Genomic DNA, 57,671 nt, shown 5'->3' with positions numbered 1-57,671 from the left:
GGGCTTCATGAGTTTGGGTGTGCCGGCGGCAAGTTGCGGACTCATCTTGTCCAGAGGTTGGGAGCACAGGTGACGGGGCAGGGCTGGGGGACGTCTGATGCGAGCTTCTGGGAGCTCCGGATCCATGGCGTGGCCGGGACGTCGGCCGAGTCGCTGCTCGAGGTTGGTGTCAGCGAGGTCGAGTACGGGTTGCCCACCGGCCTTGAGCTGACGGGGAGGGGGCGGCGTGTCCCGAGGGACCGGCGTGCGTTCTCATGGGGGTCTCTGACGTCGGGTCGGCCGTGGCACGCGTTCAACATTCTGCTGCTGCCGTTCATGCTGAGCAACGTGGCGGGCTGGATGCTGCCCTCGATACGTCCGAACTGCACCGCCGAGAGGCCACCTTGGCAGGGCAGGCTCGCGACGGCCATGCTGCGGTTGCACGGGCTCGCTTTGACCGTGCTGTGGTCAACGTTCGTGGCGCTCGCGTTCCTTGACGTGGCCCCGTCGGTCGCGGGGGCCATCGTCGGCGAACGCATCGGCGCCTGGGTGGGTTACGTGTTGGCGCTCAGCTCCATCGCGGCCCTCGCAATCTTGACGACCGTCGCCCCGCGAGACCCGTGGAGACCGCTATGGCCGAAGCGCTCCCCGCTGGTGGTGGAGCGTGCTCGGACGACTAGCTTTGAGGTCGATCCTGATGGGATGTGGTCTACACCGCAGACCGTCGCTCACAGCCATCGCCCGCACACCGCGGTCGCGTTCTCCGTGATCGCCGCGACCGTCTGCACCGCCGCGTTGGCGGTGGGTGGAATCACATTCGAAGCGTGGCCGCCCCGGGTTGTGGGCGAACTAGCGGAGAATTGGGTAGCGCTCAGTGGTCTCGTCGCTGCTAGTGCCTGCATTGCGATCTCAGCCGGGTTCCTTGTTGCGATGTCGTGGTCCGCGGGCCGACCGCTACATCGGGTGTGGAGTGCCGTTGCACGCTGGCTCGCCGGGTTGTTGGGGGCTCTGAGCGTCGTCATGGCCGGCGCGTCTTTGTCGCGCCTGCCCATCGAGCCCACTGAGACGCTGCCTGGCCTCCGCGGCACTCTCGTCGTCGCCGCCGTCGCGGTGCTAGTCGCGGCCGTCGCGGTGGCCGTGCTTGAGTTCTGGACCTCTCGTCTAGGGTCACCGGGGACGTCTGGGTTGCAGGTGTTGACGGGGCCGTCGGTGATGCTGCTCGCCGGCGCTACGGGTGCTGTATACGGGGCCGGCTTCCTGCTCGGCGGCATGGAGATCCTCGCGGGGCCGTTGACCGGGAGGGCCGAGAAGGCGCTGACAAAGATTGTCACGCCTGCCGTGCTGGAGTGGGTCGCTCTTGTCTTCCTGGTGCTGGCACTCCTGGTCGTCGTGATCGGCGGCATCCGCCTCGCCAGTCTCGTTCAGAGGCAGAACCCCGACCTCGGTTCGCGACCGATGAGCGCCGTGCGGCAACTGGTCAGCCAGCCCACCCGGCTTGTCGTCTTCCTCGGCGCGCTCGGGGTGATCGGCTTCATTGCTCTCTACAAGGCAGTCCGGGAGTGCACACGGCCAGGCGCCACGCCATGGGGCTTCGAGGCAGTGGCGCTGGACAGCCAGGAATGCCTCAGAATCGGTTCGTCAGACTTGGTGTGGGGACTCGGCGCCGTACTTCTCGTCACGGTCGCTGTGATTGTCTTGATCGCTATAAAGGGCCCCTGGCGATGGGTCGGTTTCCTGATCTTCCTCCTCGCTGGGTTGACGCTCTTGCTCGGTGTCATCGAGACAACGCTCAAAGGTGGCTGGACTGGCCGCCTGGAGTGGCTGGCGGCACCGGCGTGGCTACCGCCGTACGACCCGTCGCTGTCCGACGTGGCGGTGTTCGTGGCCTTCACGGCCCCGGTCTTGGCGATCGGCACGAGGATGGTCTATGGCTTTCGGGACCGATCGACCCGGCGGGGGCTTGCGGTCCTGTGGGACCTCACGGCGTTCTGGCCACGGTGGTTCCATCCATTCGCGCAACGCAGCTACTCCGACACAGCTGTCAGCGGCCTCGCAGTGGTCCTGCAGCGACGCAGGGCGGCTGGTGCCTCGACGATCCTGGCTCCGCACTCGCAAGGCAGCGTGATCGCCGTGCCGGCGTGTCTGCTAGCGCACGACAAGGACCCAGACGCAGGCTCGCTCGACCAAGTGGCCTTGCTGACGTACGGATCGCCGGTCCGGCGGCTGTACAGCGAACTATTCCCTGGGATGTTCCACGCGGGGCTGCTGACGGAACTGGCCGGCCACCTGACGAGTCCTGGGACGGGGGAGATCCGGTGGCGCAACCTGTGGCGTGTCACCGATCCCATCGGCGGGCCGATAGCCCACTCCCAGGACAGCAACGAGGACGAAGCCTCGACGGTAATTGACGAGCTGTCGGACCCCCCGTACGGACTTGCAGATCCACAGAACCGGCTCCATTCGGGATACTGGTTGGAGGACCGGTACGCCGTGGCTATCACCGAACTGCGGCCGATGTTCGACACACACAGTCCGCCAGACCCGACCGCGACATGAGTCAGCGCACGCGCTCCGTGGCCCACGACGGTCGTCGGTTCGAGGTCGTGTCCTATGGCGAGGGACCGCCGGTGGTGCTGCTCCACGAGCTTCACGGCGTCTCCACCGCCTTCCACGAACTCGCGTGCATGCTCCAACTGCAGGGCTATTCGGTCCACGTGCCCCTGCTCTACGGCGACTCCGAGGTGCGCAGCACACTCGGAGGCGCTGTGAAAGCCTGGAGCTGTCTTCGACGTGAAATGGCACTGTTCAGCGCAGGTGGTCCAGACAAGCTCACTAACTGGCTGAACGCTCTCATCGCCGAACTGGTTGCCGACCCAGAACTCGACGCCAGTCGCGGCGTCGCCGTGATCGGGATGTGCATGACCGGAGGCATCGTGCTCGGCACGCTCGCCAACGAGAGCACAGCTACCGTAATCAGCAGCCAGCCGTCATCTCCAATGCGTCCCTGGTCCCCGACCACCAGCGCCGACCTCGGTCTATCCGACGAGACGCTCGAGGCGGCCGAGGAATCGGACACGCCCCTGCTGTGCCTGCGCTATCGCAACGACCCTCTGTGTGGCGACGGTCGGTTCGACCACATCCGCACCCGCCTGAAGTCCACGGACGAAGAGCACCCGCTCGGAGAGTGGCAGCGACGTGGCCACCTGCGAGTCTTCACGCACGGACGCTTGACGACTGTCGAGGTCCCGGGCTCGCGTCACTCCGTGCTAACAAGCGATCGAGATCCCGAAGCACTCGCCCTGACAGTCGAATGGCTGGCCAAGCACCTCCTCGATCCCGGGCCGGAGCCCGGCAGTGACGTCGCTCGCTGGGGGAATCCGCTGCTCCTTGGGGCAGCAGCCGCTCTGGCTGGTTGGGCCGTCGGTCGCTGGTTGGGAGCCAGGACTCCGCCCGTCAGGCCAAGCCGGACTGACGATGGCAACGCTTGACTCCGCCTTCCCATCTTCCCGAGGAAGTAGCGCTACCAGCCCACGGGCAACGTCCGGGGTGTCACAGCGGGTCGGCTCGAAGTTTCCACCCCACCTTCATAAGCAGGCCTAACCACACCTGTTACACAGAGCCCCGATTATCTCGAATTCGTACGCGGGCTCGCTGCGCCCGAGTGGGCGAAAAGAGCAGGCGCTGCGGCCGGTCAATCCCTGTTCGGTAGATGCGACGGGATCGCGTCCTGGGTGGTGGTGCAGGACCGTGCGTCTCGGTTGTCAGGCATTGAGGTGCATCGGAAGTCTCAGGTTTGTACTACGGTTTCGCTCGCTGTCGTCACTAGGGGAACTTCGTGTCATCGCCCACGCCGCCGCCGCCGTCCTCCGAAGGCGATGAGGGATCGCCGTCCTCGACGCCGCCTCCAGCTCCGGCTGTTGGCGACAACACCCCCGAGGACGGGGATGGTCGTCCCTGGTGGAAGACCTGGTGGGGCATCGGGCTCATCGCACTGGGTGTGCTCGTAGCTATTGGGATTGCTGTGGACGGCGATGAGGATCCCGAGGAGCAAGACGCAGCTGCGCCAGCAAGCCCTACGCCGAGTCCGACGCCCAGCCCCACGCCGAGTCCGACACCCAGCCCGACGCCGAGTCCGACACCCAGCCCCACGCCGAGTCCGACGCCCAGCCCCACCCCGGAGCCGATAGGGGTTCCAGACGTTGAGGGGTTGTCGGAGGCGGACGCCCGGGCAGTGTTGGAAGGGTTGGATCTGGCAGTTTCAGCCCAAGAATCCGAGGTGGACGCAAGTGACCGCGATGGTGTCGTGGTGTCACAACAACCGGCGGCCGGAGAGGAAGTGCCACCGGGAACCGAAGTCGTCATCGCGGTCGGGCGCTTCACCTGGAGTGAACCCATCGTCTTGGAAGGCAACGGAAATGATGTGATTCTGGACTTTCAGATCCCTGGCGACGCCGTGGCGTATGTCCGAGCTGACGCCAATGGCGACAGCAACTTCGTTGTGGATACCTACGACGAAGATGGCGAGCAACTTGATCTACTTTTTAACGGGATCGCCCCCTACGAGGCTGGAGGCGCCATCAACCTCTTCGTCGGCGAGAACACGCGGGAGTTCGACGTCATGGCCGACGGGCCGTGGACGATGACCTTTGAGCCCATCCAGAACGCTCCCAACATGCAAGATGGTGCCATCGAAGGAGAATCCGACGAAGTGGTGTTCATCCCTGAAGGCGAGGGCGAAGGACGCATCGCCAATGTGACTCACCAAGGCGAAAGTAACTTCGTGATTGATGCCTACGGCGACTACGGGTCCGAGCTCTTGGTCAACGAGATTGGTGACACGGACGTTAGGGCGAGATGGCCCAGCGGAACTCAACTGCTTGAGATCATGGCTGAAGGGACATGGACGATCGAGCTTTCCAACGACTAGACCGGGGGAGGCCAGACGAACTTTGGACGTCGGGAATCCTCCCCTTTTGCAGCCAGTCCCGACACGACAGCAATATCCGCATTGGCACTTGCGTCCGGCCCGTCATCACAACAGGGGTACTAGTGTCAAAGTCCACGCCTCCTCCACCTCCACCGCCACCACCGCCACCACCGGCTCCGGGAGCGGAGGCCAGCAAGCCTTGGTGGAAGCGCGGGTGGGGAATCGCGCTGATCGTTTTCGGTGGACTCCTAGTGGCACTGTTTCTTCTCGCCTTTGTCACTGCCTTGTTCACCGTGGGGACCACCACGGAAGAGTCCGAGCCGGTCGTGGCCGAAGGCTTGGAGTCGTTCGAAACCCTTCCACCGGAGCCATCGGTCACACCGACACCCGCGGAGGAGGCTTCCCCTCCTCAGGAACCGACGCCGACCCCAGCGTTAACCCCCACCCCGACCCCAGAGCCGACCACTACCCCTGAGCCGACAACGAGCCCAGGGCCAGTCTCGTTCAGCATCCCGGACAGCGAGCGGTCGGATCTGGCCTCCGTGTCCCAAGAAGTGATGCCTGAGCTGACGGGGCTTTCGTTGCAGTTTGCGCAGGACTTCCTACAAGCACTCGATGTGGCCCTCTTCATCGACGACTACGACGCCACCGGTGAGGGGCGAGTAGCAATCAGCGACTCGGCATGGGTGGTCGTTGAGCAGGAGCCCGCCGCAGGCACGCAGATCAGTCTTGGAGGTGAGATTCGGCTCGAACTCGGTTACGCCCGCTGGGGTGAACTTGGTACCCCCGATGAACCATCCTTCGAGGACGGTCTGATACCAGCCGTCGGCTGCCTGGATGGCCAGCTAGCAGTCGATCTGCTCAACGCCCACGGATTCCGCGACATCGAGCCCACGGACCCGACCGACCCCGACGATTCCTTCGTCCCGCAGCGCGGACGACTCGCCGTAGGCATCGATCCGTCACCAGGCACTCAGTGGCCTCCCGACCGGACGATCGTGCTACTGCTCGTGGATCCAGCCGAGGTCAGCGTCGAGGGTTGCGGGGGAGCCTGAGGCACCGGGCGGCCCGGAGAGCGCCCGGTGGCTGGTCCACGGCTATGCGGGTTGAGGTTGTGTACTGGACCGGGTGATCCAAGCCTGGTGGAACGCGGTCGGGGTCAGGGCGTCGAGGGCGGAGTGGGGCCGTCGGGTGTCGTAGTCGATGCGAGAGCCGACGTCACAGCGCCACGAAGTACGGCACGCGCCCCGACGACGGGCGCGAGCGTCCCGATTAGGTCGCTGGGGCTGTGCGACACCCACCATTGACGCTGGCAGCGCCACCGAACGCCCCAGTTCAACTGTCCCATTAGGACACCGAGCACCTGACACGGCGTCTCGCAGGGCTGCGAGATCTGGGGGATAGCGCCACTCTCGCGATCGGCCAAAGGGGACTCGTCATCCTCGTGTGGCGCGCGGCATGCAGCCCTGCCGCAATCAAGACGGCCTTCGACTCGGCACGTCCGCCCTCCACAAGCCAGCTTCTACACCTAGGAGTCCCGCACCAGTCGCGGGAGGCGCGATCTTGTGGTCCCGCGCTGCCAACACCCCGTGGAGGCCATCAATCCGGCGAAGAGGAACAAGCGGGCGCGTTCGGACTGACGAAGTGGACCCACTGGCGCATCCGCGTGCTGCCCTGCGCCATTAAGCGAGACTGGTCCAAGCTGGCCACCATCAACCCGACACCCACATGAACTACCGAGGAGCCGCTTCGAGCCGACACTCCAACTTGTTGCAGTTTGACTCGTGGCTCGAAGCCCCTAGTTCTCACCGCGGCCTGGCGCACCGCTGCTATACCCGACGACCGCACTCCGCGCAACAGGCGAAAATGGGATCCCTCCTCGCGATTCACCCCGCAAGGCCTGCTAGCGTCTCATTCTGCGTGTAGTGGGGATCCTGGCCATCACGGCTTGGAGATCGATCAGTCTGGGGAAACAATGCGAGGGAACAACGAAGCACATGGCCGGTTGGGCCGCAGGGTGGCGAAGTTCGGGGCCGCATGTGCCCTGATGTTGGGCGTCGTATTGACGCCTACGGCGGCCAACGCGGACCCGGGTGACGAAACTAAGGTGACCGCATCCGACGCCGCCGCAGACGACGCGTTTGGTTACGCGGTTGCGGTGGATGGTGACACCATCGTCGTCGGCGCCATCGGCGATGACGACAACGGGACGAACTCGGGATCGGCGTACGTGTACCAACCCGACGGCAACGGTGGCTACACCCAGACGAAACTGACCGCATCCGACGCCGCATCGGGCGACGAGTTCGGTGTCTCGGTTGCCGTGGATGGTGACACCATCGTCGTCGGCGCCTCCCTCGATGACGACAACGGGACGAACTCGGGATCGGCGTACGTGTACCAACCCGACGCCAACGGTGGCTACACCCAGACGAAACTGACCGCATCCGACGGCGCCGCCTTCGCATACTTCGGTTGGTCGGTTGCGGTGAATGGTGACACGATCGTCGTCGGCGCCATCGGCGATAGCGGCAACGAGTCGGATTCGGGGGCGGCGTACGTGTATCAGCCTGATGGGAACGGTGGGTACACCGAAACGAAACTAACCGCCTCCGACGGCGCTGCAGATGATCATTTCGGTTGGTCGGTTGCGGCGGATGGTGACGCGATTCTCGTTGGCGCCGCCTTTAAGGGCGGCATCGATGGGTCCTGGGGGGCGGCGTACGTGTATCAGCCTGATGGGAACGGTGGGTACACCGAAACGAAACTGACCGCCTCCGACGCGGCCGCAAACGACCTCTTCGGCTACTCGGTTGCGGTGGATGGTGACATCATCGTCGTCGGCGCCACCGGCGGGACGAACTCGGGGTCGGCGTATATGTACCAACCCGACGGCAACGGTGGGTACACCGAGACGAAACTGACGGCGTCCGACGGCCTAGGGAGCGACCGATTCGGTGTGTCGGTGGCGGTAGACGGTGACACAATCGTCGTCGGCTCCTCCTTCGATGACGACAACGGGTCGGCGTCGGGCTCGGCGTACATGTACCAACCCGACGGCAACGGTGGGTACACCGAAGGCAAACTGATTGCATCCGACGCCGCAGCGGGCGACGAGTTCGGCAACTCGGTTGCAGTGGATGGTGACGCAATCCTTGTCGGCGCTTTTCTCGATGACGACAACGGGTCCAACTCGGGGTCGGTGTACGTGTACACAGCAACCGTGGACGGTGACGGTGACGGTCTCGACGACGATGTCGACAACTGTCCCGGCATCCCGAACACCGACCAAGCCAATCTCGACGGCGACAGCTTCGGTGACGCCTGCGACGACGACATCGATGGTGACGGCGTGGACAACAGCGACGATGTGTGTGCTGCCACGAGGTTGCCGGACGAACCGACCCGAGGTTTGAAGACGAACCGCTACATCGCAGTTACGGACGGGTTCGTGTCCACCGACGGCGTGGTTGCCTACACGCTGGCTGACACTGGCGGCTGTTCAGGCGCCCAGATCATCGAAGCGACCGGACTTGGGAAGGGACACTCCTGGTTCGGTATCACCGGCGGCGAGCTCAAGAACTGGATCGAGACCCTCAACGCGTAATTCCACACACTGGGACGGTCTCGGAGAGTCAAAGCAGGTCGTGGTGGGTGCTGCGATCCACCCTGGCCGCGGTGGTCTCGCCGACGACGCCCCGCGACGCAATCGCCGCGGCGGTCCGCCACCGGCCAAGCGTCGTCGTGGTGGACCTGTGCATGCCCGACGTCGACGGTCTCGGTGTGGTTCATGCCGCGGGTCAACATGGACGGCGCGGCGTTCGAAGAAGACGGTCTGGTCGTGCAGCGCCGCCAGAATGTCCAGGAGTGGACACCGCAGGAGTGGGGCCTGGCGGCTGACGCGCCGGCCCCGTTCAACTGGAACCTCAACCCGTACTCGCCCGGACCGTTGGACGTGCACGGCTACGACCTCAACCGCGACTTCAACGCCGACCTGGACTTCCGCCTGGACCCGTCCAACGCCCACCTGCTGCCCGGCGACGAGACCGGTTTCGGGTTCTTCGCCACACCCGAGGCCCGCACCATCGCCGACGTGTACCAACAGCCAACGCCATCGGGACCGACGCGTCGCCGTTCTCCGCGATCAGCCGCTACCGGCTCAACTGGGACGTGCCCAGTTCCGCACTCGGATCCTTCGAGCTCAACGGCACCGCCGGGATGCTCATGGAGATCCGCGGCCAGGTCGGCCAGAAGTCCAACGGCATGCTCACCAGCCAGGTCACCCGCGGCGTCACCGCCCTGTCCGGCATGGCCACCGGCGAGGTCTACGACGTCGACCCCCAGGCCTACTTCGACATCCCCCACCAGGCCCCGGCGCCGGCAACCCCAACTGACCCAGACCCCAAAACACAGGACATCTCTCATGGCCACCAGAGCAGGGATCACCCGGCGCGGGCTGCTTGCAGGCACCGCCGCAGCAGCAGCCGCCCGCGAGCCTGGGCGGCCTGACCCAGCCGGCAGCCGCGGCCCGGGGCCGGTTGGTGACCCCACAACGGTCGGTTCCTGCCCAAGTAGGTGCCCTACTCCGATGTCAATCAATGACGCTCCGATGGGCCCTAGAGCTACGACGCAAATCGACGATCAATGCAGGCATATGATGGGGCTGCCATTGACCAGACCACGGAAGCCATCAACCCATCGACCCAGATCGCGTTTCTCGAACGCTGGCCACTCGCCGTCGGCTTGATCCGGGCGTGTTTGAAGATGCAATGGTTGATCTGTTCGCCGACACTCTCCCCGGCCTGAACCCCCTGCCGGGTGGAACCGACTGGGGACGGGATGCGGACTTTCGACTCCCCAACGGAGGAACGGGACGAGTGCTTGTCACGTCCTCGCGAACCCTGGACGGTGTGCGCGCCAACATGCGCAAGGGCATCAAGCAGATGGTCGCCAAGGGGGTCTCCACCGAGCGAATCGTGCTCATCAATCCGGCACGGCTGACGAACCTGCAGCGTCAGCGACTGAAGGAGTCAGCCGAAAAGCTCGACGTCTCCCTAAACGTCGCTGACGTGTACGGACACGACGCTGTGGTAAGCAAGTTGCGCCGTGACGGCGCGTGGCGAAGCCGTCTCCTCGGACTACCGACTGATCCGTTGACGCTAATGGCCAAGCCCCGTGAGATCGCCGAGAGCCCTTGGGGTGCCTTGCCGCTCGTAGGTCGAACGAACGAACTCGCGAAGATTCGGGAGACAACCGTCGACGTCATCGTCACGGGCTACCCAGGCGTGGGCAAGTCACGCTTGGTATCGGAGTTGGATGGACTCTGGTTCGTAGATCAGTACGCGGACTTCGGGCAACTCGCCGACGACTTGCGCTATGAGTGTCCAGGGCTTGTAGGGATCGACGATGCTGGCGTCGCCCTAGATCAGGTCGAGCGCCTTGTTGCCTTTAGGGCAACCGAACCAGAGATTAACTTCCGGCTCGTTGCTGTCTGTTGGCCTCACCAAGCTGACGAAGTGGCTGAGCTCATGACGCCAGCCGTCCATCTCGGACTTGAGTTGCTCGAGCGCGAGCAACTGGATGAGGTCGTTCAGACTATGGGTGTGACTCACCCCACAGCCCGTCAAATACTGCTAGACCAAGCCGAGGGCCGTGTCGGCTGGGCGGTCGCCCTCGGTGAGGTCCTGATTCGGACTGGCGACCTCAGAGGCGTAGCCGCAGGCACTGAGCTGGTCGCCTACGCCCAGCAGTTCTTGCGCCGCGCCCAACTCGCTACGGCCGGCCTCGAGGTCTTGGCCGCCGCGTCATTTCTTGGCGGGGTGTCTAGGCAAGGACTGCACGGCATCGCGGACTTGCTCGACATTCCACGTCCACGAACTAGAGAGATCATCGACGCTGTGGCCAAGGGTGGTCTTATCGATGTTGTGCATCGGAGCCGCGAACCGTTCTACGACGTCCGTCCCGAGCCAATGGCCAGGGCCATGGCCATCAATCAACTCTATGCGGCCACCGTCCCGCCCTTCACCGCAGAGGAAGCCGCGACCCGGTGGCCCGACAGGATCGAGGGGATGGCCGACGTCACGATTCATGCCGCCCTGCAAGGCTTCGCTCCTGCGCGAGGGGACTGCCAAGCACTCCTCGCCCGTCTCGCGGAGACATCACGGCTCACCCCCGAGCTACTGGCCGGATACCTGCACCTAGATCGCGACGCCTGCACCACCGCACTCGAGTACACCCAAGCTGAACTCGCCCGCAATAGCCCCTACGGCCGTGGCGGATGGCTGAAGCTGGCTGGCGAGGTCTATCGGAAGCATCGAATTCAAGGCGCACTAGACCTTCTGCTCGAGGATGCAATCGACGACGACCGCCCCACCCACCCACACCCAGAGCACCCACTACGGATCATCGAGGAACTATCGACAAGGCAGGACCCCGACACGCACGTCGACATCGCCCTGCGAGTCGCGGCCTTCGCCGACGCACAACATTGGTTTGCCGGAGACCGCACGCCAGAACGCGCTCAGGTCATAGCCCGTCTGTTCCCGGCGCTTTGCTCGCTCGAGATCAGCGGCTCCCGTATGCATCCCAGCCGCCCCACTGTGGAGATGTTTGCCGCCTTCGTCACGGCCGAGGACACTCGCCAGATTTTGGGACAGTTGCTGCTACGAGCCATCGACATGGTCTCTCCAGACCTACCCCAGACATTCTTGGTGTCGGCGATCGTGGACGTTGCCGAGGAGTGGCTCCGCGTAGGCAACGGGGCACCTGGGGCCTTCGGAGCTACGCCCAGCGACGAGACGGCTGCGGTGGCGCTTGGCGGTGCTGAAGATGTTCTTCGCCGGCTCGCGACTCGGAACGACCTCCCGCGGGGCTTGCGCTGGCGGATCCTCCGAATGTGCCGGGACTACGGCCTCTCTGTTGAGACGGATGTCGAGGACAATGCCATCCTGTCCATCTCCGACTGGTGGCGGATGGATGAGGACCCCGAACTGGAAAGAAGTCTCACAACTCAGATCAACGAACTTGCTGGGCAGGAGCCATCCGACGGGCTCGAGAGACTGCAAGCCATCGTCGACGACGCCATACTGGCAGGCACCGACGGTGGATTGCTACCTCGCGTGCTGCCGCGACTGGCAGGCGCGGTCGACAATCCCAACAGATGGTTCATTGCCGCTCTCTCGGACCACCCCGATCTCGCACCCGACTTCCTCCGACAGGCTCTTTCGGAATCGGGATCCTCGGAAGTTCTGTTGCAGACTGCTGTCCAGAACAGGGCAACACGGTCACACGCGATTAATCACCTTCTCTCGCTTGCCGCACAGCATGATTGGGCGGCGGGCATGCTGACATTCAACCTCAAGATGAGCGACCACTACGTCCTGAGTTGGGCCTTCCTGGATGGTCGGCTCGGCCCAAGATTGCAGCAGCTCCTTCTCGAGCATCCTCGGCGAGAGATCCGAGTCTCGGCGGCGCTGGCTCTTCGCCCGCCCCTGTCGAACAATGCGACCGGCTGGCCGCTCGAGTCTCAGATCCTCCCCCTGTGGCATGCAGCCTTGCGCGAAGCCAAACTTTCTGACCTCACACAACCCCGACGCTACGACCTCGACTCGCTTGCGTCTTACTTGGCCTTCCATTGCCCCGATGTCCTAACGGACATGGTCGAGAACTGGGTTGTGGACAAGGACCCTGATCGGCTGCCAAGCAGCATTTCAAACCAGCTCAACCACTTGCCCGGAGCCTGTAAGCAACGGCTCTGGCTGCAAATGCGGAGTTCCGGGACAGCGGGCGTCCTGGTCGGCAGCCTGGGCAGTGACGACGTCAGGTGGATCGCCGAACTCCTGGACCGCGGTGACATCGAACCGTCGGAGGCGCTCCATCCATACAACTTCTCCTTCGACCGCGAACGCCCCATCCGCGACCTCGCCACGAACCTGGTCCCTCGCGGGGTCGATCCTAGGACCATCGCTTTCCAGGACATGGGTGGAATCACCCACGGGCCTCGCTCGGTAAGGTTTCAGGAGCTATTGGCGAAGTACTCCGATCTTGTCGACGATCACGACCCCGACATTGCCGCGGTAGGTAGGGCAGGCGTCGACCTGTACACCTCCAAACTTGCTGCAGCCGAAGAACAGGAAGCCAAAGCGCGCATACGAGGCCGTTGGTAGGCCCCGATCCGGTAAGTACTGCCGTCCGCCGAGATGGCGAGAGCCTCGTGCTCTCCGAGGGTTCGCGGGCGTTCGCCAGAGTGTCGAGATCCACCGTTCTGGTCCCAGGCGCCTCCGCGACAGCGGCAGGCATGGGAGATCCGGCCTTCCCATCACATCGAACTGCAGTCGCAGGCTCCCGAGACTGGGCCCTACCTCCTGCAGCGCTGTCATCCTCGCCGGAGTCCTGCAGGATCTACGGGTTAGGGCCGAGCTCTGGCGGGGTGGGATGCCGCCACGCCGCCGACGGGTGGTTGGCATGCCAGAGCACTACGTAGCCGATGCCCTCCCCGGGCGTAGCGGACCATGAGCCAACCCAGATCTCATCAATTCCTGGGGCGAAGTCAAGGGGAGGTGCGAACGCCGGGTTTCCGCTCCAGAGTCCGAACTCCGCCTCACGGCACCAGTCGGGGTCCAGCCAGACAAACAGATGGCGTCGATCTGCGCGCTGTGCCGCCGGGCGCGATAGGACGGGCGATTTCCTCACAGCCGCCCGGGTCACTTCCTCCGTCACCAGATGCTCGGTATTGCCCGACCCGCCCCCTGAACGCCGAATGAACTCCACGCTCTGACGTCCGTCCGTTCGGGCAAAGGCCCATGCGGTATCAACACCGAGATCGAGAAGCTCGTAGGCCACCGGCGGAACGGCCCCGCCAGGATCGCCCGCCCGGTGCCGGATGTAGAGGCTGGAGTCAGATCGGGCAGGTCGCCCAAGGCCGTCGACACCATGCCTCTCCAACTCTGCCAGGTGCGGCGCGATCACTTCGATGAGTCCGTCGAGCCGGGTTGATTCCGTCAGCCTGACGGCCCATGATTGCACGAGACCTTCTACATCGACATGAACACCGTGCCGATCGCGCGCCGCCTCAAACTCGGCCGCCTCTTCGTCGATGCAAGTTGTGACCTCGACGGCGATGGTCGTCCCGTCCGCCAGCAGCACGTCAAGGTCATGGAGGCCGTTTTCGCCGACAAGCTCATCTCTGCGGCTGCACGTGCCTCCGAGGATCCTCGCAAGCACTCGCGCCGCGATCATCTCGGAACGACGGCTCCGAGACTCCGGGAGACCGCTGCTGTCGATCCGTATCGAAGGGGGGTACTCCATTGTGGTGCTCCGCAGACAGTTCGGACGGCCAAGCCGCGGCGAGGTTCACGGATGTCGCGGTGCTTCTTGCTCCAGCATTGTGCCTGCCGTCCGATTGCGGTGGAAGACACCACGGGCTCTCGGGCGCAAGGCGTCGTCTGCTGGCTAGCTGTAGTTCCTCGCAACGTTGTTCACATGGTGAGAGCCTCCCGGTTCGTCGGGCTAAGACGAACAACCAAGGAGGCCCTCGTGGAGCATCGTAGAGCAGCACTGACCGTGGCTGGCCGTCGCTTGCTGGTCGAACGGATCCGGTTCGGTGGCTGGCCAGTGACCAGGGCGGCCGAGGCTCAGGGCGTGTCGCGTGCGACTGCGCACAAGTGGCTGGGTCGCTACGACACCGAGGGGTGGGCAGGGCTGGCGGGTCGGTCGTCGCGTCCGCATCGGATCCCCCACCGGATCTCACCGGAGCGTGAAGCGGCGATCATCGCTCACCGTCAGGCGACTCTGGAGGGTCCGCACCGGATCGGGTGGGCGCTGGGCGAGTCGCGGTCCACGGTGTGGCGGGTGCTGCGTCGCAACGGTCTGCCGCGGCTCGCTGACCTGGACCGGGCCACCCGGACCGTGGTGCGCTACCAGCGTGACCGGCCGGGTGAGCTGGTCCATGTCGATGTCAAGAAGCAGGGCCGGATCCCCGACGGGGGCGGATGGCGCATCCACGGCCGCGGAAAGGTCGCCAGCGGCACCCATCTGCGGGCACGCGGCAAGCAACCCCGGCTGGGGTTCGACTATCTCCACATCGCGGTGGACGATCGGACCCGGATCGCCTACCTCGAGGCCCACCGTGATGAACGCAAGGAGACCGCGACCGGTTTCATCGCCCGTGCGATCGACCACTTCGCCCAGCTCGGGATCGGCGTGGAACGGGTCATGACCGACAACGGGTCGTGCTACCGGTCACGGCTGTTCCGTGACCAGCTCGCCGACCGCGGCGTCCGCCACCTGCGCACCAGGCCCTACCGGCCCCAGACCAACGGCAAGGTCGAACGGTTCAACCTCACCCTGAAGAACGAATGGGCCTACGTGCAGCCCTACACGTCCAACCAGCAACGCCTCGACGCGCTCGATGGTTGGCTGCACCACTACAACCACCACCGACCCCACACCGCCCACGACGGCCAGGCTCCCATGTCACACGTCGACAACCTGGTGAGGAATCACAGCTAGCGGCGCCTTCGACCGGCCACCAGGGAGGCCTCTGGTAGCCGCCGATAGCAGCACTCACATGAGCTCGCCCGACCAGGCTCCAGAATGAGATATCGGACGATCAGGCCACGATCCTGGCCGTAGAGATCTGGGACCCTCAGCGCTGGCGAAGGGAAGTCGCCCCACACCACGACGAAGGGGCCGACCTCGCCGGTCAGCCCCTTCGTGTTGCGGAGGGAGAGGGATTCGAACCCTCGAGACCCGAAAGGGCCTACTCGATTTCGAGTCGAGCGCACTCGGCCGGACTATGCGATCCCTCCTGGTACGGCAAGAGAGCGTAGCGCTTGTCCTACGGCCTCCCCAACCACCCAACTCACGGGGAGCTTGTATCTAGGATATTACTTAGATTATAGTACCTCGTGTCGCCCACTCCCGAAGGTCAGGTCGATACAGTGTCCGCAAGAAGTCACCTCCCCCCAACCATCAGTGTCGAAGAAGCGGGCACGATCCTCGGGATCAGCCGGCGAGCCGCCTACCGAGCGGTGCATCGGGGCGAGCTCCCCGCCGTCCGTATCGGTCGACGGCTGTTGGTCCCGTCGGCGCGCCTACTGCACCTACTGGGCCTTGATCCCAACGACTGGGTGGAGGACGCCACCCCGCGCCAACTCCAACCGCCACCACCTGCGCCGAGGCCGACCTTGGCAAGCTCCGCCAACGAGAGTCGGGGCTGAGGTGGCCGGCACGATCTACAAGCGCTGCGGTCGCAAGGTCCCGGGCCGCCGTTGCGCACGCGAAGGCTGCACCCGCTCGACGGTGAGCTGGGCGGTCAGCATCCTCCTCGGCCGCAAGGCAGACGGCTCGCAGGACCGCGCGTTCCGCAGCGGGTTCGCGACCAGGCGCGTGGCCCAGCAGGCCTTGGACGAGCTGCGTCGCGAGGCCGAAGCCGCCACGCCCGAAGCCGAGCGAATCGTCGTCGGTGAGTACCTCATCGACCGCTGGCTGCCTCGAACCCGCACGACCGAGAAGACCCGGGTCGATCGCTTGCAGCACATGGAGGCCTATGTCCTCCCACGGATCGGCGACCTCCACCTCGACGAGGTCAGCGGCGACGTCCTGAACGAGATGTACGACGACTTGGCCGTGCGCGGTCGGACCCGCAAGCCCGACCCAGTGCTCGGGTGGGGCCTGTCGCCGACGACGATCCGGCGGATCCACACCCAGCTCAACAAGGCCTTCAACGACGCGATCCGCTGGGGCCTGCTCCGACTCAACCCGTGCGAGCAGGCCGACCCGCCCTCGACCAGTGAGGTCAAGGCCCGGGCCATGGCGGCGCGCACGACCTACACGTGGGATCAGCTCCGCCACTTCATGGCCGTGGCCGAGACCGACCGGCTCGCCGCGCTGTGGCACCTCACCATCGTGACCGGCATGCGTCGCTCCGAGGTGGTGGCGCTGTCCTGGAAGCACGTCGACCTCGAAGAGCGCATGGTGTCGGTCGTCCGCGTCGCGGTGGAGTTGAGCGGCACGGTCTACGAGCACGAGCTGCCGAAGTCCGACACGTCGTTCCGCGCGATCGAACTCTCCGACACCGACGTCGACATCCTTCGGCGACATCGCAAGCAGCAGGGGGCCGAGCGCGAGTGGGTCGGCGCTTCGTGGCGCGACACCGACCTCGTGTTCACCTCGCCGGTCGGTGGCCGGCTGTACCCGCCAGACATCACCAAGCGCTTCCACGCACTGACCGAGGAGGCCAGGATCCCGCGGGCCAGGCTGCACGATCTACGCCACACCAACGCCACGCTGCTGATCAAGGCCGGCGTGCCGGTGAAGGTCGTCACCGAGCGGCTCGGCCACTCGACGACCGCCTACACCCAGGACGCCTACCAGCACGTCATGCCCGGGATGCAGCGCCGTGCCGCCGAGACCTTCAACGCCCGGTTGCGCGGCCACGAGGACGCCCAGCCAGAGCCCGAGGAGCGTGACGAGGATGACACCAGCCAGAACCTGGAGACAGAGGACAACGACGACCGAGAGGAGGACGAAGGATGACTTGCGAAATGACCGCGCCACGGACACCGTGTATCAATTGTGTATCAGTGCCCGCACCAACGCCGGAAACCGATCAAGGCAGCAGCGGCTCTAACATGCCGCTCAGCAGGGGAAACATCGACCGCAGAGGATCGACGTCGGGCCCATGCATGCGTCACAGCCCGCCCGGTTTCGAGGCGGGCGCACTCGGCCGGACTATGCGATCCCTCCATGCGGTCGAAGATGGTACCAAGGTCGACGTGACGGCCTCAGTCCCCGTCGTGGCGCGCGACGTGGTCCGCGGCGGCCTCGTAGATGTTGCCGTACAACTCCCCGTCGCCGAGGCGCTCCACCAGCCCGTCGCGCTCCAGCAGCGCCCGCACCTGCTGCTTGACCCGGGCCAGTCGCACGCTCGCCCCGTACTCCTCGGCGAAGTCCACGATCTCGCCCAACGTCGACGCACCCTGCGAGTCGATGAAGTTCACCCCCTCGAAGTCCAGCACGATCGTGTGCACGTGCTCGCCGGCCTGGTCCACCACCTCCCGGACCCGGTCCTCGAGCGCGGCGGCGCTCGCGAAGTGCAGCCCGGCGTCGAAGGCCAGCACCACCACGCCGGGATAGGTCGACCCGTCCGGGTACTCCTCGAGACTGCGGAACACCTGCGTGCCGGCCTGTCGCCCCAGCAACGGCATCGCCGGGTTGGTCGACACGTGCACCAGCCACGCCACCGACAGCGCCACGCCGATCAGCACGCCGGCCAGCACCCCGGTGGCCAGCACGCCCAGGATCGCCGCCAGCGCGATCCAGAAGTCGGCCCGCGCCACGCGGAACAGCCGACGCAGCTCCGGCAGGTTCATCATCCCGAACACCACGGCGTCGATGATCACGGCCGCCAGGACCGGCTTCGGCAGCGCCGAGAACACCGGGGCGAGGAACACCAGGGTCAGCACGACCAGCCCGCCGGTCACTAGCGACGCCATCGGGGTCCGTGCCCCGGACTGGTCGTTCAACGAGCTCGCCGACAGGCTGGTCGCGACCGGGATCCCCTGGAGCACCCCCGACGCGGCATTGGCCATGCCCTGGGCGGTGGCCTCCTGGTCGATGTCCACCCGGTAGCCGTGCCGACTGGCGAACTCGCGGGCGTCCCCCGCGGTCTGCGAGAACCCGATCAGCAGCAGGCCGACGGCGGCCGCTCCGACGAGTTGCGCCTGCTCGACCAGCAGCGACAGGGATGGCAGCACCGGCGCGGCGAACCCACGCGGCACGTCACCGACCAGCGCCACGCCACGGGCCTCGAAGTCCAGCACCGTCGATGCCACCAGTCCGGCGACGACCACCACCAGCGCCCCCGGCAGGCGGCTGTCGGTGAACCGCAACCCAAGGATCAGGGCCAGCGACGCCAGCCCCACGACCACCGTGGTCGGGTCGGTCGACGCCAGCGACGCCAACCACTGCCCGGCCTCCTGCCACGTGGAGCCACCGTCGACCTGCGTCCCCGTCACCTTCGGCAGTTCACCGACCACGACGTCGATCGCCGCCCCGAACAGGAACCCGGTGATGACCGCCCGGGACAGGAACTGCGAGATCCAGCCCATCCGGAACAACGCCAGGAGCAGGAAGAGGACCCCGGACACGGCGGTGATGGTGGCGACCAGCGACACCGCATCGGGCCCAGTCATGCCCGACAGGAGGACCGCACCGCCCGCCACCGTCGCCAGGGCCGAACTGGGGCCGGTCGAGATCTGGCGCGACGTCCCGAACACGGCGTACAGGAGTGTCCCGGCGACGGCCGCGTACAGGCCGTGCTGGATCGGGACGGCCGCGATCTCGGCATAGCCCAGGGACTTGGGCACCACGAGCGCCGCGACGGCCACGCCCGCGACCAGGTCGTGGCGGAACCACTCGGGTCGGTACGCGGGCAGCCAGGCGAGGATGGGGACGTGGCGCGCGAGCCAGCCCGAGTGGGACGACTGGCGACTCCTGCCCACCCGCATCACCCACCCCGTCCGGTCGGGCGACCCCGCCCGATGCAGCAACCGCCAATGGTGGCGTCCGGGGGTCGAGGTCCGTCGACGCGCCCGCAACGGCGATCGAATCCTACACCCGGGTCACTGCCGTCCGGGCAGATCGACGAACGGCAGGGTCCGGCCCGTCGCCCGGGTGTGGGGCGGTCGTCGACGTGGCAGCATGGGGGACACGCGATCCCCGGAGGTCCCGGTGGCCGAGCCACGCACCCGACGCGCGTCCGACCCGTCGGACGACGAGGTGTTGGTCCCGGCCGCCCTGGACGACCGCGGCCCGTCGCCCGGCTGGACGACCGCCGACCTGCGCACGTTCCGGCGAACCGACTGGACCCGGCTCGCCAACGACCTGCGTCGCGACCTGCAGTACCGCCACGCGACCCTGATGGCCGCCGGGGTCGCGTTCCGGGCCTTCCTCGCCGTGTTCTCCACCCTGGTCGTGGCCAGCTCCGCCCTCGCACTGGCCCAGCCGGCCGGCGAGATCATCTACCAGACCCGCAGGATCACGCTCGGGCTCCCGGCATCGGCCCGCGAGGTCCTGGTCACGCAGGTCGAGACGATCGTCCTGGCCGACAACACCGAGCTGCGCATCACCTTCGGTGTCGCCCTGCTGCTGGCCGTGTGGGTCGCGGCATCCACGATCCAGGGTGTCATGGAGGCGCTCACGGCCGCCAACGGGGGCGTCGAACGTCGTTCCTGGGTCAAGCGACGACTGATCGCCGTCGCGCTGACGCTCGGCTCGATGGTGTTCGTCGCGATCAGCCTCGCGGCCATCACCGGACTCCCGGTCGTGCTCGGCTGGTTCGACCTCGGCGAGGGAGGCTCGAGCGTGCTGGCGATCACCGGCGAGCTCATCGGCCTGAGCCTGATGATGTTCAGCGCCCTGCTGGTCATCTACCACTACGGACCGGCCGAGCCGCTGCCGTCGTGGCGCTGGACCTGGCCCGGCGCGGTGGTGGCCACCTTCGCCTGGGTGCTCGGGACCGAGGGGTTCTCGCAGGTCGTCGAGCAGGTCGGCACCTACAACTTCCGGTACGGCACGGTGGCGGGGATCGCGGTGCTGCTCCTGTGGTTGCTGCTGACCTCGTGGTGCGTGCTGTTCGGCGCGATCGTCAACGCACGGCTGGCGCGACGCCACACCCACCGCCGCTCCCCCAGCGATCCGATCCTGTCCTCGGCGATCGACGAGGCCACCGGTCGCCCCGCCGAGCCGGGCGAACCGGCCGGAGCCGCTGACCCCGACGAGTCCGTCGACCCGGTCAGTCCCGGTCCACGAAGACGCTGACCGCGTCCCACGCCGCGCTGGCGGCCTCGGGGTCGTGGGTCGGGCCCTCGGGGTCGGCGAACCCGTGGCGCGTCCCCGGGTGCACCACCACGTCCACGGCCAGGTCCTCCATGCGCATCGTGGCCTCGAGGAACGCCCGGTCGTCGGCCGAGATGAACCGGTCGGTGTCCGCGAAGTGCAGTTGGTAGGCCGCGTCGGCACCCGCGAAGTCGATGCTCTGGCTGCCGTACAGCGACACCACGCGATCCACCAGGTCGGGCCGTCGCACGGACAGCCACAGCCCGAGCGACCCGCCCATGCCCACGCCGACGACGGCCAGGCGCTCGCCCGCCGACTTGCCGGCCAACAGGTCGGCCGACGACAGCACCATCGACGCGAGCCGGTTCGGATCGGCCGCGCCAAGCGCCGCCTCGGCGGCCTCCTCGGACTCGGGTCGCGCACCGAAGTTGAGGTCGGGCACCAGCACCGTGGCCCCCGCGTCGGCCAGGCCGTCCGCCCGGGCCTTGACGGCGGAGGTCAGCCCCCACCAGGACGGCAGGAACAGGACGCCCGGACCGGGCCGCTCGGGTGGCCCCACGAAGTAGGCCTCGTCACCCATGCCCTCGGCTCCTCCCGCCAGCGTCCATGGACCGGCAGGGTACGAACCAACCTCTCTCGCCTCCGGGCGGACCCCCTACCGTGAGGGCACCCGACGGGAGGGACGCGGGATGGGCGAACTGCTCCAGGTCAACGTGGGATCGAGCCAGACCTTCCTGATCGGCGGACGGCTGGTCGAGACCGCGATCGTCAAGACCGCGACGGACGGGCCGGTCCGCCTGGGCGACGACCACGTCGAGGGTGACACCCAGGCCAACGAGGTCCACCACGGCGGCCGGGACCAGGCGGTGTACGCCTACGACCGGGCCTCCTACGACGCGTGGGAGTCCGAGCGCGACCAGCAGCTGCCCAGCGGGTTCTTCGGCGAGAACCTGACCCTGGCCGGCATCGACGTCGACGCGGCACGGATCGGCGAGCGGTGGCGGATCGGCGACGAGGTCGAGGTCGAGGTCACGTCGCCCCGGATCCCGTGCGCCAAGCTGGACTGGCGGATGCAGGACACGTTCCAGAAGACCTTCCTGCACGCCGACCGCTCCGGCGCCTACCTGCGCATCGTCACCCCCGGCGACGTCCGGGCCGGCGACGTCGTGGAGGTGGTGTCGCGCCCGGACCACGAGGTGACCGTGGCAGACGTCATGGCCCTGTGGCGTGGCGACGACGTGGCCGCCCACGTCCTGACCGCCGGCGACCACCTCCCGGACGAGACCCGCCAGCGCGCCGAGCAGCGGGCCGCACGCACGACCGGCTGACGCCCGCGTGGGCCGTCAGCCGCCGGACAGGGCGGCGACGGTCGCATCGCCCACCAGCTCGCGCGCCGTGACGTCGTCGACCTCGGCCGGGTTGTCACCACCCTGCTCGCCGTAGGCGCCGAACTGGGCGTGATTCACCCCGTCGAGTACGACGAAGCTGGCGTCGCCGGGCAGGTCGGCCCGGCTGGCCTCGACGTCGTCGGGCGTGGTCAGGCCGTCGGCCGTCCCGCTGATCGACGTCACGGCCAGACCGGTGTCGGCCAGCACGTCGCCGTTCGGGTACGACGCCCAGAACACGACCCCGTCCCAGTCGTCGGCGGTCGCCGCGGCGTGGCTCGCGGCCATGGTCCCGCCCAGCGAGTGCCCCGCGAGGAACCACGGCCCGGTCGTGGTCGCATCGGCCCGGACCCCGGCGGCGGCGTCGGCATCCAGCACCGCGAGCCGCAGGGGCATGGCGGGGATGTGCACGGTGGCGCCCGTGGCCTCGACGACCGGCGCCCACGTCGCGACGTAGGCCTCCGGCGGGACGCGCGCACCGGGGTAGAACACCACCGACGGGGCCGTGTCGGGTGCACCGCCGACGGGTGCGACGGTCACGACGTCGTCGCCGTACGTCACCTCCACGTCCGGGTCGTCCACGACGGCCTGCAGCGGTCCGGGCTCGGCATCGGGCGCCCCCAGCACCCACCAGGCCAGTCCGCCCGCCACGACCAGCACCAGCCCGACGACGGCCCAGCCCAGCCACCGCAGCCAGCGTCGTCCGCCGCGGGTCTTGACGTCGTCGCCCATGCTCATGCCCGGTCCGCGTCGCCGGCACCCGCCGGGTCCGAGGACCGACCCGCCCGGCGACCACGCCGAGCACGGAAGAACGCCCGCAGCAGGTCCCCGCACTCGTCGGCCAGGACCCCCGACGTCACGTCGACCCGGTGGTTCAGGCGGGGGTCGTCCAGCAGGTCGTCCAGCGATCCCGCCGCGCCTGCCTTGGGGTCGGTCGCACCGAACACGACCCGCGGGATGCGTGCGAGCACGATCGCCCCGGCACACATGTGGCACGGCTCGAGCGTGACGTACAGGGTCGCGTCGTCCAGTCGCCACGAACCCCGCGCGGTGGCGGCCGCCCGGATCGCCAGCAGCTCGGCGTGCGCGGTCGGGTCGTGGTCGACCTCCCGACGGTTGTGGCCGGTCGCGACCACCTCACCGTCGACCACCACCAGCGCGCCGATCGGGACGTCGTCGTGCGCCTGGGCCTCGCGCGCCAGGTCGATCGCCTGTCGCATGTGGGCCTGGTCGTCCGCCCGTGCCACCACGTCCCCTCGCTCGGTGCTCGACCGGCCACGCTACTGCGGTCGGCAACGCCACCTCCGAGCCGGGTCAGGCCCGGGGACGTGGCGCCGTGCTGGCCCGCTCGACCAGTGTGACGGGCACCTCGAGGTCGACGTCGGGCTCGGTCCCCTCGACCCCGGCCAGCAGGACCCGGAGGCTGCGCGTGCCGACCTCGTCGAAGTCCTGTCGCACGGTCGTCAGCGGCGGGGCGTAGAAGGCCGCCTCGGGCACGTCGTCGAACCCGACCACGCTGATGTCGTCGGGGATCGACAGCCCCGCCTCGCGCACCGCCCGGTACAACCCCAGCGCCATCGGGTCGTTGCCCACGAACACCGCGGTCGCGTCCGTCTCGGCCAGGAGCTCGCGCCCGAGCTCGTAGCCGGACGACGCGCTCCAGTCGCCGACGCGCACCGGGGGGACGTCGCGACCGGCGTCCTCGAGCGTGGTCCTCCAGCCGTCCACGCGCGCGGAGGCCTCGATCCCGTGGCGGCCGCGTCCCCGCTGCGAGCGAATGTTCGCGCTGACAGGACGGGTGTCAAGAGGTCGGCGTCAACACGGTGCAGGACACCTGGTGGCCGTGGTGGCGCTCAGCCGTCGTCGTCCTCGCCGTCGTCGCGGTCCTCGTCGTCATCGTCGTCACCCGGACCGCTGTGGTCGCGGTCGTCCTCGTCGACCCGGTCGACCGGACCGTCGTCCCACCAGCCATGCACCCGGGACCGGTGGTCGTCGGACTCGAACTCGACGGTCGCCCGGGCCGTGCCGTTGCCCGACAGGTCCAGGTCGAAGTCGTCGTCGCTGGGGACCGCCGCGACGACGGTCACCTGCCCGGGCGCGAACCGCAGGGTGACCGAGCCACCGACGACGCGGTAGGACCGCAGCTCGCCGACCGCGGTCGTCGCGACGTCGGTCGGGGCGGTCGACGGCTCGGGGGGCGGCGGGTCCTGCGTCGTGCCGGGCGTCGGGGCAGCGGTGTCGGCGGCCGACGGAGGCGGGCTGCCGGGATCTCGGCCGGGCGACGTCGGCAGGGCCGTGCCCGGGCCGTCCGTGGGGGTCGCCGAAGGTCCGCCCGACCCGGACGCCACGGCGAGCGCCTCGGGCGGCAGCGGTTCGACCACGCGGGTGGACACGATCTGCACGCCGGCCCAGGCCACGCCGATGGCGGCGGTGGTGACCGCCAGCCAGGCCAGGACGAGCAAGAGGGTGCGGGGCATGGCGCCAGCGTGCCGCATCGCCCCGCCGTCCACCTCAAGAGCGGGTTAAGCCCGGCTTGGGAGGTCGTCAAGCCGGACGCTCCGGGTCCGGGACGCTCGTAGGCTCCCCCCATGGCGCACGTGCTGCTCGTCGAGGACGACGCCCGGATCCGCAGCTCGCTGGTCCGGGCGCTGACGGACCGTGGCCATGCCGTCCTGGCCGAGGCCGCCGGCATGCCCGCCCTCGAGCGCGCGATCGACGACCCGCCCGAGGTCGTCGTGCTGGACCTCGGCCTCCCCGACGTCGACGGCGAGCGCTGGCTGGCGATGTTCCGCGGGCTCAGCGATGCCCCGGTGGTCGTCGCCACCGCACGGGACGGCGAGGAGGAGATCGTCCGGATCCTCGACGCCGGCGCGGACGACTACCTCGTCAAGCCCTTCTCGGCAGCCCAGCTGGACGCACGGATCCGAGCCGTCCTGCGCCGCGTCGGGACCGCGAGCACCCGTCCGGGACCGATCGACGTCGGCGGACTGCACATCGACCCCCGCGGGCGGGTCGCGACCCTCGACGGCGACGAGCTCGATCTCACCCGCCTCGAGTTCGACCTGCTCGCGCACCTGGCGGGTCGGGCGGGCGAGGTGGTCAGCCGCCGCGAGCTGCTGACCGAGGTCTGGCAGCAGCCCCTGGGCGGTGCCGACAAGACCGTCGACGTGCACCTGTCCTGGCTGCGACGCAAGCTCGGGGAGACCGCCGCGGAACCGCGCTACCTCCACACCGTCCGGGGCGTCGGCGTCAAGCTGGTCGCGCCGACCGAGGACTGACGACGTGCGGCGCCAACTGACAGTGGTCGCGGCGGCCACGACGGCGATGGTGGTCCTGGCCTTCGTCATCCCGCTGGGGTTCCTGGTCGCCACGCTGGCCGAGGAGCGGGCGCTCGCCCAGGCCGGCCAGGTCGCCGACCTGATGGCCGTGGCGCTGGTCGACGGTGGCCCCGACACCGTCCGGACCGCCCTGGCACTGGGACCGGTCGCCGACGCCGGCGAGGTCACGGTCGTGCTGCCCGACGGAACCACCGTCGGCGCCGGGCCGATCCCCAACGACGTGCTGGCCCGCGCCCAGGCCGGGCAGGGTGCGCGCGTGCCCGTGCCGGGGGGGATCGCGCTGGTGACCCCGATCGGCGGCGCCGACGACATCAGCGTGGTCCAGGTGGTCGTGCCCGAGGATCGCCTGGGTGCCGGGGTCGCGGCCTCGTGGGCCGTGATCGGCCTGCTGGGCCTCGCACTGGTCGTGGGAGCGACCCTGTTCGCCGACCGGCTCGCGCTGCGGATCACCCGACCGGTCGCCGGCGTGGCCGCGGCCGCGCGCGAGCTGACCACCGGACGACGTGACACCCGCGCCCCGGTCGACGGGCCACCGGAGATCGCCGACGTCGCGACCGCGCTGAACGGGTTGGCCGACGCGATCGACGACCTGCTGACCGCCGAGCGGGAGGGGGCCGCCGACCTGTCCCACCGGCTGCGCACCCCGCTCACGGCGCTGCGGCTGGACCTCGAGGCGATGGGCGACGCCCCCGGCATCGACCGGCTCGCCGCCGACCTCGCCCGGCTGGAGGCCGCGGTCGACCAGATGATCCGCCAGGCCCGTGCGGGCGCCGCGGGGCGAGGGCCCGCCGACCTCGCCGCGGTCGTGCGTGGGCGGCTGGACTACTGGGGCCCGCTGGCGGAGGACGAGGGGCGGGCGGTCACGGCCGACGTCACGACGGTCCCGGTGGTGGTCGGGGTGTCCGCCGACGACCTGGCGGCCGCGGTCGATGCGCTGGTCGTCAACGTGCTGCGCCACACCCCGGCCGCGACCGCGTTCACGGTCACGGTGGCCGCCGAGGCGGACGGCGCCGTGCTGACGGTGGACGACGCGGGGCCCGGGTTCGCGTCGGACCTCGTCGAGCGGGGGCGGTCCGGTGACGGCTCCACCGGGCTGGGACTGGACATCTGCCGGCGCCTGGCCGAGGAGGCGGGTGGTCGGGTGGTGCTGGGTACGCCGGACGCGGGCGTCGGTGCCCGTGTCGAGCTGGTCCTGCCTCGTCACAGCCCTCGCTGAGGGTGTGTCCGCGGCCGTTCCCGACGACTTCACCTGCTCTTGAGGTCGCGTGGAGGCGCGCTTGACCCGAGCCGGGCGACGGTGTGGTCACCAACCGAGGAGACCACCATGATGACGCGCACCAGCCTCTTGGCCGTCGGCACCGCCGGCCTGCTGGTCGTGGGCAGCGCCGGCCTGGCGCTGGCCCTGTCCGACGGCGACGTGCAGGCCGCGGCCCAGGTCGACGACTCGCCCGAGGACGACGGGCCCGACGACCGACAGGGCGACCCCTTCGCCCCGGACGACGACCCGAGCCCCGACGACAGCCCGAGCAACGACGCGGCCACCGCCACGTCCGACCCCGGACCGGACCCCTTCGCCACCGACGGCCAGACCTTCGACGTCGCCGAGGTCGGGACGGTCAGCGTCACCCGCGACGGCGTGGTGCTGGAGCTGGTCGACACGTCCGCGATCGACGGCTGGGAGGTGTTCGTGGAGGAATCGCGCGGCGACGAGGTCGAGGTGGCCTTCCGCCACGGCACCGACCGGGTCGACCTGGAGGTCGAGCTGGAGGACGGCGAGATGCGCGCCCGCGTCCGCGACCGTCGGGTCGAGGCGCATGCCGACGACGACTCGGACGACGACCGGGACGACCGCGGCAGGGACGACGACCACGACGACCGGGATGACGACCACGGCAAGGACTCCGACGACCACGACGACGACCGAGACGACCGATCGGGGCGTCGGGATGGCGACGACGACCACGATCGGGACGAGGACCACGATCGGGACGACGACCACGACGAGGACGACGACCACGACGACTGACGGTCGGGATTCGCGCCCACCCGGGGCCGGCCCACCAGGGCCGGTCCCGAGGTCGACGAGCCTGGTTCGTCGATCAGATGCGGGTGGAGTCGGCCCAGAGGTCGACGTCGTCGCTGCCCGCGCGGTCGGCCAGCAGGTCCTCGATCGCGGCCAGCTCGTCGTCGGCGAAGTCGAGGTTGTCCGCGGCGCCGACGTTGTCACGCAGCTGTTCGACGCTGCTCGCGCCGATCAGCGCGCTGGTTACGCGTGGGTCCCGCAGGGTCCACGCGATCGCCATCTGGGCCAGCGTCTGGCCGCGGTCGGACGCGAGGTCGTTGAGCCCGCGGATCCGTTCCAGCAGCTGCTCGGTCATGGTCTCGTCGTCCAACGACTTGTCCTGGGCGGCGCGTGACCCCTCCGGGATGCCGTCGAGGTACTTGTCGGTCAGCAGCCCCTGGGCCAGTGGTGAGAACGGGATGCAGCCCGCGCCGACGTCCTCGAGCGTGTCGAGCAGCTCGTCCTCGATCCAGCGGTTGAGCATCGAGTAGTTGGGCTGGTGGATCAGCAGCGGCGTCCCGAGGTCGGCGAGGATCGCGGCCGCGTCGCGGGTGCGCTCCGGTGAGTACGACGAGATCCCGACGTACAGCGCCCGCCCGCTGGTCACCGCGGTGTGCAGCGCGCCCATCGTCTCCTCCAGCGGCGTCGACTCGTCGGCACGGTGGGAGTAGAAGATGTCGACGTGGTCGAGCCCCATCCGGTCCAGGCTCTGGTCGAGGCTGGACAGCAGGTACTTGCGCGACCCACCGAATCCGTACGGGCCGGGCCACATGTCCCAGCCGGCCTTGGACGAGATCACCAGCTCGTCGCGGTAGGGCGCGAAGTCGGTCGCCAGCACCCGGCCGAAGTTGGACTCGGCCGAGCCGTAGGGCGGGCCGTAGTTGTTGGCCAGGTCGAAGTGGGTGACGCCGAGGTCGAACGCCTCGCGCAGGACGGCGCGCTGGTCGTCCAGCGTGCGGTCGTCGCCGAAGTTGTGCCACAGCCCCAGCGACACCGGGGGGAGGTCCAGCCCGGACCGCCCGGTCCGCCGGTACTCCAGCTGCTCGTAGCGGTCGTCGGCGGCCGTCCAGGGCGAGGAGGACTCGGGCATGCGAGGGCTTTCTGGGTTCGTGGACACGGCAACGCGCCCGAGCGGGCACGCCACGTCGAGGATGCCATGACGTGCGGACGCCCGCACCGCGCCGACGCCCACCAACGGTCCGTCGACGCATCGGCGATGCCCTGGTCACCCTCGTGTCGTGTCGTAGGCTCTCGGTGTCGGAGGAGGCGGACGTGACGGACACGCCCGACGCCACGTCGGGGCGGGACGTCGCCGGTGTCACGGGCGACGAGCACCCGATGGAGGTCGACTCGGGACCGACCGACCATCCCGGGCCGACCGGCACACCCTCGTGGGCATGGTGGCTCGGCGCCGTGCTGGTCGTGGTCGTCGGGGCCGTGCTCGTCCTCGCCCTGGCGTCCGACCGTCCGCCGTCCGACGTGACCGCGTCGTTCCCGACGGCCCCGACCGGACCGGTGGAGGCCACGTGGCAGGTGCCACTGGCGTTCGAGTTCGGCACGGGCCAGGTGGTGCGCCACGGCGACATGCTGGTCGTCGTCGACGCGGTCCCGGACGGTGGGCGGGTGCGGGGGATCGACGTCGCGACCGGCGACGTCGCCTGGGCGCACGAGCCGGCACACGACGAGGTGACCGCGGTCGTCACCGGTGGCACGACCATCGCGGTCGAGCAGGTCCGCACCGCCGTCACGCCCGACCGGCTGGTGGGGCGCGCACTGGAGGACGGCGCGCAGCTGTGGGAGCTCCCGGTCGACGCCAGCTTCGAGGGATGGGCCATGCCCGATGGGCGCCTGGCCGTCTCGGGCAATGGCCAGTGCGGCCAGGTCCGACCGACCGATGGCCAGATCGTCCGGCTCCAGCCGGCCCCGTCGTGCCGTCCCCGCGGCAACGACATGGTCGTGCTGACCGGCAGCTCGGTCCAGCTCCAGACCGCGGCCGGTGAGGTGGTGTACGACGAGGCCCCGACCGGGACCGACCCGCTGCGGGTCGGCGACGAGGTCGTGTCGGCCGACGGCGCTCGGGTGGTCAGCCAGGGCCCGGACGATGGCGAGCGGTGGGCACGGTCGTTCGACACCGACGTGCAGGACCTCCAGGCCTGGGGGGACGGGCAGGTCGCCGTGACCCTGGGCGGGTGCCGGGGTTCGACGAACCCGTGTGTCGTCCTGCTGGACGGCGACGGGACCCGGCGGGCCACCCTGCAGTCCGGGCTGCAGGACGCGGTGGAGGTCGACGGACAGCTCTGGGTCGTGGCTGACGGCACCGAACGGCTGGAGCTGTCCCGGCCCGGCGAGCCCCCGACCGTCGTGACCCCACCGAGCCCTGCCTTCTTCTTCGGGGCGGTGGCCGCGACCGACGTCGGCGTGCTCGCCGCGACCGACGGCATGGACGACACGGACCTGGCCCTGTACGCCTACCCGGACCTGTCGGTCACGTGGACCACGCCGATCACCGCCGGACTGGTGATCGCCTTCCCGGTCACCGATCCGGACCTGCTCGTGGTGCAGGCGGTCGAGCAGGGTGAGGATCCCGGTGCGGCGCTGGTCGCACTCCGACCGGCCGACGACGCCGACTGACCGTCCGTCGCTGTCGAGTGTGCTGATCGCGGCCACGCGCGTCCCCGAACCGCACACTCGACGACCGTGGTCGACGTGTCGACACCGGCCCGGACGATGATCGACGGGGCACACCCGGCCCCTACCCTGCGGTGGTCATGCCCGTCGAACCCGATCCCCACTACCCCGGCCCCGTGGCGCTGGGGCGTGGCGTCGTGGTCGCACCGGGTGCCCCGACCCCGCCCGGCACGTCCGCGGACGCCCCGCGACTGGTCGTGGACGACGCCGCGGTGGCCGCGCCGTCAGCACTGGTCGCGCGGCTCCACCTCGCCTGGGCACGTCGCGAGCCGGTCGTGGTCGAGCTCGCCGCGGACAACGCCGGCCTGCGCGAGCCCGAGGTCGAGACGCGCGACCCGTGGGAGCTGCCCCACGGCTTCACCTTCGAGCGCGAGCGGCTCCACTTCCTGGTGTGGGCCAACAACTACGACGCCCGCTCCGGCGACCCGATCTGGTGGCACGGGGAGCTGGCGCGTCGCCGCGGCGGCGAGGACACCCCGGACGCGGACGCGGTCGTCGACGGCGTGGTGGCCTGGGCCGACGGTGGACCCCGTGGCCCGGTCGCCGGGCTCGGCGACGACGGTGCCCCGACCGGACTGGTGCACCGCGAGTCGATCCAGGAGGGACGTCCGCGACTGCTCGGGACCACCGCGGCCGGCGACGACCTGGCCGCGGACCAGGGCGAGGCGGTCGCGCACGACGGCGGGGCGGCCCGGATCATCGCGCCGGCCGGCTCGGGCAAGACCCGCGTGCTGACCGCCCGGATGCGCCACCTGCTGGCCGACCGCGGCTACGAGCCGTCGCTGGTCACCGCCGTGGCCTACAACACCCGCGCCGCGGCCGAGATGCGCCAGCGGCTGGGCGACGTCCCGGGCGTGGCCGCCGGTGGGCGGCGCAGCGTGCGGACCTTCCACAGCCTCGGCAAGTGGATCTGTGACCTGGACGGGCGTCGCGAGCTCATCGACGAGGGCCAGCAGCGCTCGATCCTGGACCGGCTGGTGCGGACCGCCCGGATCCCCAACACCGACCCGTTCCAGGCCTACCTCGACGCACTGGGGCTGGTCCGGCTCGGGCTGGTCGACCCGCTGTCGGCGGGGCTCGCGTTCGAGGTCGACGAGTTCGACGACACGTTCGGCAAGTACCGCGCCGAGCTGGACCGCCGCAACCTGATCGACTTCGACGAGATGATCTTCCGGGCCTGCGAGCTGCTGCTGACCCGCCCCGACGTCCGGGCCCAGGCCCAGCGGCTGGGCACCCACCTGCTGGTCGACGAGTTCCAGGACCTCACCCCGGCGTTCCACCTCCTGATGCGATTGGTCGCGTCCCCGTCGCTGCAGGTGTTCGGGGTCGGGGACGACGACCAGGTGATCTACGGCTACGCGGGGGCCGACCCGGACTACCTGATCGACTTCGCGGCCGACTTCCCCGGCGCCGGCGACCACCCGCTCGAGGTCAACTACCGCTGCCCGCCGGCGGTCGTCGACCAGGTGGCGACCCTGCTGGGCCACAACCGCCGCCGGGTCGACAAGCAGATCCGCGCCGGCCGGGACCACTCCGAGGTCGCGCCGCAGGTCCACGCCGTCGACGCCGGGGCGATGGCGGCACGCACCGTGGAGGTCGTGACCGACCGGCTGGCCGACGGTGCCGCACCCACCGACGTCGCGGTGCTGGCGCGGGTCAACGCGACCCTGCTGCCGGTCCAGGTGTCGCTGGCGATCGACGGCGTCCCGCACACCAAGGTGCTGGACGTCGGGGTGCTGCAGCGGACCGGGATCCGCACCGCGCTGGCCTACCTGCGGCTGGGGCTGGACCCCGAACGGATGCAGCGCAGCGACATCTTCGAGACGCTGAACCGCCCGTCGCGCAAGGTCAAGTCGGCGGTGTCGGACCACCTCCGTGGACGGCGGTTCTCGATGGACCGGCTGCGCACCGTCTCCGAGGTGCTGTCGACCACCCACGCCACACGCTGGGACGACTACCTCGACGACGTCCAGGCCCTGTCCGACGCGATCACCGACGGGGCCGAGACCGCCGCGTGCCTCCAGCTGATCCGCAGCCGGATCGGGCTGGGTGAGGCGATGGACACGCTGGACGCGTCGCGGTCCCGGCCGGAGGGCTCCAGCCACGGCGACGACCTCGACGCGCTGGCCCAGCTCGCCCTGCTCGAGCCCGACCCGGCCAACTTCGGCCCGTGGCTGCGTGACCAGCTGGCCCTGCCGGGTGACGACGACGGCGTGACCCTGTCGACCGTGCACCGGGTCAAGGGCATGGAGTGGGACCACGTCGTGGTGTACGCCGCGACCGACGGGCTGATGCCGCACCGGCTGGCCGAGGACGTCGAGGAGGAGCGTCGCGTGTTCCACGTCGCGGTGACCCGGTGTCGCGAGTCGGTCGCGGTCGTCGGGGACCGCAATGGCCTGTCCCCGTTCGTGGCCGAGCTGTCACGGGCGGCCGACGAGCGGGCGGCCGACGACGACGACCTGCCCGAGCGGTCCACCCCGCGGGTCGTGGACGGCCGGGTCGAGGCGGTGCCGGGCGCGGTCCTGACCGCCCCCGGTGGCGTCGAGGTCGTGGTCCGACGGGTCGAGCGTTCCGGTGGGACCGACCGGGTCGTGGTCGACGTCGACGGTGCGGCCGCCCACCTGTCGGTCGACACGGAGGTGGAGGTGGAGGGCGAGCGGGCGAAAGTGGTCCGACCCCGTCGCACCACCACCAGCCCGGGGTCGCGACGCGACGGCGAGGTCGCCTCGGTGTCCCGGCTGGACGCCTACCGCCAGCAGCGCCAGGACCGGCTGTCCGGGACCGGTGCGGCGGTCGACGAGCCGGACGCGCTGACCCCCGAGGCCGAGGACCGCTTCCAGGCCCTGCGGGCGTGGCGCACCGACCAGGCGCGCGACCAGGGCATGCCGCCCTACATCATCTTCAACGACCGCACGCTCAAGGCGATCGCCGCGGCGGCCCCGACCTCGTCGGCCGAACTGGCCCGCTGCCACGGCGTCGGCGCCACCAAGCTCGACCGCTACGGCGACGACGTCCTCGCCCTCCTCGACGACCTGGCCTGATTCCCTAAGGCTGTTGGGATGTCAAGCGGCGGTTTCGTCCGGGGTTGACGTTGTGGTGTGGCTGGTGGGATGCTTGGGTTGGGAAGGTCGCCTCGGTGAGCGCTGTGCGCTGTGAGGGGCCTTCCCGCTCTTGTGGGATCGGCGTTGTCGGCGGATGTGGTCGGGCACGGTGTAGTGGTCGGTGATGATGCGTCGGGCCGTGGCGGGATCGACGGGGTTGCCGTGGAGGTCGCGGAGTTCGTAGGGGCTGTTGCGGGCCATGACGGTCCAGGCACGTTCGGCGAGTCGGGCGGCGACCACGGCGAGGGCTTTGGTGTGCACGGCGCCCTTGTGGACCATCTGGTCGTGGTAGACCGCGGCGAGTTGGGGGTCGAGCTGGCGGGCGGTCTCGGCCGAGCGGATCAGTTGGGTGCGGAGCCGGCGGTTGCCGGCCTTGGACATGGGTTGGCCCTTGCGGTCGGTGTTGCCGGTTTCGGAGGCGCGGGGGGCCAGGCCGACGTAGGACTTGAACGCGGCCGCGTTGGGGAACCGGTGGGGATCGCCCATGACCGCGACCAGGATCGGGCCGCCGGTGGTGGCGATACCGGGCAGGGTGCGGGCCAGCTGGGTGGCATCGACGGTGCGGTAGGCATGTTCGCGGGCGTCGGTGTGGCGGTCGCGTTCGGTCTCGAGGGTCCGGATGAGACGGATCTCGGTGGTGATCTCGTCGGCGAGGCTGTCGAAGCTGATCGCGGCATGGTCGCCGTAGAGGTCGAGGGCGGCACGGGCGGCTGACCGGAACGCCTCGGCCTTGGCGGCAGGATCTCCGTGGCCGTGCGCAACACGGTGGATCAGCGCGGTGAGCCGATCGGGACGGACCGCAGCCAGCCGGCGAGGATCGGCGTAGCGTTCCAGCACGGCCAGGTCGGTGCGACTCAGCGGGCTGGCGAGCACGGTCCCGATGGTCGGGATGGCCTGGCGGGCCAGTTCGATCAGGCGGCGCTTGTGGGTCCCGATCTCGTCGGTCAGACGGGCCGCAGCCCGCACCCGGCGGTCCAGAGTGGCCGCGGCGGCCGTGGCCGGCAGCGCCACCGGTGTCAGCCCGTCGGGGTCGATCAGTGGCAGCCGGGCCAGGGTGTGCGCGTCGATGCTGTTGGACTTCGCGTGCCGCGACAGGAACCGACGCAGATCGGCCGCCTTCTGGGTCGAGACCCGAAACACGGTGTGGCCCCGGCGGGTGAACCACACCGCGACCGGCAACCACGCCGCCCCGGTCGGTTCGATCACCACCTCCAGACGCGTGCCCGGATCCGCCCCCGCCAGCGCGGCCTGTTCCAACGTGGTGAACCCTTCCACGGTCGGTTCGACCCGACGCTTGGCGATCACCTCCACCTGCTCGTCAAGAACCTGGGCGGTGTGCCGCGACGCCACCCCCAGATCCAACCCCACGATCCGTCGCTGCCGGTGTCCTGTCTCCATGATGTCTCCCGTCGTCGAGTCGACCCGACGGTGACACCAACGGTCCCAAGAGCATCCGACCGCGTCACCGCGGCAGCCCACTCATGTGCTGCAACCGGGGCACCACTCGACGGTGGCCCCCACTTCCCTCAACCGGGTCATCCGTGGCGACCCGGGCAGGCACTCAGACCAACGGAGCACCACTCCAGGTGGCCTCCAGAACCGGAGTCTCGCCTCGACCCGGAACCGCCGGGATGCCATCATGCACCCTGGGACCCGACCGTGATCACCGACCGAGTCCCTTACATGAACGGGCCGTCCCTGGAGCAGACCGATGGTCTCGTCACACAGGCCATGGCCATGGAACGGCGTTCCCGTCCCTTCGACCGCGAGGCCACGCCGCCGAGGGCTTGACTTCCTATCAGTGATAGGTAATGATCCCTATCACTGATAGGAACCAATGAGCGGGGAGCCCTGTGGTCGCCAGCAAGGTCGCGCAGCGTCGGGAGGCACGGATCGCCTCGATCGTCGAGGCGGCCTGGAGCCTTGCGCACGAGCAGGGGATCCAGGTGTTCTCGCTGCGGGACCTGGCCACGGAGGTCGGGGTGCAGCAGCCGTCGTTGTACACCTACTTCGACTCCAAGAACGCCCTGTACGACGCGATGTTCGCCGACGGCAACCAGCAGTTGCTGGAGACGCTCGACTCGGTCGACCTCCCCGACGACGCGGAGGCAGCGCTCAAGGTCTGCCTGCGGGTCGTTGCCGACTTCGCCGTCGAAGATCCGGAGCGCTACTCGCTGCTGTTCAGCCGCGTGATCCCGGGGTTCGAGCCGAGTGCCGAGTCCTACGCCGTGGCCCAGGAGGTGCTCGGCCACGTCGTCGTCGCGGCGGATGCGGCCGGCGTGACCAACCAGGGGGACATCGACTGCCTCGTCGCGGTGACCGCCGGTCTGATCGATTCGCAGATGAGCAACGAGCCGGGGGGTGACCGCTGGCTGCAGCACCTGGACCGAATGATCGACCTCCTGGTCGACGATGCCACGAACAGGAGCGTCCGATGAGTCCCACCACCACTGGAGCCATCCGCATCGACCGCAGGCAGGCCCGGGGGCTCGCCCAGGACGAGTTCGACAGGTTCGCGGCCCTGGCCGTCTCGTTGACCCCGCAGGAGTGGGCGAACGACACCGCCTGCCCCGGGTGGGACGTCCGCCGGATGGTCCTGCACGTCCTCGGCTCGGCCGATGCCCAGGCCTCCCCGCTGGTCTTCCTGCACCAGCTGCGACGTGGCCTGGCGCTCAACAAGGAGATCGACGCCCACCACTGGGTCGACGGCCTCAACGAGTTCCAGATCCGCGAGCGCTCGGAACTCAGCAACGCCGAGGTGGTCGCGCAGCTCGCCGCAGTCGGCGGCAAGGCGGTCGAGGGCCGGTTCGGCACGCCCCTGCCGCTGCGCTACACCCCGGTGCCGTTCGGCGCCCCGATCGGTTGGAAACCGGTGAACTACCTCCTGGAAGTGGGGTTCACCCGTGACGTCTGGGCGCACCGCATCGACATCCACGCCGCCATCGGTCGGCCCATGGACCTGCACATCGACCACGACGGCCGCCTGGTCGCCGACATCGTCCGAGAATGGGCAGCACTCCACGAAGAACCCTTCGACATGCACCTGACCGGCACCGCCGGCGGCACCTTCAGCCAGGGCACGGGCGGGGAGCACGTCGAGATGGACGCGCTCGAGTTCGTCCGCACCCTGTGCGGACGACTTCCCGGCACAGGCGTGATGCGCCACCCGCTGCCGCTGTGAGCCCCCACCCGAACCCTCGACCGAAAGGCACCACCATGACCGCCACCCTGACCAACTCCGCCGTCCAGCAGGACGTCCGGGTCCTCCAGCAACGCTTCATCGACGACGTGATCAACGCCCAGGACCTCGACGGGGCGCTGGACGAGATCGTCGCCGAGGACTTCGTGGAGTTGAACCCGCTCCCCGGCCAGGGCCCCGGCCGGGCCGGCCTTGCCGACGTGCTCGGCATGATGTTCACCGGCTTCCCGGACCTGCACTGGACGATCCACGACACCCTCGTGGAGGGCGACAGGGTCCTGGGCTTCTCCACGTGGACAGGCACACACGACGGCGAATTCATGGGCATCCCAGCGACCGGGCGCGCCGCCACGGTCGAGACCTGGACCATCGACCGCTTCCGCGACGGCATGTTCGTGGAGAGCCGCATCATCATGGACGTTGCCGGCATGCTCGGCCAGCTCGGCGTCACCCCCGCTCCCGCATCCGCCTGACCCCCAGTGCAGAGCGCGTCGCGGCGGCCCCGGACGACTGGCTGGACGGACTCGGCTGAATCGACTCACCTTGGTGCGAGGCGCCTCAGCCAGTCGGCGTGGACGTCGGCAGCGGCTCGTCACCGGTGGCAGGGCCACCCGTGGGTGTCGACGTCGCTGTCGGGTCTGGAGTCGCGGATGACTCCGACTCGGACTCGGCATCGCTCGTGGTCCCAGCCGGCGCAGACCTGACCGGCAACGTCTCGACCGCGATCCAGCCGGCCGCCAAGAGCATCAGGAGGCCAGCCACCACCAGCGCCACGGGGGGCTTCAACTTGCTGAAAGCCTCCCCGACCGCCGTCACGACCTTCTCGAAGCCAGGCAGTGCACGACCGCCGAGAATCTCTGCCTGGGGCAGCTCGGTTCGCACGACGGCCTTCCTCATGGCGGCAGCCTGCAGCCACGCCCCCAGTGCGATGACTCCGAGTCCACCCAGAGCGAGCAGTCGAGCCATCTGAGCAGCGAACGGAAAGTCTCGTGCGGTGACCACCTCGACGCTCGTGCCATCGGAATTCGTGATCGTCGTGGTCTTGACGTTCGTCTGCTCGGCCGTCCAGTCAGGAGCCTCCATGACCATGAGGATCGCGACCAGCACGACCAGGGCCAAGGCGATGCCGATGACGCCGAGCTCCTCGAAGGCAAACTGCGGCATGGTGTTGGCTGCGGCAGAGCCGTCGTCGCCGTTTGCAGGCGGCGGCGCGTCCCCGCCGTCTGTCCCGGCGGCGGCCTGAAGGTCCCCGACCTCGTCCTTGTTCCTGCCCTTGGCCATGGTGCGCCCCGATCCCCGTGCTGGCACCGCTGACGCTAGGTCCTGCAAACCACCATGCACAGGGACCGGGGTCCCCTCGGGATGGGGACACCGGCCGACACGGCGGTCGAGGTTGTCCACAGGTTCGGAAGGCCGCCCGTTGCCGGTCCACGTGACCTCTTGTAGCGTCCGGCATGACGTCCACCCCCCGGAGACGCCATGCCGGTCCCCCCGCCGGAGTCTCGATCGAGCCAACCGGCTCGTGCGGTCCTCGGTGTCTGCCTCCTCGCCTCGGTGGTGCTGGGCCTGCACCTCCTGGTGCCGCCCGCACTGGCAGCGCCCGACCTCGGTGCGCCCGGCTCGTGGCTCGACTGGGCGAGTTCGCGCTCGCCGGTGCTGGTCGCGATGGCGCTCGTCCGCGTGGCCGCACTCGCCCTTGCGTGGTACCTGCTCGCCGTGACCGCGCTGCAGGTCATCGCGGTCCTGACCGACGCGGGTTGGCTGGGATCCCTGGCCCGAGTCATCACGCCCACCATGGCCCGCCACCTGGCCACGGCCATGGTGGGGGCTGGCGTCATGGCCGCGACCCCCATGGCGTCGGGTCCGGGCGCCGCCTTCGCGAACACGTCGGGTCCGGCGACTGCCGCGGCCGCCCCGCTGCCCGCCGGGGTGCGTGGCAGCGTCGACCTCCCACGAGCGGCCACCAGTCCACCGTCGCTGCGTCGACTCCCGAACCCCACGCCCACTCCGGATCCGGCCGTCTCCCCGACCACCCCACCACGCCTGCGTCGGGCACCCCCCTCCGCCGGCCCGACCACGCCGGCACCAGCGGACACTCCCTCGGGCGACCCGACCACCTCGCAGCCGGCACCTTCGGCCACGTCCCCATCTCCACCCGGTCCCACGAGCACCCCGCCGGTCGATCCTGCGCCGCGCCCCTCTCCGGGGACCGATCACGACCGCGTGACCGACGTCCCCGACCCGAGTCCTGACGACCCGACCGCGAACCACCCGGACGACCCCCCGCGGCTGGTCCGCGTCCCGTCCCCCGCACCCGACGAGACACCGACGTCCACCCGGGAGGAGTCGAACGAGACGATGACGGGGCCGGACGAGCCAGCCACCGCCGAGGCGACCGGAGCGGCCGCGGCCGAGACCGCCGACCGGAGCAGCGGGGCGGACGCAGACCAGGCGACCACAGCACCCGACGGCGAACCCACGGTCAACGTCGACGCGTCGGAGGCCACCACCTGGACCGTGGTGGCCGGCGACCACTTCTGGGGTGTGGCCGAGCGCGAGGTCGCCCGCCACCTCGGCCGGGTCCCGACCGAGGACGAGGTCGCCACGTGGTGGCGACGACTGGTCGAGGTCAACCGTGACCGGCTCGTCGACCGGGACAATCCCGACCTGATCCTCCCGGGCCAGGTCATGCGCTTCCCCGCGCCGACATCGGAAGCCGGATGACCTGGCGACCGGGACACGACCCGACCGTCGGACTTCGTGACGACGCCCTGCTGGACCGGGCCGTCGCGGACCGTGCGGATGCCCACCTGCTCCGGCGGGTCTCGGTCGAGACCGCCACGCTCGCGGGGACCCTCCGCGACCTTGCCGAGCAGCGCGCCGGCGTGACCCTCGAGCTTCCGGGCGACCACCTCGTGCAGGGCAGCCTCCTGGCCGTCGCGCCGGACCACGTCGTCGTCGCGACCTCGGCGGACCAGCGCGCCCATGTCCGGCTGTCCGACGTCGTGACGGCGCGCCCCGATCCAGAACGACGCGTCGCCGTGGCACAGGGCAACCGGAGTGCCGCCCTGGACCGGACCCTGCCCCACGTCCTGGCCCGTTGGGAGGCCGACCGCCCCCACCTGGCCGTGGTCGTCCGGGGCCGGCCCGAACCGGTCCGCGGCCGACTCGTGGCGGTGGGCGAGGACGTCCTCACCCTGGACCAGGGGCCTGGCGGCCAGCCCGTCTACGTCGCGACCGATGCCGTCCAGGTGGTCCTGGTGGACCACCGATGACCACGCGGCCGCGAACCGACCACCGAGGAGACCACCGTGCCTGACCTCGGAACCGCGACCAGCGCACCGATCGGACGGACGGAGCCGGAGCCGGACGACCGCCAGGTCGCTCGTCGACGCTCCCTGCCCGGTGGACGCGCGGTCGTCGGCGCACTCCTCATCACGCTCGCGGTCATCGGGGTGTTCGCCGCCTGGCTCTCCGCGACGGCGGAGCCGACCACCCGGTGGGTCGTCGTGAGCACGACGGTCGCCGCCGGGGACGAACTCGCCGTCGACGACCTCGACACCGTGGCGATCGACCTCCCCGACGCCCAGGCCGACCGGACCTTCGCCCAGGTGGACGAACTCGTGGGCGCGATCGCCATCGCACCCCTGTCCGCTGGCGACCTCGTGACACGCAGCGTCGTGCGAACCCCCGACGCCGCACCGGGTCGCTCGCTGTTCAGCTTCGAACTGCCGACCTCGCGTGCCCTGGCAGGACAACTCGACCCGGGTGACCGTGTCGACGTGATGGCGACCGCCGACGGGCGGACCGGCTACGTCGCGACCGGCCTGGAGGTCGTCCGGGGCACCATCGACGGCGGGGCCGTGACCATCACCCTGGCCGTGGACGATCCGGCTCGGGTGCTGGCACTGGGCAACGCGGTCGACGAGGCGGCGGTCCACCTGGTGGCGTCGGCACGGACCGGGGACTCCGCGACGCCGTCCGACCCGGCCGAGACCTCCATGGTCGCCGACAGCCCGTTCGCGGAGGACCTCGGTTCGTCGCCGGTCGACGACACCGGACCGGCCGAGCCCGACGCGACGACTCCCGCCGCTGCCCCGGAGACCGCTGCGCCCACCGAGCCACCACCCAGCACGTCACCGACCGGGGGTGGCTGATGCAGGAGCGCTACGTCCTGCTCGCCCTCGGCCGGCCCCGCGCGGAGTGGTTCGCGCGGCTCGGCCAGTGGGCCACCACCGGGGCCGTTCCCTGCGAGGTCGTCCGCTGCATGTCACCCGCCCAGGTCGGGTCCCGGCTCCGCTCCGGGCGCGCGTGGTCGGCCGTCGTGCTCGACGCTGACGTGGCAGGCGTCGACCACGACCTGCTGACCGAGGTGGCCTCGCACGGGGCCGTGCCCATCGTCGTCGCCACCGACCTGCGCGAGTGGCGCGACCTCGGCGCCGTCTCGGTGCTGCACCCGTCACACGACCGGGCAGAGCTCCTGGAGGTGCTCGGCCAGCACGCCACGATGATCGGCGAGTCCGACGTCGTGCGCACCGTCGACGACGACCCGCGGGACGAGCGTGCCGGCGAGCTCGTCGCCGTCGTCGGGCCGGCCGGCGCCGGCACGTCGGTCACGACGATCGCACTCGCCCAGGGACTGGCCGCGACCGGGGACGAGTCCGTGCTGCTGGCCGACCTGTGCCGGGTGGCCGACCAGGCGATGCTGCACGACTCGCGGGTGGTCGTGCCGTCCGTGCAGGACATCGTCGACGCCCACCGCGTGTCCCGACCACGGGGCAAGGACGTCGTCGCGCAGACGTTCACCATCACCGAGCGGGGCTACCGCCTGCTCCTTGGTCTGCGTCGCCCGCGCCAGTGGCCCACCATCCGGCCGACCGCCTTCTCGAGCACGCTGGACTCGCTGCAACGCTGCTTCGACCTGGTCGTGTGCGACATCGAGGCCGACCTCGAGGGCGAGGACGACACCGGGTCGGCCGACATCGAAGAACGCCACCTGATGGCACGGTCGGCTGCCCTGCGCGCCCAGGTGATCGTGCTCGTCGGCCGACCGGGCCTCAAGGGGGTCCATGCACACGTCCGCGTCCTGCTGGACCTCCACCACCTCGGCGTGCCCGTCGCGCGCATCCTCCCGGTGATCACCTGCGCCCCCCGGAGCCCCCGCCTGCGGGCCGAGATCGTCACCGCCCTCCAGTCGCTGGCCGCGTCCAGCCTCGGCGGATCGGCGGACGAGCTCGCCAGCCCGATCTTCCTGCCCAGCCGCAAGGTCGACGACGCACTCCGGGACGGGGTGGCACTCCCCCGCAGCCTCGCCTCCCCCCTCGCCGCGGGAGTCCGGGGCGTGCGCGATCGACTGCTCGACGGGTTGGCGACCGAGCCGATCGCCGGCACGACGATGCCCGAGCGGATCACCCCGGGGTCGCTGGGGCTGGAGCCCGGGGGTGCCGGATGAGCGCCGGGATCCGCGACGACGTCAACCCCTTGGAGGTGGTCGAGCAGCGCGTGCTCGAGCGGGCCCGCGACGCCGCCCTGGCCGTCGATGACCACGCGACCGACGAGCTGCGCACCCTCATCGAGGACGAGGTCGCGCGGTGGAGCCTGGACTTCAAGAACGGCCGCCGCCCCTTCGACCTGGTCGCCCCCGAACTGGTGGTGGACCGAGCCTGGCGCAACCTCACCGGCTACGGCCCGCTCCAACCACTGCTGGACGACGAGGACGTCTGGGAGATCATGATCAACGCCCCGGACCAGGTGTTCGTCAAGCGTCATCGCGGGCAGTCCGGCTACCACGACGAGTCGTTCCACGACGACGACCACGTCGTGCGGATCCTCACCAAGATCCTCGACGACGCGTCGACGTCACATCGCAAGCTCGATCCGTCGGAGGGGCTCCAGGACGCCCAGCTCGACGACGGAGCACGGCTCCACATCGTCCACCGCGACGTCGGTCGCGGCAACCACATGCTCGTCAACATCCGCAAGTTCACCGGGGTCGGATTCCGGTCGCTGGGACAGTTGGTCGACCAGGGGATGCTGACCCACGACGTCGCCCGGTTCCTGGGCGCGTGCATGCGCAGCCGAGCCTCGATCGTGTTCGCCGGTCCGCCCGGCTCGGGCAAGACCACCATGCTGTCGTGCTGCACCGCCGAGCTGGACCCGTCCCTGCGGGTGGTCACCGCCGAGGAGGTCTTCGAGGTCGACGTGCCCCAGCCCAACGTCGCGTCGATGCAGACCCGGGCCGGTCGACCCGACCGTCCCGAGGTCGACCTGCGACGGCTGGTCGCCGGCTTCCTGCGGATGGCCCCCGACATCGCCATCGTCGGCGAGGTCCGCGACCGCGAGGCGTTGCCGTTGCTGCTGACCCTGTCGTCGGGCGTCAAGGGCTACACCACGATCCATGCAGGATCGGCCCGGCAGGCCCTCACGCGGCTCCGGTTCATCGCCCAACTGGCCGACACCCGCTCGGAGCTGCCGATGTCGGCCCTCAACGCACTGGTGAGCGAGGCCGTGGACGTCGTGGTCCACACGCAGCGCATCGACGGCATCCCCCGGGTCACCGAGGTCGTCGCGGTCGAACACCAGCAGGCCGGCGCGGAGGCCGCGACGTTCACCACGACCCAGCTGCACCGACGCGGGCCGGACGGACGACTGGCGTGGACCGGCCAACTGCCCCAGCGACTGGCTGACCTGTTCGCGCGGGACGGCGTGGACCTCCGGGAGGTGCTCGACGACGGCGCGAGCCAAGCCTCGACACCGCGCCCGGTCGGTGACGACACGGAGGTCGGCCGTGGCTGACCTGCTGACGTCCGGAGCCGGCGGGTTCCTGCTCGCCGTGCTGGCCGGGCTGGGCACCGCCCTGCTGGCCCTGCCGGTCAGGCGACGACGGCCGACCACCGGGCCGTCACGTCGCCAGCGACTCGACGACCTGCTCGTCCAGGCGGGTCTCGGTGGCGTGGGCGTCCGGGAGTTCGCGGCCGTCGCGGTCGTCCTGTTCGCCCTCGGAGCCCTGGTCGGCTGGGTGTTGTTCCCGGGGAACCTGCTGTGGCTGGTCACCGGTGCCGTCGGGGCCGCCGTGCCCGTGCTGGCCGCGCACCAGCGCCGGACCCGACGTCTCGACCGGTCTCGCGACGCCTGGCCACGGATGATCGAGGAGTTGCGGATCCAGGCCGTCAGCCTCGGGCGCTCGATCCCGCAGGCCCTGTTCGCGGTGGGACGTCGCGCGCCCGAGGAGATGCGTGGCGCCTTCGACGCCGCACACCGCGAGTGGTTGATCTCCACCGACTTCGACCACACCCTCGCCGTGCTCAAGGCACAGCTCGCCGACCCGACCGCCGACGCGGTGTGCGAGACGCTCCTGGTGGCCCACGAGATCGGCGGGACCGAGGTCGACCGCCGCCTGGCGGCCCTGGTCGAGGACCGGATCTTGGACCTGCAGGGGCGCAAGGACGCCCGCGCCAAGCAGGCCGGTGCCCGGTTCGCCCGCAGCTTCGTGCTGATCGTCCCGCTGGGGATGGCGCTGGTCGGCCAGTCCATCGGGCCGGGCGCCGACGCCTATGCCTCGCCGGGGGCGCAGGCCGCCGTGCTGGTCGCCCTGGTCATGATCGCCGCCTGCTGGATCTGGGCGGGGCGTCTCATGCGGCTGCCCAACGAGGACCGGGTGTTCCACGACGACCGGACCGGACCATGACGGCCTGGCTCCTGCCCTCCGGGTTGGCCCTGTGGGTCGGCCTGTCGTTGCTGCTGCACCGGCTGCGATGGTTCTCACGACCCCGGCTCGAGGACCGGCTCGGGCCCTACGTGCCCGGCGGGATGGGTGTGAGGCCACGGGTCGGCCTGCTGTCCGCCGAGTCGTTCGCACAGGCCGTCGGGCCGCTCGCCCGGTCGCTGGGGGATCGCGTGTCCCGACTGTTCGGCGTCGGCGAGGAGCTCCATCGTCGCCTCCGTCGCATCCACGCCGAGTACGACGTCACCGCCTTCCGTGTCCGCCAGGTCGCCTGGTCGCTGTGCGGCCTGGCGATCGGCACGCTGGTCGCCCTGGTCGCCCCGACCCCGCCGGCGGTCGCCGTGCTGTTCGTCGTCGGTGGGGCACTGCTGGCGTTCCTGGTCGTCGAGCAACAGGTCGCCCGTGCCTCCGATGCCTGGAAGCGGGCGCTGTTCCTCGAACTGCCGGTCGTGTCGGAGCAGACCGCGATGCTGCTGGGCGCCGGGTTCTCGCTGAACGGGGCGCTGGAGCGGGTCGCCACCCGGGGGCAGGGTGCGGTGGCATCGGATCTCGAACGCGTCCTGCGTCGCGTTCGCCAGGGCCTGGACACCGAGACCGCCCTGCGTGAGTGGGCTGACCTCGCCGACGTGGACGCGGTCACCAAGTTCGTCGCCGTCCTGTCGTTGAACCGCGAGGCGACCGACCTCGGTCGCCTGCTGACCGAGGAGGCCCGCGCCATCCGGCGGGACGTCCAGCGCGAGCTGGTCGAGACGATGGAGCGACGGGCGCAGCAGGTGTGGATCCCCGTGGCCGTGGCGACGCTCGTCCCGGGCGTGATCTTCCTCGCGATCCCCTTCATGGCAGCGTTGCGCTCACTGGACCTGTGATGACGCTGCGCCTGGTCCTCGCCGGGCCGGACGGGCAACGGGAGGTGGCAGCGTCCGTGCCACCGGGCACGACCGTCGCGGACCTGCTCCGGGCCGAGGGCCTGCCGACCGACGGGTCGTCGGCCTGGGTCGACGGTCGGCTCGTCGACCTCCACGACACGGTGGAACAGGTCGCGATCCCGCCGGGCGCCACGCTGTCCACCCGGCCCACCGACCCGGTCGTGGCCCACCCCCACCCGGCATCGGCCTGCCCGACGGCGAGCGATGGCCCGTTGCGGGTCTGCGTGGTCGCGGGGCCGGGAACCGGACGGTCCACGCGGTCCCGGGTCGGGACCACGCTCACGGTCGGACGTGACGAGGACAACGACCTGGTCCTGACGTCCAACACCGCCTCGGCCCACCACCTCCGGGTCCGGTTCGACCGCGACGCCGTGGAGGTCGTCGACCTGCTGTCCCACAACGGGACCTGGACGGGGGGCGAGGCCGTCGCCCCCGGCGAGCCCACGCTGCTCACCGTGCCCGTCACCCTGCGGCTGGGCGCGACCGTGCTGCGCATCGACCGGCCGACCGGATGCGAGGCCCCCCGTGGCCACGACCTCGGCGGGAAGCTCCGGCAGGTCCACCGACCCCCGCGCCCCGGTCCGCCTCTGCCGGTCGGATTGATCACCCCGCCAGCACCCGTGGAGTCTCCACGCGCCGCACCGGCACTGCGGTGGGCCGGGATCCTGGCCCCGCTGGCGCTGGGCGGGGCGATGGTCGCGATGACGGGCAGTGTCCGCTTCGCCCTGTTCGCGCTGCTGTCCCCGGTGATGGCCCTGGCGACGTGGTGGTCGAACCGGCGCCGGGCTCGCCGGGACGGGCGCGAGGCGTCACGCACCCGGAGGGCCGACCTCGCCCGCTTCGACGACGACCTCGCGTCCGCCCGTGCCGCAGAACGGATCCGGCGCGAGGAGGCGGTGCCCGACCTCGGGCTGCTCGTGGACCGCGCGACCGATCCGAGCCGTCGCCTGTGGGAACGTCGCCTGCACCACGACGACGCGCTCGTGGTGCGGTGGGGATCCGGGGACGTGACCTGGGGACCACGCCTGGTGGGATCCGATGGCGCCCCGACCGGTCCGTCCGGTCCCCCACCGGGGGGATCGCGTGTCGAGGCCGTCCTGCACGACCTCCCGGTCCCGCTGGACCTCGCACGACACCGCATCATCGGGCTGGTGGGCGTGGCGGACGTCCGTCGAGCCGTCGCCCGATCGCTGGTGCTGCAGGCGGCCGTCCTCCACGGCCCGGCAGACCTGGTGATCGAGCCGGTTGGCGCACCGACGACCTGGGACTGGGCGAAGTGGCTTCCCCACGTCTCCACCCGGGGTGGACGCCGAGAGTCCCGGAGCCCGGCGAGCCAGCCGGGTCGCCGGCCGGCGCGGGACCGGATCCACGAGACCGCGCCGGCCAGGCTCCTGGTCATCGACGAGGACGGGCCGGGCGGTCGCGTGCTCCCGGATGGCGTGGGCGTCTCGGGCGAGGATGTCGACGGCGGGTCGGCTGGGACCACGACCCTGGCCATCGTCATGGCGGACCATGCTGACCAGCTCCCGGCCACGTGCACCGTCGTGATGGAGGCCCTCGCCGACGGGACGGGTCGGTTCCTGCGCGACCGGGACGCAGGAGTCGACACGCTGGCACTGGCCGTGGCGGACACCGCGACCGCCCGACACGTCGCCCGCGCCCTCGCTCGATGTGTCGACCCGGAGCGAGCCAGCAGCTCGTCCACCCTGCCGACGGCCGTGCCACTCGCGGACCTCGTCGACGACAACGACGCCGGGCGGCCCAGCGCCGACGGACTGGTCGTCCCGATCGGTCGGGACCGGGACGGGGTCGTCGAACTCGACCTCGTCGGCGACGGACCGCACGCCCTGGTGGCGGGCACCACCGGATCGGGCAAGTCCGAGCTGCTGCGCACCCTGGTGACCGGACTCGCCCTGCGCCACACGACCGACGACGTCGTCTTCGTGCTCGTGGACTACAAGGGCGGGTCCGCCTTCCGAACCTGCGCCGACCTCCCCCACACGGTCGGCCTCGTCACCGACCTCGACGAGGCGCTCGGCGAGCGGGCCCTGCGGTCTCTACGAGCCGAACTACGACGCCGCGAGCGGGTCCTGGCCGCCGCCGGCGTCGACGACCTGCCCAGCCACCGAGCGGCGGGATCACCGGGTGAGGCACTCCCCCGCCTGGTCGTCGTCATCGACGAGTTCGCAACAATGGCGTCCGAGCTGCCCGACTTCCTCGACGCACTGGTGGGCGTCGCACAGCGCGGCCGGAGCCTCGGCCTGCACCTGGTGCTGGCGACCCAGCGGCCACGCGGCTGCATCAGCGCCGACATCCGGGCCAACACCGACCTGCGGATCGCCCTGCGCGTGCACGGCGAGGCGGAGGCCCGTGACGTCCTCGACGACCCGCGACCGGCCCACCTCGATCCGGAGATCCCCGGTCGGGCATGGATCCGCCGGGGGCAGGCCGAACCTCGGGAGGTCCAGGTCGCACACGCGTCGGCCCCACCGACTGGCACCGGTGCGGCCCTCGTCGTCACCGACTTCCGGCTCGGCGTGTCGTCCTCCGACGACCCCGCGGGGCCCGCCCAGGACCACCTGCCGATCCTGGTCGAACGCTGCCTCGACCGCACGGCCGCGCTGGGCCTGCCGCCGCCTCGCCGGCCGTGGCTGCCCCCGCTCCCCGACCACGTCCCACTCGACGACCTCCGCCCCGACCCCACGCGGGGAGTCCTGGTCGGGCTCGCCGACTTCCCGGACCAACAGTCCCAGCGACCCGTGCACTGGCGTCCGGACCAGGGCCACCTGGCCGTCGTGGGCCGACGTGGCAGTGGCACGACGACCACGCTGGTGGCCGTGGCTGCCGGCCTGGTCGCCGAGGCCGGGCCGGACGACGTGCACCTCCACGTCGTGCACGACGGCACCGGGCCGTGGAAGGCCGCCCGCTGCCTGCCCCACGTCGGCTCGGTGGTGGACGGGCACGACCACGACGACACCGTGGCCCTGTTCGGCTGGCTGCTCGAGGAGGTCGACCGCCGACGTCGCACGACGGATCTCGGTGACGATGCCCGAACTGCCAGACCACCCCGGATCGTCGTCCTCGTGGACGGCCTGGCGGCCCTGCTCGACGTCGACGACCCGCGGGCCGGCGCCGACATCGCCAGTCGTCTCGGCCGGGTCCTGGACGACGGACCGTCGGTCGACGTGGCCGTGGCGGCGGCAACGGATCGCCTCACCGGAACTCCCGCGAGGCTGCGGAGTGCGTTCAGCCGTCGTCTCGTGCTGGACGTCGACGACCGCGAACTGGCGATGATGGGGATCTCCCGCGACTGGTCGCCTGCCGTCCCCGGTCGCGCGTTGGACCCCGGCGACCTGGTCGAACTCCAGGTCGCGGAACCGCCCTCGTGGGATCGACTCACCCGTCCGCGTCCCGGGCCGCGGAACCGCCCACCCCACCGGATCACCGGCCTGCCGGACCGGTCGGCGATCGACGACCTGCCCCCGCCGACCAGCCAGAATGGCCTGTGGCTCCCGATCGGGACCGGACGTGATGCCGTCCCGGCCGTCCTCCACCTCCATCCTGGCGACCATGCCGTCGTGGCAGGGCCGGCGCGGTCCGGACGGACCAGCGTGCTGCAGGTGATCGCGAGCCAGGTGCGCCGGGCCGATCCACGTGTGCACCAGGTCGCGGTCTGCGACGAGGACCGTTCGACGCTGCACGGCTGGCCGAGCCTGGACGCGTCGGGTTCGCCCGCCGTGCTGGACCGGGTCCTGGCTGCCGTCGAGCAGGACGCCGACCGTCGCTGCCTGGTGCTGGTCGACGACGTCCGTCGCTGGGGCGACCTCGACCGGCTGGGTCATATCGTCCGGAGCTGCCGACGGGTGACGGTGGTGGCCAGCGGTCGTCCCGACGAGCTCCGCGGCCCGTTCGGCGGGTGGCTCCGGGCCCTGTGCACCGCGCGGACGGGGGTCCTGCTCCAACCCGACCTGGCGACGGGCGGCGACCTGCTCGACGTGAGACTGCCCCGCCACGTCTCGACACCGCTCGGCCCCGGACGGGGGTTCGTGGTGGATGCCGGCTCGCCGTCGATCGCGCAGTTGGCTCGGCCCCCCGCCGAGCCGGCGCCGGGTGGGCTGGCGTCGGCCTGACGCCGTCCCGCCACGGACGGACACCTGGATCGGAATGTCCGTACAATTGCTCGCGTTGGTCCAGGCACGAACTGCACCCCACCCGAGACCACGGAGCACGATCGATGGAGATCGTCACGATCGAGACCCCGACGCTGGGCGACCGCAGCTACGTCGCCATCCACGACGGCGTGGCCCTGGTGGTCGACCCGCAACGAGACATCGACCGGGTCCTGGACGTGCTGGCCGAACACGGCGACCCGACGGTCAGCCACGTGCTCGAGACCCACATCCACAACGACTACGTCACCGGTGGACACGCGCTCGCCGAGCTGACCGGGGCCACCTACGTGGTCAACGCGGCCGACGAGGTCTCGTTCGACCGCCACGGCGTGTCCGACGGCGACCGGCTCACGGCTGGCGACATGACCGTCCGCGTGCTCGCCACCCCCGGCCACACCTTCACCCACCTGGCGTACGTCGTCGACGTCGACGGCCAGCCACCGGCCCTGTTCTCCGGCGGGTCACTGCTGTACGGCTCGACCGGGCGGCCGGACCTGCTGGGCCCGGACCACACCGACGCCCTGGTGCGCCACCAGTGGGACTCCGCACGTCGGCTGGCCGACGAACTGCCGGCCGAGACGGCCCTGCTGCCCACGCACGGGTTCGGCAGCTTCTGTGCCGCGAGCCAGGCCGAGGGGACCTCCGGCACGATCGCCGACGAACAGGCCATCAACCCGGTCCTGACCGACGACCGCGACGCGTTCGTGGCCGACACGCTGGCCGGGCTGGGTGCATGGCCCGCCTACTACGTCCACATGGCCCCGACCAACGCGGACGGCCCGGACCGGCCGGACCTGTCACCGCTCCAGCCCGCCGACCCGGCCGAGCTGCGTCGCCGGATCGACGCCGGTGAGTGGGTCGTCGACCTGCGGTCGCGCACCGCCTACGCCCCCGGCCACGTGACCGGCACCGTCAACATCGGGCTGGACGGCAGCTTCGTCACCTACGTCGGGTGGCTCAAGCCCCGGGGCGCACCGATCACGCTGCTCGGCACTGCCGACGAGGTCGCCGAGGCCCAGCGCGAGCTGGTCCGCATCGGCATCGAGCGTCCTGCCGCGGCCGGCATCGGCACGGTCGATGACTGGGCAGGTGGCCGCGAGCTGGCGGACTACCCGATCGTGGACTTCGCGGACCTGGCCGAGGCGCTGGACGGCGCCGATCGCCCGCAGGTCCTCGACGTCCGGCGGACGGACGAGCGGGTGGTGTCGCACGTCCCGGGCAGCCAGCACGTCCCCATCCACGAGCTGCCGCACCGACTCGACGAGGTCCCGACCGACGGCACCACGTGGGTGCACTGCGGCGCCGGGTACCGCGCGGCCATCGCCGCCTCCCTGCTCGATGCCACCGGGCGCGACGTCGTGCTGATCGACGACGAGTTCGACCGCGCGGTCGACCTCGGACTCGTGACGTCGAGCGACCGATGACGCTGGCGCTCACGCTCGCGCTGTCGGTGCTGATCGGGATCTCGCTCGGCCTGCTCGGTGGCGGAGGCTCCATCCTGACCGTCCCCATCCTCGTGTGGGTCGCCGGCCAGGACCCCAAGGCCGCCATCGCCACCTCGCTGCTGGTCGTCGGCGTCACTGCCGCGGCCGGGGCCGTGTCCCACGCCCGGGCCGGACGGGTCCAGTGGCGGACCGGCCTGGTGTTCGGTGGCGGCGGGATGGTGGGTGCCTACGCCGGTGGCCGGCTGGCGGCGTTCGTCCCCGGCGACTGGCTGCTGGTCGCGTTCGGGATCATGATGGCCGTCACCGCCGTGGCCATGCTGCGCGGCCCGGACACCGTGCCCTCGGCGGGCGACGGCCGCCTCGCGACCGGCCACGCCATCCTCCACGGCCTGGCCGTCGGGGTGGTGACCGGCCTGGTCGGTGCCGGTGGCGGGTTCCTGGTCGTGCCCGCACTGGTGCTGTTGGGTGGCCTGCCGATGGCCACCGCCGTCGGCACGTCGCTGGTGGTCATCGCGATGAAGTCGGCCGCCGGGCTGGCGGGCTACCTCGCGACCGTGCAACTGGACTGGGGTCTCGCCCTGGGCGTCACCGCGGCCGCGATCGTCGGCACCGTGATCGGCAACCGGCTGGTGTCGAGGATCCCGCAGGACAGCCTGCGACGGGGGTTCGGCTGGTTCGTCGTCGCGATGGCCGTCATCGTGCTCGGCCAGCAGCTCGCCGGCGACGTCCCGATCCCCGGCGGAGCCGCCACCCTGGTCGGGGCGGGCGTGCTGGCCACCGCCGTCGCGGCGATCGTCGACCTGCGACGCATGGCCGCACGCGGGTCCGAGCGCACCTCCCCCACCACTGAGCAGGAACCGGAACAGGTGCGCCCGTGACGACCGACACCGCCCCGCTGTGGCGCCAGGTGCTGGACGACCTCGAGCGCCGGCTCGCCGATGGCGAGATCGCCGACCGGTTCCCGACCGACCGCGAGCTGGTCGAGCACTACGACGTCAGCCGCCACACCGTCCGCGAGGCGGTCGACCGGCTCAAGGCCCGCGGGGTGATCCAGCGCGAACGCGGCCGCGGCAGCACCGTCGTCCGACCGCAGTTGCTGCAGGCCATGGGAACGGTCTACAGCCTGTTCCGGGCCGTGGAGGCGACCGGCGCCGCCCAGACCAGCGAGGTGCTGCGCCTGGACGCCACCACCGACGAGCGTGCCGCCGCGAAGCTGGAAGTCGATGCTGACGCACCGCTGGTGGTGCTCGAACGCCTCCGTCGTCTCGACGGCGAACCGCTGGCGTTGGACACGGTGTGGCTGCCCGGTGACGTCGCCGAACCGCTGTTGCAGGTCGACTTCCGCCACACGGCGTTGTACGACGAACTGGACGACCTCCTGGGGATCTCGCCGACCAGTGGCGAGGAGATCATCACCCCGGTGGTCCCCGACGCGCACCTGCGTGAGGTGCTCGACCTCGACGAGGACGAGGCCGTCCAGCGCATCGTGCGCACCAGCCGACACGGCGACCGGCCGCTGGAGTGTCGCATCACGCTGATCCGCGGCAGCCGCTTCGCCCTGGTCTCGCAGTGGCCAGCGGACCGGCCCCCGACCGTCGAGGTCAGCCCCGCGATCTGACCGTGGCGTTCCACCCCGACTCAACCGGGAGCGAACGCCATCAGGCACTCAGGTGACCCAGGAGCCCGGCGTTCGACCCGGACCCAGCAGGGGGCGAACGCCAAGGGATCTCGCGTCAGCCGAGAGCGTGGCGTTCGATCCATGCACAGCCGGGAGCGAACGCCAGCAGGAGTGTCGAGGGCGAGCCACGCCGCGAATTCCCCCTGGACTCCCCTGGACAGCGCGAAGCCCGGCGACGCGGGGCGCGTCGCCGGGCTCCACCTCGACATTGCTGTCGAGCTGACGAACCCTTCCCCCCGGACGGGTTCGTCAGACCTTGCGCTGTGGGAGCAACGATCGTGGCGTGCGATCCTTACACCCTCGCGGGAAGTTGATTCCGATTTGTAACTCCCGCTCAACCCGGACGGTATCCAACCGCAGGGCCCGGCGTCCACTCGAGGCCATGTCCGAAACCGGACGTTGTGGCCGTGACGCGTGACACGCCGGGCGTCGGCAGAGGCTCAGGCGTCCGACGTGGCGGCCTCGGCCGCGGCATCGTCGGTGTTGGACGCGTCCTCGGACGCCTCGTCGGAGGTCTCGTCGTCGGAGGTGTCGGAGTCGTCGAACTCCTGGGCAGCCTCGAGGGCCTGGGCGGCGAGCCGCTCGAGCTCGTCCGAGGACAACTCGTCGGTGCCGTCCGCCTCGGCCGCTGCGGCTGGGTCGACGTCGGGGTCGATCTCGCCCGACAGTGGCGGGGGTGCGATCGGGGTCTCCTCGATCTGGCCCGCGATGACCTCACCGGTCTCGTCGAGCACGTCGAGGGTCACGGTGGCCATCACCTGCGGGTGGACCTGGACCTCGATCTCGTAGGTCCCGATCTCCTTGATGTTGGACCGCAGCTCGACGCGCTTCTCCTCGAGACGGTGACCGCGCTGCTTGAGCACGCGCACCACGTCGCCACGCCCGACCGAGCCGTAGAGGTGACCACGCTCGTCGACGCGGACCTCGACCTTGAGCGTGCGCTCCTCGATCTGGCGCTTCATCTCGTAGGCGTCGTCGATGGTCTCGGACTCCTCGACCTTGCGTGCCCGGGTCATGGCCTGGGCCTGCTTCATCGCGCCTTTGCTGGCCAGGATGGCCATGCCACGCGGGAGCAGGTAGTTGCGGCCATAGCCATCGGCGACGTCCACGACGTCACCGGCCAGCCCGAGGTTGTCGACTTCCTGTTGCAGGACGACCTTCATGGTTGTCTCCTTGCTCGCTCGGGTGGCTCAGCCGCCGAGGTAGGGGATCAGCGCCATCTCGCGGGCGTTCTTGATCGCCTCGGCAAGCTTGGACTGGTGCTGGGCGCAGGCGCCGGTCTGGCGACGGGCCTTGATGCGGCCACGGTCGGTGACGAAGGACTTCAGCAGTGCGAGGTCCTTGTAGTCGATGTACTCGATGCCCTGCTGGCACATCGGGCACGGCTTGGTACGCACCGGCTTGCTGCGCTTGGACGGCTTCTTCTTGGCCATGGGGAGGCTCTCCTCGGTACCGCGGGCGTGGCGCCCGCGTCAGTCACGTCTGCGTGACGGAGTGGTCGTTGGATCGTGTGGGGTCTAGAACGGGACGTCGTCGTCGCTGGGCGGGGGCGGGCTGTAGGAGCCGCCGCCACCACCGCCGCCGTTGCCACCGCCGGACGAGCCGCCGGAGGACTTGGAGATGCTGGCGCGGGCCCAGCGCAGGCTGGGGGCGACCTCGTCGGCCTCGATCTCGGTGATCCACTTGGTCTGGCCGGACTGGTCCTCGTAGGACCGGACCCGGATGCGCCCGATGACGATCGCGCGGTCACCCTTGTGCAGCGACTCGGCGACGTTCTCGGCCATGTCGCGCCAGCAGTTGACGCGCATGAAGGTGGTCTCCTCCTGCTGCTCGCCGGCGCGGTTGGTGTAGCGGCGGTTGGACGCGACGGTGAAGTTCGCGACGGCCGCGCCCGACGGGGTGAACCGCAGTTCGGGGTCGTCGGTCAGGTTGCCGACCATCGTGGCGATGTTGGACTCGTAGGCCATCGTTGCTCCTTGCGCGACCGGCGCGACGCCGGGGGTGGAAATGGTGGGTGGGCGGCCCGGGTCAGGGCTCCCTGCCAGCCAACCGGGCGCCTGCGACGCTGTCAGGCCCGATCGGCCACGGTGTGGACCGGGCGGGTCGACGGTGACGCGCCACGGCGGGCGCGCCGGGCCCGGACCGGTTCGGTCCTCAGGCGGTGTGGACGCGCAGCTCCGGACGCACGGTCTTCATGCGCCACACGTCGTCGTTGATCTTGAGCTGGCGCTCGAGCTCGGCGACGCCCTCGGAGGTGGCGCGGAAGTCCAGCACGCCGTACCAGGCGTGGTCACGCTTGTGGATCTCGTGGGTCAGCTTGCGCTTGCCCCAGAAGGACTCGTCGACGAGTTCGCCACCCTGGTCGGCCAGGATCGACTTGATCCGGTCGAACAGCGCAGTGGCGTCCTCCTCCTCGAGCAGGTCGGAGAGAATGACCATCATTTCGTAGTGCCGCATGGGGCACCTCCTGTGGACGTGGGGCCTCGGGCGGACGCGAGCCGGTGGGCGCCGGAACTCGCCGGTGGAGGCAGGGGTGCGAATCTGTGTGTGATTGTCGCGCGCCCGGCGAGAGCGTCTCGCGGTGGAGTCGACACGATCCGGGCGCGTTCGACGTTGCTCGCTTCGCTCACAACGTCGGGACCCGGCTGCATGGGAGAGATCGTCGCAACCCGGGCGGTGCAGTCACGGTACCGAGCCGCACGTCACGGCGGCAACCCCGGTCCCGACCATGCGGACGACGACGCGGGACACGCGCCGACCGGGTCAGGCGGACTCGGGTGCGTCGGCGTCGGGCTCGGCCTCGGCGGACACCGTGCGGTCGCGGTCGCGCACGTCGAGGCAGGTCGCGACGAACCCGGCAGGGTCCTCGAGCGGGGCCCAGTGGCCGGTGTCGGCGACCAGCCCCATCTCGGCCTGCGGTGCCAGCTCGAGCAGCCGACCGGCCACGGCGTCGGCCGGGGTGTAGGGGTCGGCGTCACCCCAGACCAGGTCGACCGGCATGGGCAGGCGTGACAGCTGGGCGGCGGCGACCACCGTGTCGGTGCTGTCCAGCGCCGAGAGCTGGCGCTCCAACGACCGGATGACATCGTCGTCGGTGACGGTCCCGTGCTCGAACACCCGCGCCACGTCATCGGCGCCCAGGCCGTTGGGTCCCGCGCCCCGGGCGACCCAGCGGTGCAGCCGCGACGTGCTGACGGGGCGGCGCAGTGACGAGTCGGCCCGCTTGCGCAGCTTGTCGACGAACGGCACCGGCCAGGTGTCCTCGACCATCGATCCGCTCAGGGTGAGGTGGGACATGGCCGTCGGGTAGCGGGTGGCCACGATCTGGGCCACGCCACCGCCGAGGTCGTGGGCGATCACCCACGGTGCAGTGCCCGCCGTGGTCCGCAGCCACGTGCCCAGGAGCTCGGCCATGCCGCCGGGCGAGTGGTCGGCCCGCGCCGGGGTCAGGGTCTCGCCGTGGCCGGGCAGGTCCACGGCGACCACGTGGCGGCCGGTCTCGACCAGCTCGTCGGCGACCCCGCGCCACAGCTCGGCCCCGGTCAGCAGGCCGTGCACGAGCACGACGGTCTCGCCGTCCTCGGGGCCGGCGACCAGCGCCGACAGGGCCTGTCCACCGATGCCGAAGGTGACCCGCTCCATGTCGACCATCAGGCGTCCTCCCGGACCCGCGCCAGGAAGTACCGCCGCTTGCCGACCCGCAGCACCAGGGTCGTCGGCGAGGCGAGGTCGTCGGTGGTCAGCTGGCGGCGGTGATCGGTCACGACCTCGTTGTTGAGCCGGACCGCACCCTGCGACACCTGCTGACGCGCCTGGGAGTTGGAGCTCGTGGCGCCGACCTCGGTCAGCAGGTTCAGCAGACCGATCCCGGTGTCGAGGTCGGCACGGCCCACCTCCACCGACGGGGCCTCCGCGAAGGCGTCGGCCAGCACGGCGTCGTCCATCCCGACGAATGACTCGTCGCCGAACAGCACGGCCGTTGCGGCCTCGGCGGCCTCGACCCCGGCGTCACCGTGCACGATCCGGGTGGCCTCGCGGGCCAGCACGCGCTGGGCGGACCGGGCGGACGGGTCGCGCTCGTGCTCGCGCGCGACCTCCTCGATCTCGTCCAGCGGCAGGAACGTGAACAGCTTCAGCCACGCCACGACGTCGTCGTCGGTCGCGTTGACGAAGTACTGGTAGTACCCGTACGGCGAGGTCAGCTCGGGATCGAGCCAGACGGCGTTGCCGGCCGACTTGCCGAACTTCTTGCCGTCGGCGGTCAGCAGCAGCGGCCAGGTCAGGCCGTACACCTGCGCGCCGTGCATCCGGCGGGCCAGGTCGATCCCCGCCGTGATGTTGCCCCACTGGTCCGAGCCACCACCCTGCAGCCTGCAGCCCTCGGCCTCGTACAGGTGGGCGAAGTCGTGTGCCTGCAGCAGCTGGTAGCTGAACTCGGCGTAGGTCAGGCCACCGGAGTCCAGGCGGCGCTTGACGGACTCGCGGCCCAGCATCTGGGTCACCGGGACGTGCGCCCCGACCCGGCCGAGGAACTCCAGGAACGACATCGGCCCGGTCCACGAGTAGTTGTCGACCAACTTGCCGGCATCGCCCTCGAGGTCGAGCACCAGCGACAGGTGCTCGCGGATCCCGGCGAGGTTGGCCGCCAGCTGGGCCTCGTCGACGACCTCGCGCTCGGCGTCGCGACCGGTCGGGTCACCGATCCGGCCCGTGGCGCCACCGGCCAGAGCGATCGGGCGGTGGCCGGCCCGCTGCAGGTGGGCCATCGCCATCATCCCGACCAGGCTGCCGGCGTGCAGCGACGGCGCCGTCGGGTCGAAGCCGACGTAGAAGGTCACCCGCTCGCTGGCGAGCAGGTCACGCAGTCCGGCCTCGTCGGTGACGTCGGCGACGAACCCGCGGGAACGGAGGGTGTCCAGGACGTGGGTCATGGCCCGCCACGGTAGCCGTGTGCTCGTAGTGGTCCATCATCCTCCGCACACATCGACATCCGAGCACATTGGAGTTGTTCGCTGCGCTCGCAACGTCCAGCGTGCCTGGTGGAACCACATCACCTGCGGAGGGGCCGACCTCCAGGCACATTGGAGTTCCTCGCTGCGCTCACTGGGCAACCTTGGGGGGTATCAGCAGGTTGACTGCTGATGCGCCCTTGGTGTCCACCGGGCCATCGCCGGCTGCGCTTGCCCTTCGAGGGCCGTTCCGAGTTGT

At 70.2% G+C, this 57,671-nt stretch carries 47 protein-coding genes and 1 tRNA gene; 31 read left to right on the top strand and 17 right to left on the bottom strand.

Annotation, left to right across the window (positions count from 1 at the left end):
- Window positions 1–69 precede the first annotated feature (69 nt).
- The 7 genes from KR546_RS11725 to KR546_RS11695 all read left to right on the top strand — a co-directional run bounded on the left by KR546_RS11725 (window position 70) and on the right by KR546_RS11695 (window position 13,071).
- Window positions 70–2,535: a hypothetical protein gene (locus tag KR546_RS11725; RefSeq protein WP_238444897.1), complete on the top strand. Its 2,466-nt coding sequence runs from the start codon at window positions 70–72 to the stop codon at window positions 2,533–2,535.
- Window positions 2,532–3,467 (top strand): dienelactone hydrolase family protein, encoded by a 936-nt coding sequence (locus KR546_RS11720; RefSeq protein WP_238444896.1) that lies wholly within the window; start codon window positions 2,532–2,534, stop codon window positions 3,465–3,467. Before KR546_RS11725 ends, KR546_RS11720 begins: the two co-directional genes overlap by 4 nt.
- Before the next feature lie 347 nt (window positions 3,468–3,814).
- Window positions 3,815–4,906: a PASTA domain-containing protein gene (locus tag KR546_RS11715; RefSeq protein ID WP_338019144.1), complete on the top strand. Its 1,092-nt coding sequence runs from the start codon at window positions 3,815–3,817 to the stop codon at window positions 4,904–4,906.
- A 251-nt stretch (window positions 4,907–5,157) separates the two neighbouring features.
- Window positions 5,158–5,961, top strand: coding sequence for a PASTA domain-containing protein (locus tag KR546_RS11710; protein WP_238444895.1), 804 nt, complete (start codon window positions 5,158–5,160; stop codon window positions 5,959–5,961).
- A 1,052-nt stretch (window positions 5,962–7,013) separates the two neighbouring features.
- Window positions 7,014–8,513: an FG-GAP repeat protein gene (locus KR546_RS11705; protein ID WP_238444894.1), complete on the top strand. Its 1,500-nt coding sequence runs from the start codon at window positions 7,014–7,016 to the stop codon at window positions 8,511–8,513.
- Between the two features lie 563 nt (window positions 8,514–9,076).
- Complete coding sequence (locus KR546_RS11700; RefSeq protein ID WP_238444893.1) at window positions 9,077–9,415, top strand: hypothetical protein; 339 nt, start codon at window positions 9,077–9,079, stop codon at window positions 9,413–9,415.
- A 368-nt stretch (window positions 9,416–9,783) separates the two neighbouring features.
- Window positions 9,784–13,071 carry a hypothetical protein gene (locus tag KR546_RS11695; protein WP_238444892.1) on the top strand — a complete coding sequence of 1,096 codons (3,288 nt, stop codon included), beginning with the start codon at window positions 9,784–9,786 and terminating at the stop codon, window positions 13,069–13,071.
- 235 nt (window positions 13,072–13,306) lie between these two features.
- Here KR546_RS11695 and KR546_RS11690 read toward each other — a convergent pair whose 3' ends face one another.
- Complete coding sequence (locus KR546_RS11690; protein ID WP_238444891.1) at window positions 13,307–14,050, bottom strand: hypothetical protein; 744 nt, start codon at window positions 14,048–14,050, stop codon at window positions 13,307–13,309.
- Window positions 14,051–14,440: 390 nt separating this feature from the next.
- Between KR546_RS11690 and KR546_RS11685 the strand changes: the two genes are divergently transcribed.
- Window positions 14,441–15,415, top strand: coding sequence for an IS481 family transposase (locus tag KR546_RS11685; RefSeq protein WP_238444890.1), 975 nt, complete (start codon window positions 14,441–14,443; stop codon window positions 15,413–15,415).
- A gap of 210 nt (window positions 15,416–15,625) precedes the next feature.
- Here the strand turns inward: KR546_RS11685 and KR546_RS11680 are convergent.
- Window positions 15,626–15,714, bottom strand: a tRNA-Ser gene (locus tag KR546_RS11680).
- A 99-nt stretch (window positions 15,715–15,813) separates the two neighbouring features.
- Between KR546_RS11680 and KR546_RS19955 the strand changes: the two genes are divergently transcribed.
- On the top strand, window positions 15,814–16,125 hold the full coding sequence (locus KR546_RS19955; RefSeq protein WP_420804254.1) for a helix-turn-helix domain-containing protein: 312 nt from the start codon (window positions 15,814–15,816) through the stop codon (window positions 16,123–16,125).
- Between the two features lies 1 nt (window position 16,126).
- Window positions 16,127–17,443: a tyrosine-type recombinase/integrase gene (locus KR546_RS19745; protein WP_238444888.1), complete on the top strand. Its 1,317-nt coding sequence runs from the start codon at window positions 16,127–16,129 to the stop codon at window positions 17,441–17,443.
- Window positions 17,444–17,691: 248 nt separating this feature from the next.
- On the opposite strand, the gene KR546_RS11665 is transcribed toward KR546_RS19745, so the two are convergent.
- Entirely contained in the window at window positions 17,692–19,410 is a 1,719-nt protein-coding gene (locus tag KR546_RS11665; protein ID WP_238444887.1) for a SulP family inorganic anion transporter, read from the bottom strand.
- Window positions 19,411–19,609: 199 nt separating this feature from the next.
- Here KR546_RS11665 and KR546_RS11660 point away from each other — a divergent pair, with 199 nt between their 5' ends.
- Window positions 19,610–20,728: a YihY/virulence factor BrkB family protein gene (locus KR546_RS11660; RefSeq protein ID WP_238444886.1), complete on the top strand. Its 1,119-nt coding sequence runs from the start codon at window positions 19,610–19,612 to the stop codon at window positions 20,726–20,728.
- On the opposite strand, the gene KR546_RS11655 is transcribed toward KR546_RS11660, so the two are convergent.
- On the bottom strand, window positions 20,703–21,326 hold the full coding sequence (locus tag KR546_RS11655) for a dienelactone hydrolase family protein (protein ID WP_238444885.1): 624 nt from the start codon (window positions 21,324–21,326) through the stop codon (window positions 20,703–20,705). The two genes, KR546_RS11660 and KR546_RS11655, sit on opposite strands and share 26 nt — an antisense overlap.
- A 109-nt stretch (window positions 21,327–21,435) precedes the next feature.
- On the opposite strand from KR546_RS11655, the gene KR546_RS11650 reads away from it, so the two are divergent.
- A complete protein-coding gene (locus KR546_RS11650) occupies window positions 21,436–22,074 on the top strand; it encodes an MOSC domain-containing protein (RefSeq protein ID WP_238444884.1) in 639 nt (212 codons plus the stop codon).
- 15 nt (window positions 22,075–22,089) lie between these two features.
- Here KR546_RS11650 and KR546_RS11645 read toward each other — a convergent pair whose 3' ends face one another.
- The 4 genes from KR546_RS11645 to KR546_RS11630 all read right to left on the bottom strand — a co-directional run bounded on the left by KR546_RS11645 (window position 22,090) and on the right by KR546_RS11630 (window position 24,608).
- Complete coding sequence (locus KR546_RS11645; protein WP_238444883.1) at window positions 22,090–22,869, bottom strand: alpha/beta hydrolase; 780 nt, start codon at window positions 22,867–22,869, stop codon at window positions 22,090–22,092.
- A complete protein-coding gene (gene tadA, locus KR546_RS11640; RefSeq protein WP_338019143.1) occupies window positions 22,866–23,381 on the bottom strand; it encodes a tRNA adenosine(34) deaminase TadA in 516 nt (171 codons plus the stop codon). Before tadA ends, KR546_RS11645 begins: the two co-directional genes overlap by 4 nt.
- A gap of 64 nt (window positions 23,382–23,445) precedes the next feature.
- Window positions 23,446–23,859, bottom strand: a complete 414-nt coding sequence (locus KR546_RS11635) for a substrate-binding domain-containing protein (protein ID WP_238444882.1) — start codon at window positions 23,857–23,859, stop codon at window positions 23,446–23,448.
- Window positions 23,860–23,984: 125 nt separating this feature from the next.
- Window positions 23,985–24,608: a hypothetical protein gene (locus KR546_RS11630; protein ID WP_238444881.1), complete on the bottom strand. Its 624-nt coding sequence runs from the start codon at window positions 24,606–24,608 to the stop codon at window positions 23,985–23,987.
- Window positions 24,609–24,719: 111 nt separating this feature from the next.
- Here KR546_RS11630 and KR546_RS11625 point away from each other — a divergent pair, with 111 nt between their 5' ends.
- From KR546_RS11625 to KR546_RS11610, 3 genes are all read left to right on the top strand, one after another.
- Window positions 24,720–25,409, top strand: a complete 690-nt coding sequence (locus KR546_RS11625) for a response regulator transcription factor (RefSeq protein ID WP_238444880.1) — start codon at window positions 24,720–24,722, stop codon at window positions 25,407–25,409.
- 4 nt (window positions 25,410–25,413) lie between these two features.
- On the top strand, window positions 25,414–26,685 hold the full coding sequence (locus KR546_RS19305) for a sensor histidine kinase (protein ID WP_338019142.1): 1,272 nt from the start codon (window positions 25,414–25,416) through the stop codon (window positions 26,683–26,685).
- A gap of 108 nt (window positions 26,686–26,793) precedes the next feature.
- Window positions 26,794–27,495: a hypothetical protein gene (locus KR546_RS11610; protein ID WP_238444879.1), complete on the top strand. Its 702-nt coding sequence runs from the start codon at window positions 26,794–26,796 to the stop codon at window positions 27,493–27,495.
- 73 nt (window positions 27,496–27,568) lie between these two features.
- Here KR546_RS11610 and mgrA read toward each other — a convergent pair whose 3' ends face one another.
- The gene (gene mgrA, locus KR546_RS11605) at window positions 27,569–28,621 is read right to left on the bottom strand and encodes an L-glyceraldehyde 3-phosphate reductase (protein ID WP_238444878.1); all 1,053 of its coding nucleotides are present in this window, start codon (window positions 28,619–28,621) and stop codon (window positions 27,569–27,571) included.
- 182 nt (window positions 28,622–28,803) lie between these two features.
- On the opposite strand from mgrA, the gene KR546_RS11600 reads away from it, so the two are divergent.
- The gene (locus KR546_RS11600) at window positions 28,804–30,162 is read left to right on the top strand and encodes an outer membrane protein assembly factor BamB family protein (protein ID WP_238444877.1); all 1,359 of its coding nucleotides are present in this window, start codon (window positions 28,804–28,806) and stop codon (window positions 30,160–30,162) included.
- A 137-nt stretch (window positions 30,163–30,299) separates the two neighbouring features.
- Window positions 30,300–33,260 carry an ATP-dependent DNA helicase UvrD2 gene (locus tag KR546_RS11595; protein WP_238444876.1) on the top strand — a complete coding sequence of 987 codons (2,961 nt, stop codon included), beginning with the start codon at window positions 30,300–30,302 and terminating at the stop codon, window positions 33,258–33,260.
- 21 nt (window positions 33,261–33,281) lie between these two features.
- Here KR546_RS11595 and KR546_RS11585 read toward each other — a convergent pair whose 3' ends face one another.
- Entirely contained in the window at window positions 33,282–34,718 is a 1,437-nt protein-coding gene (locus KR546_RS11585; RefSeq protein ID WP_274387990.1) for a transposase, read from the bottom strand.
- Between the two features lie 455 nt (window positions 34,719–35,173).
- Between KR546_RS11585 and KR546_RS11580 the strand changes: the two genes are divergently transcribed.
- Genes KR546_RS11580 through KR546_RS11570 form a run of 3 tightly spaced genes read left to right on the top strand, consistent with a single transcriptional unit; the run spans window position 35,174 to window position 36,992 of the window.
- Complete coding sequence (locus KR546_RS11580) at window positions 35,174–35,758, top strand: TetR/AcrR family transcriptional regulator (protein WP_238444875.1); 585 nt, start codon at window positions 35,174–35,176, stop codon at window positions 35,756–35,758.
- Window positions 35,755–36,501, top strand: a complete 747-nt coding sequence (locus KR546_RS11575; protein WP_238444874.1) for a maleylpyruvate isomerase family mycothiol-dependent enzyme — start codon at window positions 35,755–35,757, stop codon at window positions 36,499–36,501. Before KR546_RS11580 ends, KR546_RS11575 begins: the two co-directional genes overlap by 4 nt.
- 35 nt (window positions 36,502–36,536) lie before the next feature.
- On the top strand, window positions 36,537–36,992 hold the full coding sequence (locus tag KR546_RS11570) for an ester cyclase (RefSeq protein WP_238444873.1): 456 nt from the start codon (window positions 36,537–36,539) through the stop codon (window positions 36,990–36,992).
- Window positions 36,993–37,077: 85 nt separating this feature from the next.
- Here KR546_RS11570 and KR546_RS11565 read toward each other — a convergent pair whose 3' ends face one another.
- A complete protein-coding gene (locus tag KR546_RS11565; RefSeq protein ID WP_238444872.1) occupies window positions 37,078–37,800 on the bottom strand; it encodes a hypothetical protein in 723 nt (240 codons plus the stop codon).
- Between the two features lie 198 nt (window positions 37,801–37,998).
- Between KR546_RS11565 and KR546_RS11560 the strand changes: the two genes are divergently transcribed.
- From KR546_RS11560 to KR546_RS11510, 11 genes are all read left to right on the top strand, one after another.
- Window positions 37,999–39,243: a LysM peptidoglycan-binding domain-containing protein gene (locus tag KR546_RS11560; protein WP_238444871.1), complete on the top strand. Its 1,245-nt coding sequence runs from the start codon at window positions 37,999–38,001 to the stop codon at window positions 39,241–39,243.
- On the top strand, window positions 39,240–39,794 hold the full coding sequence (locus KR546_RS11555; RefSeq protein ID WP_238444870.1) for a DUF2642 domain-containing protein: 555 nt from the start codon (window positions 39,240–39,242) through the stop codon (window positions 39,792–39,794). The genes KR546_RS11560 and KR546_RS11555 overlap by 4 nt, the downstream gene beginning before the upstream one ends.
- 36 nt (window positions 39,795–39,830) lie before the next feature.
- The gene (locus KR546_RS11550; RefSeq protein WP_238444869.1) at window positions 39,831–40,676 is read left to right on the top strand and encodes an SAF domain-containing protein; all 846 of its coding nucleotides are present in this window, start codon (window positions 39,831–39,833) and stop codon (window positions 40,674–40,676) included.
- Window positions 40,676–41,971 carry a CpaE/TadZ family protein gene (locus tag KR546_RS11545; RefSeq protein ID WP_238444868.1) on the top strand — a complete coding sequence of 432 codons (1,296 nt, stop codon included), beginning with the start codon at window positions 40,676–40,678 and terminating at the stop codon, window positions 41,969–41,971. Before KR546_RS11550 ends, KR546_RS11545 begins: the two co-directional genes overlap by 1 nt.
- On the top strand, window positions 41,968–43,314 hold the full coding sequence (locus KR546_RS11540; protein ID WP_238444867.1) for a TadA family conjugal transfer-associated ATPase: 1,347 nt from the start codon (window positions 41,968–41,970) through the stop codon (window positions 43,312–43,314). Before KR546_RS11545 ends, KR546_RS11540 begins: the two co-directional genes overlap by 4 nt.
- Window positions 43,307–44,206: a type II secretion system F family protein gene (locus tag KR546_RS11535; protein WP_238444866.1), complete on the top strand. Its 900-nt coding sequence runs from the start codon at window positions 43,307–43,309 to the stop codon at window positions 44,204–44,206. Before KR546_RS11540 ends, KR546_RS11535 begins: the two co-directional genes overlap by 8 nt.
- Window positions 44,203–45,108 carry a type II secretion system F family protein gene (locus KR546_RS11530; RefSeq protein ID WP_238444865.1) on the top strand — a complete coding sequence of 302 codons (906 nt, stop codon included), beginning with the start codon at window positions 44,203–44,205 and terminating at the stop codon, window positions 45,106–45,108. Before KR546_RS11535 ends, KR546_RS11530 begins: the two co-directional genes overlap by 4 nt.
- The gene (locus tag KR546_RS11525) at window positions 45,108–49,298 is read left to right on the top strand and encodes an FtsK/SpoIIIE domain-containing protein (protein WP_238444864.1); all 4,191 of its coding nucleotides are present in this window, start codon (window positions 45,108–45,110) and stop codon (window positions 49,296–49,298) included. Before KR546_RS11530 ends, KR546_RS11525 begins: the two co-directional genes overlap by 1 nt.
- 104 nt (window positions 49,299–49,402) lie before the next feature.
- The gene (locus KR546_RS11520; RefSeq protein ID WP_238444863.1) at window positions 49,403–50,764 is read left to right on the top strand and encodes an MBL fold metallo-hydrolase; all 1,362 of its coding nucleotides are present in this window, start codon (window positions 49,403–49,405) and stop codon (window positions 50,762–50,764) included.
- A complete protein-coding gene (locus tag KR546_RS11515) occupies window positions 50,761–51,663 on the top strand; it encodes a sulfite exporter TauE/SafE family protein (RefSeq protein WP_238444862.1) in 903 nt (300 codons plus the stop codon). The genes KR546_RS11520 and KR546_RS11515 overlap by 4 nt, the downstream gene beginning before the upstream one ends.
- On the top strand, window positions 51,660–52,403 hold the full coding sequence (locus KR546_RS11510) for a GntR family transcriptional regulator (protein WP_238444861.1): 744 nt from the start codon (window positions 51,660–51,662) through the stop codon (window positions 52,401–52,403). The genes KR546_RS11515 and KR546_RS11510 overlap by 4 nt, the downstream gene beginning before the upstream one ends.
- Window positions 52,404–52,903: 500 nt before the next feature.
- Here KR546_RS11510 and rplI read toward each other — a convergent pair whose 3' ends face one another.
- The 6 genes from rplI to tyrS all read right to left on the bottom strand — a co-directional run bounded on the left by rplI (window position 52,904) and on the right by tyrS (window position 57,394).
- Window positions 52,904–53,626, bottom strand: a complete 723-nt coding sequence (rplI, locus tag KR546_RS11505; protein ID WP_238444860.1) for a 50S ribosomal protein L9 — start codon at window positions 53,624–53,626, stop codon at window positions 52,904–52,906.
- 27 nt (window positions 53,627–53,653) lie between these two features.
- Window positions 53,654–53,896: a 30S ribosomal protein S18 gene (gene rpsR, locus KR546_RS11500; protein ID WP_238444859.1), complete on the bottom strand. Its 243-nt coding sequence runs from the start codon at window positions 53,894–53,896 to the stop codon at window positions 53,654–53,656.
- 84 nt (window positions 53,897–53,980) lie between these two features.
- Window positions 53,981–54,430 (bottom strand): single-stranded DNA-binding protein, encoded by a 450-nt coding sequence (gene ssb / locus KR546_RS11495; protein ID WP_238444858.1) that lies wholly within the window; start codon window positions 54,428–54,430, stop codon window positions 53,981–53,983.
- Between the two features lie 187 nt (window positions 54,431–54,617).
- Window positions 54,618–54,920, bottom strand: coding sequence for a 30S ribosomal protein S6 (gene rpsF, locus KR546_RS11490; protein WP_238444857.1), 303 nt, complete (start codon window positions 54,918–54,920; stop codon window positions 54,618–54,620).
- Window positions 54,921–55,226: 306 nt separating this feature from the next.
- Window positions 55,227–56,114: an alpha/beta fold hydrolase gene (locus tag KR546_RS11485; RefSeq protein WP_238444856.1), complete on the bottom strand. Its 888-nt coding sequence runs from the start codon at window positions 56,112–56,114 to the stop codon at window positions 55,227–55,229.
- Window positions 56,114–57,394, bottom strand: coding sequence for a tyrosine--tRNA ligase (gene tyrS, locus KR546_RS11480; RefSeq protein ID WP_238444855.1), 1,281 nt, complete (start codon window positions 57,392–57,394; stop codon window positions 56,114–56,116). The genes KR546_RS11485 and tyrS overlap by 1 nt, the downstream gene beginning before the upstream one ends.
- Window positions 57,395–57,671: the final 277 nt, after the last annotated feature.

The organism is Salsipaludibacter albus (genome assembly GCF_019798055.1).
GTDB classification, from domain to species: domain Bacteria; phylum Actinomycetota; class Nitriliruptoria; order Nitriliruptorales; family Nitriliruptoraceae; genus Salsipaludibacter; species Salsipaludibacter albus.
The sequence above is the reverse complement of the archived record's forward strand: the minus strand, read 5'-3'. Positions and strand labels throughout refer to the sequence as shown.

What these genes read in the sequence shown, in the direction of transcription:
- KR546_RS11720 (WP_238444896.1), top strand. Translation starts at nt 2,532, where the DNA reads ATGAGTCAGCGCACGCGCTCCGTGGCCCACGACGGTCGTCGGTTCGAG.
- KR546_RS11660 (WP_238444886.1), top strand. Translation starts at nt 19,610, where the DNA reads ATGGGGGACACGCGATCCCCGGAGGTCCCGGTGGCCGAGCCACGCACC.
- KR546_RS11655 (WP_238444885.1), bottom strand. Translation starts at nt 21,326, where the DNA reads ATGGGTGACGAGGCCTACTTCGTGGGGCCACCCGAGCGGCCCGGTCCG.
- KR546_RS11650 (WP_238444884.1), top strand. Translation starts at nt 21,436, where the DNA reads ATGGGCGAACTGCTCCAGGTCAACGTGGGATCGAGCCAGACCTTCCTG.
- KR546_RS11645 (WP_238444883.1), bottom strand. Translation starts at nt 22,869, where the DNA reads ATGAGCATGGGCGACGACGTCAAGACCCGCGGCGGACGACGCTGGCTG.
- KR546_RS11630 (WP_238444881.1), bottom strand. Translation starts at nt 24,608, where the DNA reads ATGCCCCGCACCCTCTTGCTCGTCCTGGCCTGGCTGGCGGTCACCACC.
- KR546_RS11625 (WP_238444880.1), top strand. Translation starts at nt 24,720, where the DNA reads ATGGCGCACGTGCTGCTCGTCGAGGACGACGCCCGGATCCGCAGCTCG.
- KR546_RS11610 (WP_238444879.1), top strand. Translation starts at nt 26,794, where the DNA reads ATGATGACGCGCACCAGCCTCTTGGCCGTCGGCACCGCCGGCCTGCTG.
- mgrA (WP_238444878.1), bottom strand. Translation starts at nt 28,621, where the DNA reads ATGCCCGAGTCCTCCTCGCCCTGGACGGCCGCCGACGACCGCTACGAG.
- KR546_RS11595 (WP_238444876.1), top strand. Translation starts at nt 30,300, where the DNA reads ATGCCCGTCGAACCCGATCCCCACTACCCCGGCCCCGTGGCGCTGGGG.
- KR546_RS11585 (WP_274387990.1), bottom strand. Translation starts at nt 34,718, where the DNA reads ATGGAGACAGGACACCGGCAGCGACGGATCGTGGGGTTGGATCTGGGG.
- KR546_RS11575 (WP_238444874.1), top strand. Translation starts at nt 35,755, where the DNA reads ATGAGTCCCACCACCACTGGAGCCATCCGCATCGACCGCAGGCAGGCC.
- KR546_RS11570 (WP_238444873.1), top strand. Translation starts at nt 36,537, where the DNA reads ATGACCGCCACCCTGACCAACTCCGCCGTCCAGCAGGACGTCCGGGTC.
- KR546_RS11565 (WP_238444872.1), bottom strand. Translation starts at nt 37,800, where the DNA reads ATGGCCAAGGGCAGGAACAAGGACGAGGTCGGGGACCTTCAGGCCGCC.
- KR546_RS11560 (WP_238444871.1), top strand. Translation starts at nt 37,999, where the DNA reads ATGCCGGTCCCCCCGCCGGAGTCTCGATCGAGCCAACCGGCTCGTGCG.
- KR546_RS11555 (WP_238444870.1), top strand. Translation starts at nt 39,240, where the DNA reads ATGACCTGGCGACCGGGACACGACCCGACCGTCGGACTTCGTGACGAC.
- KR546_RS11545 (WP_238444868.1), top strand. Translation starts at nt 40,676, where the DNA reads ATGCAGGAGCGCTACGTCCTGCTCGCCCTCGGCCGGCCCCGCGCGGAG.
- KR546_RS11540 (WP_238444867.1), top strand. Translation starts at nt 41,968, where the DNA reads ATGAGCGCCGGGATCCGCGACGACGTCAACCCCTTGGAGGTGGTCGAG.
- KR546_RS11530 (WP_238444865.1), top strand. Translation starts at nt 44,203, where the DNA reads ATGACGGCCTGGCTCCTGCCCTCCGGGTTGGCCCTGTGGGTCGGCCTG.
- KR546_RS11525 (WP_238444864.1), top strand. Translation starts at nt 45,108, where the DNA reads ATGACGCTGCGCCTGGTCCTCGCCGGGCCGGACGGGCAACGGGAGGTG.
- KR546_RS11520 (WP_238444863.1), top strand. Translation starts at nt 49,403, where the DNA reads ATGGAGATCGTCACGATCGAGACCCCGACGCTGGGCGACCGCAGCTAC.
- KR546_RS11515 (WP_238444862.1), top strand. Translation starts at nt 50,761, where the DNA reads ATGACGCTGGCGCTCACGCTCGCGCTGTCGGTGCTGATCGGGATCTCG.
- rplI (WP_238444860.1), bottom strand. Translation starts at nt 53,626, where the DNA reads ATGAAGGTCGTCCTGCAACAGGAAGTCGACAACCTCGGGCTGGCCGGT.
- rpsR (WP_238444859.1), bottom strand. Translation starts at nt 53,896, where the DNA reads ATGGCCAAGAAGAAGCCGTCCAAGCGCAGCAAGCCGGTGCGTACCAAG.
- ssb (WP_238444858.1), bottom strand. Translation starts at nt 54,430, where the DNA reads ATGGCCTACGAGTCCAACATCGCCACGATGGTCGGCAACCTGACCGAC.
- rpsF (WP_238444857.1), bottom strand. Translation starts at nt 54,920, where the DNA reads ATGCGGCACTACGAAATGATGGTCATTCTCTCCGACCTGCTCGAGGAG.
- KR546_RS11485 (WP_238444856.1), bottom strand. Translation starts at nt 56,114, where the DNA reads ATGGTCGACATGGAGCGGGTCACCTTCGGCATCGGTGGACAGGCCCTG.
- tyrS (WP_238444855.1), bottom strand. Translation starts at nt 57,394, where the DNA reads ATGACCCACGTCCTGGACACCCTCCGTTCCCGCGGGTTCGTCGCCGAC.